The sequence below is a fragment of the Ralstonia sp. OTU4908 genome (assembly GCF_038440115.1).
Classification (GTDB): Bacteria; Pseudomonadota; Gammaproteobacteria; order Burkholderiales; family Burkholderiaceae; genus Ralstonia; species Ralstonia pickettii.
Genome location: NZ_JASATD010000035.1, coordinates 1 through 43,311 on the forward strand (window position 1 = coordinate 1; position 43,311 = coordinate 43,311).

40 protein-coding genes and 1 pseudogene are annotated in these 43,311 nt (G+C 64.2%); 19 read left to right on the forward strand and 22 right to left on the reverse strand.

The features are described 5' to 3' along the window. Positions 1-370: pseudogene (locus AAHM38_RS20910) on the reverse strand (hypothetical protein); the annotation flags it as partial. A 348-nt stretch (positions 371-718) separates the two neighbouring features. Here AAHM38_RS20910 and AAHM38_RS20915 point away from each other — a divergent pair. The 5 genes from AAHM38_RS20915 to AAHM38_RS20935 all read left to right on the forward strand — a co-directional run bounded on the left by AAHM38_RS20915 (position 719) and on the right by AAHM38_RS20935 (position 5,691). Next, positions 719-961 carry a hypothetical protein gene (locus AAHM38_RS20915; RefSeq protein WP_125472887.1) on the forward strand — a complete coding sequence of 81 codons (243 nt, stop codon included), beginning with the start codon at positions 719-721 and terminating at the stop codon, positions 959-961. A gap of 253 nt (positions 962-1,214) precedes the next feature. Further along, positions 1,215-1,505: a co-chaperone GroES gene (gene groES / locus AAHM38_RS20920; protein WP_009238929.1), complete on the forward strand. Its 291-nt coding sequence runs from the start codon at positions 1,215-1,217 to the stop codon at positions 1,503-1,505. A gap of 101 nt (positions 1,506-1,606) precedes the next feature. Beyond that, positions 1,607-3,250 (forward strand): chaperonin GroEL, encoded by a 1,644-nt coding sequence (gene groL, locus AAHM38_RS20925; protein WP_009238928.1) that lies wholly within the window; start codon positions 1,607-1,609, stop codon positions 3,248-3,250. A gap of 230 nt (positions 3,251-3,480) precedes the next feature. Beyond that, positions 3,481-4,563, forward strand: coding sequence for a YjgN family protein (locus AAHM38_RS20930; protein ID WP_116577038.1), 1,083 nt, complete (start codon positions 3,481-3,483; stop codon positions 4,561-4,563). A gap of 27 nt (positions 4,564-4,590) precedes the next feature. Beyond that, entirely contained in the window at positions 4,591-5,691 is a 1,101-nt protein-coding gene (locus tag AAHM38_RS20935; protein WP_116577039.1) for a M48 family metallopeptidase, read from the forward strand. A gap of 19 nt (positions 5,692-5,710) precedes the next feature. Here the strand turns inward: AAHM38_RS20935 and AAHM38_RS20940 are convergent, their stop codons facing one another. From AAHM38_RS20940 to AAHM38_RS21030, 19 genes are all read right to left on the reverse strand, one after another. Continuing rightward, the gene (locus AAHM38_RS20940; RefSeq protein ID WP_116577040.1) at positions 5,711-6,139 is read right to left on the reverse strand and encodes a GtrA family protein; all 429 of its coding nucleotides are present in this window, start codon (positions 6,137-6,139) and stop codon (positions 5,711-5,713) included. A gap of 19 nt (positions 6,140-6,158) precedes the next feature. Beyond that, entirely contained in the window at positions 6,159-7,232 is a 1,074-nt protein-coding gene (locus AAHM38_RS20945) for a glycosyltransferase family 2 protein (RefSeq protein ID WP_012761310.1), read from the reverse strand. Positions 7,233-7,288: 56 nt separating this feature from the next. Then, positions 7,289-8,587 carry a glycosyltransferase family 87 protein gene (locus tag AAHM38_RS20950; protein ID WP_116577052.1) on the reverse strand — a complete coding sequence of 433 codons (1,299 nt, stop codon included), beginning with the start codon at positions 8,585-8,587 and terminating at the stop codon, positions 7,289-7,291. A gap of 22 nt (positions 8,588-8,609) precedes the next feature. After that, entirely contained in the window at positions 8,610-9,644 is a 1,035-nt protein-coding gene (locus AAHM38_RS20955) for a TadG family pilus assembly protein (protein WP_116577041.1), read from the reverse strand. 38 nt (positions 9,645-9,682) lie between these two features. After that, positions 9,683-10,156 carry a TadE/TadG family type IV pilus assembly protein gene (locus AAHM38_RS20960; protein ID WP_009238921.1) on the reverse strand — a complete coding sequence of 158 codons (474 nt, stop codon included), beginning with the start codon at positions 10,154-10,156 and terminating at the stop codon, positions 9,683-9,685. 24 nt (positions 10,157-10,180) lie between these two features. Continuing rightward, complete coding sequence (locus AAHM38_RS20965; protein ID WP_012761313.1) at positions 10,181-11,122, reverse strand: type II secretion system F family protein; 942 nt, start codon at positions 11,120-11,122, stop codon at positions 10,181-10,183. A 50-nt stretch (positions 11,123-11,172) separates the two neighbouring features. Further along, positions 11,173-12,150 carry a type II secretion system F family protein gene (locus tag AAHM38_RS20970; protein WP_012761314.1) on the reverse strand — a complete coding sequence of 326 codons (978 nt, stop codon included), beginning with the start codon at positions 12,148-12,150 and terminating at the stop codon, positions 11,173-11,175. An 11-nt stretch (positions 12,151-12,161) separates the two neighbouring features. Beyond that, positions 12,162-13,526, reverse strand: a complete 1,365-nt coding sequence (locus AAHM38_RS20975) for a CpaF family protein (RefSeq protein ID WP_012761315.1) — start codon at positions 13,524-13,526, stop codon at positions 12,162-12,164. A 41-nt stretch (positions 13,527-13,567) separates the two neighbouring features. Then, positions 13,568-14,761 (reverse strand): AAA family ATPase, encoded by a 1,194-nt coding sequence (locus AAHM38_RS20980; RefSeq protein WP_009238917.1) that lies wholly within the window; start codon positions 14,759-14,761, stop codon positions 13,568-13,570. 59 nt (positions 14,762-14,820) lie between these two features. Next, positions 14,821-15,129, reverse strand: coding sequence for a hypothetical protein (locus AAHM38_RS20985; protein ID WP_116577042.1), 309 nt, complete (start codon positions 15,127-15,129; stop codon positions 14,821-14,823). A 32-nt stretch (positions 15,130-15,161) separates the two neighbouring features. Continuing rightward, positions 15,162-16,973 (reverse strand): type II and III secretion system protein family protein, encoded by a 1,812-nt coding sequence (locus AAHM38_RS20990; RefSeq protein WP_009238915.1) that lies wholly within the window; start codon positions 16,971-16,973, stop codon positions 15,162-15,164. 118 nt (positions 16,974-17,091) lie between these two features. Next, positions 17,092-17,943 carry a Flp pilus assembly protein CpaB gene (gene cpaB, locus AAHM38_RS20995; RefSeq protein ID WP_009238914.1) on the reverse strand — a complete coding sequence of 284 codons (852 nt, stop codon included), beginning with the start codon at positions 17,941-17,943 and terminating at the stop codon, positions 17,092-17,094. Between the two features lie 357 nt (positions 17,944-18,300). After that, positions 18,301-18,840 carry an A24 family peptidase gene (locus AAHM38_RS21000; protein WP_009238913.1) on the reverse strand — a complete coding sequence of 180 codons (540 nt, stop codon included), beginning with the start codon at positions 18,838-18,840 and terminating at the stop codon, positions 18,301-18,303. Positions 18,841-18,968: 128 nt separating this feature from the next. After that, a complete protein-coding gene (locus AAHM38_RS21005) occupies positions 18,969-19,145 on the reverse strand; it encodes a Flp family type IVb pilin (RefSeq protein ID WP_009238912.1) in 177 nt (58 codons plus the stop codon). A gap of 516 nt (positions 19,146-19,661) precedes the next feature. Further along, positions 19,662-19,937, reverse strand: coding sequence for a pilus assembly protein (locus tag AAHM38_RS21010; RefSeq protein ID WP_179817669.1), 276 nt, complete (start codon positions 19,935-19,937; stop codon positions 19,662-19,664). Positions 19,938-20,561: 624 nt separating this feature from the next. Continuing rightward, complete coding sequence (locus AAHM38_RS21015) at positions 20,562-21,086, reverse strand: TPM domain-containing protein (protein WP_009238910.1); 525 nt, start codon at positions 21,084-21,086, stop codon at positions 20,562-20,564. Between the two features lie 15 nt (positions 21,087-21,101). Further along, on the reverse strand, positions 21,102-21,965 hold the full coding sequence (locus AAHM38_RS21020) for a TPM domain-containing protein (protein WP_116577043.1): 864 nt from the start codon (positions 21,963-21,965) through the stop codon (positions 21,102-21,104). Between the two features lie 13 nt (positions 21,966-21,978). Further along, a complete protein-coding gene (locus tag AAHM38_RS21025) occupies positions 21,979-22,605 on the reverse strand; it encodes a LemA family protein (RefSeq protein ID WP_116577044.1) in 627 nt (208 codons plus the stop codon). Between the two features lie 106 nt (positions 22,606-22,711). Continuing rightward, positions 22,712-22,915: a hypothetical protein gene (locus AAHM38_RS21030; protein WP_116577045.1), complete on the reverse strand. Its 204-nt coding sequence runs from the start codon at positions 22,913-22,915 to the stop codon at positions 22,712-22,714. A gap of 91 nt (positions 22,916-23,006) precedes the next feature. Between AAHM38_RS21030 and dapA the strand changes: the two genes are divergently transcribed. Further along, entirely contained in the window at positions 23,007-23,915 is a 909-nt protein-coding gene (dapA, locus tag AAHM38_RS21035; RefSeq protein WP_116577046.1) for a 4-hydroxy-tetrahydrodipicolinate synthase, read from the forward strand. A 90-nt stretch (positions 23,916-24,005) separates the two neighbouring features. Here the strand turns inward: dapA and hemL are convergent, their stop codons facing one another. Continuing rightward, positions 24,006-25,307, reverse strand: a complete 1,302-nt coding sequence (gene hemL, locus AAHM38_RS21040; protein WP_009238905.1) for a glutamate-1-semialdehyde 2,1-aminomutase — start codon at positions 25,305-25,307, stop codon at positions 24,006-24,008. A 215-nt stretch (positions 25,308-25,522) separates the two neighbouring features. Here hemL and AAHM38_RS21045 point away from each other — a divergent pair, with 215 nt between their 5' ends. The 6 genes from AAHM38_RS21045 to AAHM38_RS21070 all read left to right on the forward strand — a co-directional run bounded on the left by AAHM38_RS21045 (position 25,523) and on the right by AAHM38_RS21070 (position 36,127). Further along, positions 25,523-25,705 (forward strand): rubredoxin, encoded by a 183-nt coding sequence (locus AAHM38_RS21045; protein WP_003261842.1) that lies wholly within the window; start codon positions 25,523-25,525, stop codon positions 25,703-25,705. A 292-nt stretch (positions 25,706-25,997) separates the two neighbouring features. After that, entirely contained in the window at positions 25,998-26,495 is a 498-nt protein-coding gene (locus AAHM38_RS21050; RefSeq protein WP_009238904.1) for a response regulator, read from the forward strand. Positions 26,496-26,525: 30 nt separating this feature from the next. Further along, positions 26,526-26,894 (forward strand): response regulator, encoded by a 369-nt coding sequence (locus tag AAHM38_RS21055; protein WP_004629647.1) that lies wholly within the window; start codon positions 26,526-26,528, stop codon positions 26,892-26,894. Between the two features lie 76 nt (positions 26,895-26,970). Next, positions 26,971-27,516: a chemotaxis protein CheW gene (locus AAHM38_RS21060; protein ID WP_065856963.1), complete on the forward strand. Its 546-nt coding sequence runs from the start codon at positions 26,971-26,973 to the stop codon at positions 27,514-27,516. A gap of 263 nt (positions 27,517-27,779) precedes the next feature. Then, on the forward strand, positions 27,780-30,017 hold the full coding sequence (locus AAHM38_RS21065; RefSeq protein ID WP_009238902.1) for a methyl-accepting chemotaxis protein: 2,238 nt from the start codon (positions 27,780-27,782) through the stop codon (positions 30,015-30,017). 89 nt (positions 30,018-30,106) lie between these two features. Next, on the forward strand, positions 30,107-36,127 hold the full coding sequence (locus AAHM38_RS21070) for a hybrid sensor histidine kinase/response regulator (protein ID WP_116577047.1): 6,021 nt from the start codon (positions 30,107-30,109) through the stop codon (positions 36,125-36,127). 70 nt (positions 36,128-36,197) lie between these two features. Here AAHM38_RS21070 and AAHM38_RS21075 read toward each other — a convergent pair whose 3' ends face one another. Then, positions 36,198-37,754: a cryptochrome/photolyase family protein gene (locus tag AAHM38_RS21075; RefSeq protein ID WP_116577048.1), complete on the reverse strand. Its 1,557-nt coding sequence runs from the start codon at positions 37,752-37,754 to the stop codon at positions 36,198-36,200. A 79-nt stretch (positions 37,755-37,833) separates the two neighbouring features. On the opposite strand from AAHM38_RS21075, the gene AAHM38_RS21080 reads away from it, so the two are divergent. The 7 genes from AAHM38_RS21080 to AAHM38_RS21110 all read left to right on the forward strand — a co-directional run bounded on the left by AAHM38_RS21080 (position 37,834) and on the right by AAHM38_RS21110 (position 43,295). Further along, a complete protein-coding gene (locus AAHM38_RS21080) occupies positions 37,834-38,580 on the forward strand; it encodes a pseudouridine synthase (protein ID WP_116577049.1) in 747 nt (248 codons plus the stop codon). A gap of 96 nt (positions 38,581-38,676) precedes the next feature. After that, positions 38,677-39,249, forward strand: coding sequence for a YqgE/AlgH family protein (locus tag AAHM38_RS21085; protein WP_009238898.1), 573 nt, complete (start codon positions 38,677-38,679; stop codon positions 39,247-39,249). Further along, the gene (gene ruvX / locus AAHM38_RS21090) at positions 39,242-39,673 is read left to right on the forward strand and encodes a Holliday junction resolvase RuvX (RefSeq protein ID WP_116577050.1); all 432 of its coding nucleotides are present in this window, start codon (positions 39,242-39,244) and stop codon (positions 39,671-39,673) included. The genes AAHM38_RS21085 and ruvX overlap by 8 nt, the downstream gene beginning before the upstream one ends. Then, the gene (gene pyrR / locus AAHM38_RS21095; RefSeq protein WP_116577051.1) at positions 39,670-40,188 is read left to right on the forward strand and encodes a bifunctional pyr operon transcriptional regulator/uracil phosphoribosyltransferase PyrR; all 519 of its coding nucleotides are present in this window, start codon (positions 39,670-39,672) and stop codon (positions 40,186-40,188) included. The genes ruvX and pyrR overlap by 4 nt, the downstream gene beginning before the upstream one ends. Positions 40,189-40,253: 65 nt before the next feature. Continuing rightward, entirely contained in the window at positions 40,254-41,225 is a 972-nt protein-coding gene (locus AAHM38_RS21100; protein ID WP_009238895.1) for an aspartate carbamoyltransferase catalytic subunit, read from the forward strand. An 8-nt stretch (positions 41,226-41,233) separates the two neighbouring features. Then, positions 41,234-42,511: a dihydroorotase gene (locus tag AAHM38_RS21105; protein WP_012761332.1), complete on the forward strand. Its 1,278-nt coding sequence runs from the start codon at positions 41,234-41,236 to the stop codon at positions 42,509-42,511. Then, positions 42,498-43,295 carry a lysophospholipid acyltransferase family protein gene (locus AAHM38_RS21110; RefSeq protein ID WP_012761333.1) on the forward strand — a complete coding sequence of 266 codons (798 nt, stop codon included), beginning with the start codon at positions 42,498-42,500 and terminating at the stop codon, positions 43,293-43,295. Before AAHM38_RS21105 ends, AAHM38_RS21110 begins: the two co-directional genes overlap by 14 nt. The last annotated feature ends 16 nt before the right edge of the window (positions 43,296-43,311 follow it).

The following is a 43,311-nucleotide window of genomic DNA, read 5'->3' on the forward strand; positions in this document are numbered from 1 at the left end:
AGACAAACGTCGACACAAGAATATTTCTCCAACGGCCGGAGTCCACTGTTCTTGCTGTACATGGCTGGTACGTCGAAAACGAGGGGATTGTCGTCTGCATGCGCGATATCACGCGTGCAACGGAGTTGGATACCCTCGCACACAACATGGCGATGGCACGTTTTCGCGCTACTGGAGTCAGTTCTTCGTGTGTCTGGAAATAGAAGGCTGCAAAGACGGCCGCCAGTGGCGCGAAGCGCCGATTTCGAGTGCCCGCAACTAGCGCTGCTGGCAGCGCACCAATGCGAACAAGGCTATGGACTTGTTTTGTAGTCAGGCCGGCCATGAACGCGATCTCGGCCGCAGAACCGGTCTTCTCGTCTGTTGACATGGCTCTCTCGACAGCCGTTAGTCAGTTGGAGCGTCGCTGCGCTTTCGGCTTTGACTTCTGGTCTGGACCAACTGGTTGTCGTCGAAGTCGAGCGCGCTATTGATCCGCAAGTGCCGACGCCCAACTAGATGCAGCACCGTTTCGATTGATGTCTGAGCCCCGGCAGCCAGCTTGCAGATTTGGATGCCCTCCGGATGGGCTAGGGCAATCACGATGACTCGACTCGTTAGCTTGGAGGGGAGTCGACTTCTGGCGTGCCTCAGTAAAATCGACGCACGTACGTGGCGTTTGGTCTCCACCAATACCAACTTCCCTTGGGCGAGTTCTTTTTCAAACAGAGACACGGGTATGTTCGAAGAGCGTCGCAACCACATGGTCGCGCGGCTCAACGCAATCGACGGCATCCACTGTGATATGCCCGATGGCGCCTTCTACGTGTTCGCCTCTGTCGCGGGGTTGATTGGGCTGTCGATGCCGGATGGCAAGCCGTTCCAGACAGACGTTGACGTCGCCGAATGGCCCCGCAGTCTGCCGCGGGGACGCAAGCAATGGTGCTCTTCCTGGGGCGCGTCTTGTGTGCTAACTAACTGAAATATAAGGTTTTTCCTATTTTCGGCGCGCCATGCTGCGTCAGAGAGTTCCACATTGAGTGACCAAAGTTCCAGATTGAGTGAATCTCGACATCCACTACGCCCGTTCTTGAAATCGTCATACCCCGTCCCTATAATTAGCACTCGCCGGACAGGAGTGCTAACAATGCCTCCGGTCCCGATGCTTTCCCGATGCGCCGCGTCTTGCGGCGCGTTTTGTGAATAAACACTCACTTTGCATTGAGGAGTTGTGTATGAACCTGCGTCCTTTGCACGACCGCGTGATCGTGAAGCGCCTGGACAACGAAACCAAGACCGCTTCGGGCATCGTCATCCCTGACGCCGCCGCTGAAAAGCCGGATCAAGGCGAAGTGCTGGCCGTCGGCCCGGGCAAGAAAGACGACAAGGGCAATGCGATCGCGCTGGACGTAAAGGTCGGCGACCGCGTGCTGTTCGGCAAGTACGCCGGCCAGGGCGTCAAGGTGGATGGTCAGGAAGTCCTGGTCATGCGCGAAGAAGACATCATGGCCGTGGTGCAAAAGTAAGCACGCGCTCCGCCGCATCGCTTACCCGTAACCCAATCCTCATTGCCGGCGCCGCTGACTGAGCGCGCGGGCAACATCCAAAGATCTCGGAGATTCTCAAGATGGCAGCTAAAGACGTAGTGTTCGGCGACGCCGCACGTGCCAAGATGGTCGAAGGCGTGAACATTCTCGCCAACGCAGTGAAGGTGACCCTGGGCCCGAAGGGCCGCAACGTGGTGCTGGAGCGCAGCTTCGGTGGCCCGACCGTGACCAAGGACGGTGTGTCGGTCGCCAAGGAAATCGAGCTGAAGGACAAGCTGCAGAACATGGGCGCGCAAATGGTCAAGGAAGTCGCTTCCAAGACCAGCGATAACGCCGGTGACGGCACCACCACCGCAACGGTGCTGGCCCAGTCGATCGTGCGCGAAGGCATGAAGTACGTTGCCGCCGGCATGAACCCGATGGACCTGAAGCGCGGTATCGACAAGGCTGTGACGGCCGCTGTCGAAGAGCTGAAGAAGATCAGCAAGCCGACGACCACCAGCAAGGAAATCGCTCAAGTTGGCGCCATCTCGGCCAACAGCGACGAATCCATCGGCCAGCGCATCGCTGAAGCCATGGACAAGGTCGGCAAGGAAGGCGTGATCACGGTGGAAGACGGCAAGTCGCTGGCCGACGAGCTGGACGTCGTGGAAGGCATGCAGTTTGACCGCGGCTACCTGTCGCCGTACTTCATCAACAACCCGGAAAAGCAAGTTGTTCAGCTGGACAACCCGTTCGTGCTGCTGTTCGACAAGAAGATCAGCAACATCCGCGACCTGCTGCCGGTGCTGGAGCAAGTGGCCAAGGCTGGCCGTCCGCTGCTGATCATCGCTGAAGACGTTGAAGGCGAAGCCCTGGCAACGCTGGTGGTGAATAACATCCGTGGCATCCTGAAGACCGCCGCCGTGAAGGCTCCGGGCTTCGGCGACCGCCGCAAGGCCATGCTGGAAGACATCGCCATCCTGACGGGCGGCCAGGTCATCGCTGAAGAAGTCGGCCTGACCCTGGAAAAGGCAACCCTGAACGACCTGGGCCAAGCCAAGCGCGTTGAAATCGGCAAGGAAAACACCACGATCATTGATGGCGCAGGCGATGCCCGCAACATCGAAGCCCGCGTGAAGCAAGTGCGCGCCCAGATCGAAGAAGCGACCTCGGACTACGACCGTGAAAAGCTGCAAGAGCGCGTGGCCAAGCTGGCCGGCGGTGTTGCCGTGATCAAGGTCGGCGCTGCCACCGAAGTCGAAATGAAGGAAAAGAAGGCCCGCGTGGAAGATGCTCTGCACGCAACGCGCGCTGCCGTGGAAGAAGGCATCGTGGCTGGTGGCGGTGTTGCACTGCTGCGTGCCCGTGCGCTGATCTCCGGCCTGAAGGGTGCGAACGCTGACCAAGACGCCGGTATCAAGATCGTGTTGCGCGCCATGGAAGAGCCGCTGCGCCAGATCGTCACCAACGCTGGCGACGAGGCTTCGGTTGTGGTGTCGAAGGTCATCGAAGGCAAGGGCAACTACGGCTACAACGCCGCCACCGGCGAGTACGGTGACCTGGTCGAAATGGGCGTGCTGGACCCGACCAAGGTGACCCGCACCGCGTTGCAGAACGCCGCTTCGGTCGCTTCGCTGATGCTGACGACGGATTGCGCCGTGGCAGAACTGCCGAAGGACGATGCAGCTCCGGCAATGCCGGGCGGCATGGGTGGCATGGGCGGCATGGACGGCATGATGTAATTTGCCGTACCGGCCCTGGCCCGGCCATCCTTCGGGATGGTTGTTCCAAACAAAGAACCCCGTGGGTGCGAGCCCGCGGGGTTTTTTGTTGGTCGCTTTGTTAAGACGGTGTTAACGCTGCAAAGCAGCGGCCTTCGCTACAATCGGCCCACCCGCGAGCCTCAGCGTCCTCAAGTCTCGATGAGCGTCCTGAAGCGGGGCACGACAACAACTCAGGGAAGGGAAAACAGATGAACGACATCGCACGCGAGCCCGTCCTGGGCAGCGCCCCTGGTGGTCCCACCGCGGCTGCGCCGCAACCCTTGCGGCTGCGCTTTACCGGCAGCGGCTCGGAATATTTCCGCATCTGGATCGTCAACCTGCTGCTGACCATCGTCACGCTGGGCATCTACTCGGCCTGGGCGAAGGTGCGCACGCTGCAGTATTTCTATCGCAACACGCAACTGGCGGGGTCCAGCTTCGATTATCACGGCAGCCCGATCGCCATTCTCAAGGGCCGCGCGATCATTTTCGTGCTGGCGTTTGCGTTCAACCTGCTCGGTCATTCGTCGCCGCTGCTGGGGCTGGCGCTGCTGATCGTGATGGCTGCGGCGTTTCCGTGGCTGCTCGTGCGCTCGCTGCGTTTTCGCATGGCCAATTCCAGCTACCGCGGCCTGCGCTTTGCCTTTACGGGCAAGGATGCCGAGGGCTACATGGTGTTTCTGGTGTGGCCGATCTTGAGCGTGCTGTCGCTGTATCTGCTCGCACCGCTGGCGCACCAGCGCTTCAAGCGCTTCCAGCACACGAACACGCGCTTCGGTACCGCGCAGTTCGATTTTTCGGGCACGCCGGGCAACTTCTATGGCGTGTATCTGCGCACCTTCGGGCTGGCGATCCTGGCGCTCGTGGTGGCCTCGTGCCTCGCGTTGCTGCTGGGCGTGTCGTTGCACCGTGCGCCGGACGTGGGCCAGATCTTCGGCTTCATCGTCATCGGCCTGTTCATGTATGCCGCGATGCTGTTCCTGACGCCGTATTTCCTGTCGCGCCTGCAGAACTTGATCTGGAACCAGACCACGCTGGGCGCGCACCGCTTCCAAAGCCAGGTGGGCGCGGGCAAGCTGTTCTGGATCTTCGTGTCCAATGCGGTGCTGATCCTGATCACCATCGGCTTGTTCACGCCGTTTGCCCGCGTGCGTACGGCACGCTACAAGCTCGACTCGGTGACGATGCTCGCGGCCGGTCCGCTCGATACCTTCGTTGCCGGCGAAACCACCAACGTGGGCGCCCTGGGCGACGCGACGGTGGACTGGTACGACATCGATATCGCGCTGTAAGCGCGCGGCAAGGCAAGGGCACCCGCTGTGATTCTCGCGACCTACTTCGACGGCCGTACTTCGCGCGCGCAACCCGTGCGCCTTGCCGTCGAGGCGGGCGAGGCGGTGCTGTTCGAGCCTGAAGGGACGGTGCTGCGCCGCGCGCCGCTCTCTACGCTGCGGGTGTCGGAGCGCGTCAAGCATGCACCGCGCCTGATCACCTTCGAAGACGGCGCGTTTTGCGAGATCAACGACCCGGCGGAGCAGACGTCGCTGAATGTGCTGCTGCATCGCACCGGCTATCGCGAGGGCTGGGTTGTGGTGGCGCAGAACAGCTGGAAGCTGGCACTGGGCTCGCTGCTGGCCACGGTCGTGGTGCTGGCGCTGGGCTATCGCTACGGCTTGCCGTGGGGTGCGAGGGTCGTGGCCAATATGGTGCCTCAGCATGCCGAGGCGCAGCTCGGGCGCGGCACGCTCAAAGCCATGGACGAACGTTGGCTCCGGCCCAGCAAGCTGCCCGCCGCGCAGCAGGACCGCATCCGCGCACGCTTTGCAGCACTGCACAGGCCGCCGCAGGCCACGCACACGTACCACATCGTGTTTAGGGATGCCGACATCGGCGCCAATGCGTTTGCGCTGCCAGGTGGCGACATCGTCATGACGGATGCGCTGGTCAAGCTGGTGGGCGAGGGCGATGGCCTGACGGGTGTGCTGGCCCACGAGGCGGGTCACGTTGAATATCGCCATGGGCTGCGGCAGGTGATTCAGTCATCGGCCATTGGGGCAACGGCGGCGCTGCTGTTTGGCGATGTCTCGACGATCCTGTCAGGCGTGCCGGCGGCGCTGCTGACGCTGCGCTATTCGCGTGACTACGAGCGCGACGCCGACCGCTATGCCGCGCTGCTGCTGCAGGAGAACGGCCTGTCTGTCGGCGCGTTTGCCGATGTGCTGCGGGCGCTGGAAGACACGCACGGCGGCACGCGCAAGGCAGACGCCACCGATGCCGCCAAGAAGCCTGAACCCGCCAGCGATGACGATGCCTCGGCGTTTTTCTCGTCGCACCCGCTGACTCGCGAGCGCATCGATACGCTGCGCCGCTTCGACCGCACGCACGGCGGCAGCGGGAGCGACAGCGGCGACGCGGATTGATCGGGAGGAAGCAGCCGCGTCAGCGGAACGTCCAGAACCGGTGCAGCACAAAGGTCAGCGGCGGCACCGTCGACAGGATGCCCACCAGCCCGATCCAATAGCTCAGGCCCAGCGTCTGCGCGCACCACGAAATCGCAAGCGTCAATGCCAGGCCGAGCAGCGAGACGGCGTAGAAGCGCAGGAAATTGGCGCGGGCCGGCTTGGCCGAAAAACTCCATAGCGCATTCAGCAGGTACGAACACACGTTGGCGCAGACAAAGGCTGCGCCGTTGGCTGTGACCTGCGTTGCAGAGACGCCGCTGATGAGCGCCGTGGCGATCGCCACATGCACGCCGGTGGCGACGACCCCTGACACCCCAAAGCGGAACACGCGGATCAGCAACATGCGATCCGGCAGCGGCAGCACGCCGGCCAAGGTGCTCATGACGCTCGATTCTGCGTGTCGCATGATGCGTCTCCGGTTGGCCTCAACGCCGTGCGGCATGGCTGCGCTGGCGTTCTCCTTGCGGCTGACGCGGGCGAGCGCTGGCAATCGGAATGACTTGCCGGTTGTTGATGCTCGGTACGCGGGTGCGCGGGCGCCGCTCCTGATAGCGGCGCTTGACGAGGTAGATGGGGCGGCCCTTCGCTTCGTCATAGATGCGGCCGACGTATTCGCCGATCATTCCCAGGCCGATCATCTGCAGCCCGCCGAAGAACAGCATCAGCGACAGCTCCGAGGCGTAGCCGGGCACCACCACGCCGAAGATCATCGTGCGCAGGATGATGAACGCGCCATAGCAGAACGCCAGCGCAGCAACGAGCGCACCGAGATACGTCCAGCTACGCAACGGCAGCGTGCTGAAACTCGTGATGCCTTCCAGCGCGAAGTTCCACAGCCGCCAGCCGGAGAACTTTGACGTGCCTGCGCTGCGTTTCTCACGCTCGTACTGCACGATGACCGTGCTGAAACCGACCCAGGCAAACAGGCCCTTCATGAAGCGGTGCCGCTCGGGCAGTTGCTTGAGCGCGTTGACCACGGCGCGGTCCATCAGCCGGAAGTCGCCCACGTTCTCAGGCAGCTTCAGGTCGGACAGGCGATTGTGGATGCGGTAATAAGCGGCGGCTGTCACGCGCTTGAGGAACGAATCGCATGCGCGGTTGGCGCGCTGTGCGAGCACGACTTCGGCGCCTTTGCGCCAGTGCGCGACCAGCGTGGGGATCAGCTCCGGCGGGTCTTGCAGGTCCGCATCGATGGGGATGACGGCATCGCCCTGTGCCTCGTCCAGGCCGGCGGTCAGTGCCGCTTCCTTGCCGAAATTGCGGGTCAGGTCGACCACACGAACGCGGGGGTCAGCATGCGATACGGCGACGAGCTTGGGGAGCGTGTCGTCGGCGCTGCCGTCGTTTACGCACACGATCTCGAACTGCATGCCATCGATCGATTCGAGGATCGGGACCACGCGGGCGAAGAACAGATGCAGCGCTTCGCCTTCGTTGTAGAACGGCGCGACGAGGGAAAGTAGTGGCGCGTCGTGTGGGTCTTGATGATTCGGCTGCATGGCTTCCCCCAAAAAATGTGATGCTTCCAAGGCAGACTCTCGCGGTCTGTCCATGTCTATCGGTTGGGTTTTGCTGGCTGCGTTGCGCGTGCCCGCAGGTTTGTTTGCAGTGGGGAGGCGAGCGCCGCGCCGTGCTCGGCGTACATGGTTGCCCGCCGCACGACCAGCACCGCCATGGCAACGAACACAAGCGGGCCAATCTGCGGCAGCTTGCACAGAGGATTGACGAACTCGAACAGCGGCAGCAGCCACGCCAGCACCAGTACGAACCGTTCCCTGCCGGACAACCCAAATCGTGTGCCGTGGCTGACGACGCCCGCGACCGCGACGAGCAACCAGGTGAGCTCGTACGCGCGCAGGTACGGTGAGGTCAGCATCGTGGCGGTCGCCAACATGGCGATGCGCAGGCCGTTATCGGAGATGCGGCGCCAGACGTACACCAGTGCACCAACGGCGATGATGGCTGCTGTCATCTGAATCGCGTGTGCCACCGAGACACCCAGGCCGGCCGCGCGCGCGGCGGCGAGGAAGGTGGGCATCACGTACCACGACGCGCCGCCATCATCGATCATGTTTTCTTGCGCCCAGCGCACGCTCTCAAGAAAGGCCGGCACTGTCTTCCAGCCGCACACGGCAATGCTGACGCCAGCAAATCCCAGCACCGTGGCGGCTGCGCTTGCCAGTGTTCTCCACGCACGTGATGCGAGCAGCACGATCGGGAAGAGCATCGCCAACTGGGGCTTGATCGCCAGCAGGCCGATGGCCACACCGGCCAGCACCGGTCGTTTGTCTTGCCATGTGAGCGCCATGGCTGCCAACCCTGCAGTCAGCATGGAGTTCTGGCCCATCAACACCGTCACGAACACTGCGGGCGAGCCGACTACCGTCACCCAGGCTCGGTGATGCGGCATTACGCGATTGCCCAGGAGGCCGAGCGTCGCTTTCACATAGAAGAGACCGGTGGCCAGCATGAACACCAGATAGCTTGGCCAGAAAGGCAGCAGTGCCAGCGGCAGCACTACCAGCAGGAAGGTCGGCGGATACAGCCATGGCAGAAGCCTGTCGCTGCCCGAGGCCAGCGTGCCGAACTGATGGATAACCGCCATCATGCGGTTCAGGTCGTACGCCTGCAGCGTGCCATCGTGGAGGGCAATGTATGAAGCCCCCCAGAACACGGAGAAATCCGACCCCACGCCAGTGATGCGCCGGTCCGTAAACCCATCGCTCACCCAGGCGCCGATTGAAAAAAGGGCAAGGATGAGCAGCAGCATCGCCGTGCTGCCCATGCGTACGGTATCCGCGTTGATCCAATGGCGCTGCGGCTTGATGGCTTGGCTCGGGTGCTGGTGGCGCATGATCTTCCCCTGGTGCATCGCGTCAGTTGGCGAGCCGCGGCGGCACGTATGCGCCGTAGTACGGGCCCGATCCGCCGCCGCTGTTCACGACCCGTTGATTAGCGGTGAAGTGGCCTTCGATATAAGACTTGTTGCCGTGCTTGACCACGTTGGTAATAACAAAGCCCGCAAAGGCATAGACGGGTGTGGTCGCCCCCGGTGAAACAGTGGTTACCACTGGCATGGTGACTGTGGTCGGATAGCTGATCGCGTCATATACGCTGGCCTTTACGCCGTTCGAAATATTGATGTTGCTGCCGATGCTGACGGGCGTCGGGTTGCCGCTGGTCACGAGGCTCTTCTCGGTGCTGGCATCCGTTGCTCCGCCGAAGCCTGTCCACTCACCGCTGGCGCAGGTCGCGCTGCCCGGGGGGTAGCTGGAGTTGATGTCGATCACATAGGGCTGCCCGGTGGATGGATCGTTCACGGGCTGGCCCGTGCTGGAGTTCCAGTACAGATCGAACAGGCATTTGTTCAGCGCAACCGGGAACAGCGCTCCGGCGTTTGCCGTGCCCGGTGCGGCAATCACCGCCACGGCAGTTGTCTGCACGCTTGCAGCGGCACCGTTGAAGATCGACGCCAGCCATGTGCCCACCGGTCCGCCGTTTTTCCCGCTGCTGCGGCTGATGGTGACCTGCACGGCCGGCACGTCGTTCGCGCCCGGCGTGATGGTCTGGGCTTGCAACCCGGCGGGCGAGCCGGTGAGGTTCCAGTAGCCGGCCTGGACCGAGCCGTCTTTGAGCGTGGCACCGCTGGAAGCGTTGAGCTTGATGGCACTGGTGCCTTGCGATACGCCGTTGCTCCAGTTCGGCTTCGGACTTGCCGGGTAGAGGCCGGCAGCGCCGGCCAGGGCAGCTGCATCGGCAGCGTTCTGCAGTTCATTGCGGATCACGTACAGGTAGCCGAGGTCGATCGCTATGGTGCCGATCGACAGGATGACTAGCATCAGAACGGGCGCCATTACCCCAACGACGCCACGTTGGCGCCGCGCGCAGGTTCGATATGTCCGGATGTTCATGGCGAGCCTCGTATCAGGGAGGGCAGGATGGGTGCGGTTCATTCGCACAGCATGGTCGTCTGCGAGTTCAATGAGATGGAGCCCGTGAACGGTGCCAGCGCCTTGGCCAGAGCCAGGCCGGTGAACGAGTACGACACTGTTACCGTGAGCGGATTGCCGGAGCCGGCGCACGGGGTGACGGAAGCCACCGTGCAGTTGGCGGCGCTGCCGAACGTCACCAGCCGGTTCTGGCAATAGCTGGTGGCCACCCCCTGGACCTGGCTGTTGGTTCGCGCGGGAGAAGTGAAGGCAACGCCGTAACGTGCGGCCTCGCGGGCAGCGTTGGTGATGACTGCCTTGTCGTACAGTGCGATACCGAATTCGACCACGCCGAAGATGGTCAGCAGCAGGATCGGGAAGATCAGCGAGAACTCGACGATAGCGGCGCCTTGCATCCGGTGGGCTCGGATTGGGCGGGCTGGGCGGTAGTTTGCCGGAACATGGCGAATGACCGGGTGATTGAGCGGATGCATGGCGATCTCCTGAGGAGGACGACGCTAGTTGTTGATGACCGAGCGCAGGCCCGCCATGATCTGGATGCCTGCCGGCCCGAGCAGCACCACGTAGAGCGCGGGGAACAGGCAGAAGATCAATGGGAACAGGACCTTGGTGCCGATCTTGGCGGCTCGTTCCTCGGCCAGCATCTGGCGCTTGGTGCGCAGCATGTCGGAGTGCACGCGAAGCGATTCTGCAACGCTGGTTCCAAAGCGGTCGGCCTGGATCAGCATCGCGACCAGCATGCTGACGTCTTCCACCCCGGTGCGTGCCGCAAAGTTGCGCAGTGCTTTCTCGCGGGCCAGGCCCGCCCGCAGTTCCAGCGTCAGGAGCTCATACTCGTGCGCCATGGCAGGACGGGCATCACGCATGTCTTCCACCACGCGCAGCACGGCGGAGTCCAGGCCCAGACCCGCTTCAACGCACACCATGATGAGGTCGAGGCTGTCTGGAAAGGCTTCGAAGATGTCGCGCTTGCGGCGCTTGATCTTCATGGCCAGCACGACGTTGGGCAGGTAGAAGCCGAAAAGCGCGCCTGCAAGCAGGGCGGCGAGGTAGGCCGTTTCATGATCGGAATCGAACCGGCGCACCAGCAGTAGGGACAGCACAAGGGGGATGCCACCGGCCAGCGCTGTCTTGATGCCAAAGTAGATCGGCACCGCCTCTGGCGAGCGCCAGCCGGCATGTACGAAGCGGGCCTTCAGCGCTGAGTCTTCCCAGCCCTCCTTGGGCAACGACGCGCGTGCGAGTGGCCTGGCGAGGCGCCCCAACTTGCGCAGCCAGTCGGAAGGCGCTTGCTTGGGAGCGAGGCCGGGCGACTCGCGGTCGATCTGCCCCAAGCGCTGTTGCAGGATGGTCGGGCGCACAACAAACAGCGCGATGAGCACGGCGCCAAACACGACGATGAACGTTCCGGCCAGCAATAGGGTGTGCGCGATCTGCATGTGCGTTCGGGAAGAGTCTCCCGCCTCCGGGTAGCGTTGTGCCTGATCGGTCAGATATGGATGCGGACGATCTGCCGGATCCACAGCATGCCCAGGCATGTCATGGTGATGGCGAACCACAGCAGACGAATTCCTGCATCGGTGGTCCACAGCGTCGACATCAACTCAGGGTTCAGCAGGTAGATCGCCAGGCCCATGACGGGCGGGAGCAAGGTCAGAATCCAGCCGCCCAGGCGGCCTTCGGCGGACAGCACGCGAACCTTGTCCAGCAATTGCAGGCGCTTGCGAATCAGTTTTCCCACGTTGTCCAGGATCTCTGCCAGGTTGCCGCCAGATTCACGCTGGATCAGGATGGCGATGACGAGGTAGCGCAGGTCATCCACCGGAACGCGGTCGGTGAGCCCCGCAAACGCGTCGCTCATCGAAACGCCAAAGTTGATCTGGCTGAAGACGATGGCCAGTTCCGCACCGATGGGGGCGGGCAACTCGGTCCCGGCCATCTCGAGTGCTGCGGGCAGTGAGTGACCCGCCCGCAGCGCGCGGCTGATGAGGTCCGTGGCTTCGGGCAACTGCGCTTCCAGCTTGAGCAGGCGCCGGGTACGACGATGCATGACATAGAGCGCAGGCAAGGATGCTCCGGCGAGCACGAACACCAGCAGCGTCATTGGGGGCGGGTCGAACAACGAGAAAACGATGGCGATCATTGCCGGCACCATCAGCGTCAATGCAAAGAAGCGCGAGACCGACCAATCAAGGCCGGACTGCAGCAGTCGGCGGTCCAGCGTCTGGATGCGCGGCAGTCGGCCGAGCATCGCCGCCACTTCCGGGGACTCACTCAGCATGCGCTGCTTGAGGATGCTGTCGGTGCCTCCGTGGCTGACACTGCTGGCGAGTGCCATCTTCAAGCGGTGGCTGAAACGCCGTGCCGCCGAGCTGTGCCGGGTATCCCACCACAGATAGACGGCCAACACGGCCAGCATCATGGCGATGAAGACCGACAGCGCAAAACCGATCACAAGCGGATCCATGGCGGCACTCCTCAGATTTCGTGCAGAACGGCTGGGTCGTAGAGCGTTTCCGGCAGCTGGATGCCGAACATCTTCAGGCGTTCCGAAAACTTGGGCCGCACGCCGGTGGCGCAAAAGTGACCACGGATGCGTCCGTCCTGGTCAATGCCTTTGCGGCGGAAGGCGAAGATCTCCTGCATGTTCACCACCTCGCCTTCCATGCCGGTGATCTCCTGCACGCTCATGAGCTTGCGAAAACCGTCGGTCAGGCGCGAGACCTGCAACACCACCGTGAGTGCAGAGGTGATCTGCTGCCGCATCGTGCGCGGTGGCAGTTGCATTCCTGCCATGCTGATCATGTTTTCCAGGCGGGTGAGTGCATCACGCGGTGTGTTGGCATGGATGGTGGCGAGCGACCCCTCATGTCCGGTGTTCATCGCGTGCAGCATGTCGAGCGCCTCCGCGCCGCGTACCTCGCCCAGGATGATGCGGTCGGGGCGCATGCGCAGCGCGTTCTTCACCAGGGCGCGCTGTGTGATCTCACCACGGCCTTCGATGTTGGCCGGGCGTGTTTCCAGACGCAGCACGTGGTTCTGACGCAGTTGCAGTTCAGCCGCGTCTTCAATGGTGACGATGCGCTCGTCCGGCGGGATGTAGCCCGAGAGAATGTTCAGCAGCGTGGTCTTGCCGCTGCCCGTGCCGCCCGAAATCAGGATGTTCAGCTTGGCCTTGACCATTGCATCGATCAACTGCGCCATGGCTGGCGTGAGCGTGTTGAAGCCGACGAGATCATCAATCGTCAGCGGATTCACCGCAAAGCGCCTGATCGACAGCAACGGGCCGTCGATTGCAGAAGGCGGAATGATAGCGTTGATACGGGACCCATCAGGCAGGCGCGCATCCACCATCGGGCTTGACTCGTCGATGCGGCGTCCGACTCTCGATACCATTTTCTCGATCACGCGCATCAGATGCGCATCGTCGAGAAACGTCACACTGGTCAGCTCGAGCTTGCCGCGCCGCTCCACATAGACGCGCTTGTACGTGTTGACGAGGATGTCGGAGACGGTGGGGTCTGCCAGCAACGTTTCGAGCGGGCCATAGCCGAGCATCTCGTCCTGTACGTCGTTCACCAGGCGGCGGCGCTCGGCCTCGTTGAGTTGATGCTTGCCTTCGTCGACGATGCGCTCCACCAGTTGGGCCAGCTCACGCTTGATCTGATCGGGTGCGAGTTGCTGCAGACGGCCCAGCTCCACGCGGTCGATGATGATCTGGTGGACGTCCATTGCGACTTGCTGATAGGCGGGGCTGGCCGGCATGCTGGCGCCATTCGCTTGTGCAACGCGCTGTGGCAGGGCTTCGCCGGCTTGCTGGAAGAGTTGTTCTCGCAGGGACATGATGCGCTCCACGTGGTCGTGACAAGTGTGGTGTGTGTGGGCTAAGCGCGAACGGGGGCCGGCACCTGGCTTGCGTGTCGGAAGAGCTTGCGCAACAGCCCGTCGCGCCGGTGCTGTGAGCCCGGAAACAGTTGCCGCGCCATGTCTGCCAGCGCGCGGGCGATCGGGCTGTTCTCGGCCAGCTGCAGCACCGGCATGCCTTGCGTGGTCGCGTCACGCACAGGCCCCGGGTCGTACGGCAGGATGTGCGCTACAGGCATGCCAAAGGCGCTCTCCATCATGTTTTGGCTGATGGGCATGTGCTTGTCGTACTGATTGATGACCAGCCGCAGCCGTTCTGCGCGATAGCCCAACGAATGGCAGATCTCCATCAGTTTTCGGCCAGCGCGCAGATAGGGGAGGCTGAGATGCAACACGGGGTAGATCACGTTGCTGTGATCGAGCACGACGATGGAGGCCGGATTGATGTCCTGCCCAACATCGAAGACCACCACGTCATACATTGACGCGGCTAGAGCGAGGATGCGCTCGAGGTGCGTTGCCTTGATCTCGCCGCTCTTGATCGGGTCTCCGGCGCCGGCCAGCACATCAAAGTCTTGCGACACGTGGGTGAGACAAGCGTCGAGCAGGGCTGCGTCGAGCCGATCAATCTGATTGCACACATTGGCCAGCGTGGCGGGGGGCGATTGATCGGTGAGCAGGAACGCGGCGTCGCCGTATTGCTGACAGAGATCGATCAGCAGCACACGCTTGCCGTGGCGGGCGCTGAGCACGTGGGCGAAGTTGGCTGCGATGAATGTCGTGCCACTGCCGCCTCGGCACGAAAGGAACGACACCACCTGCCCGTCATTGTGCGAGCTGGAGAGTGCGTGGCTGGTGCAACGCTGCACTTCGTCGCGAAACTCCTGCGCTTCAGGCGGCCACGGCAGCACGCATTGCACACCGGCACGCATGGCACGCATCAGCAGGTCTGCGGACGGTGCTTCGGTCAGGAGCATGCATAGTGTCTCGGGGTGCTCGCTGGACAGGCGGCGCAGTTGCTGGAGGTCGTCGCTGCTGAAGCGGCTGGCTTCCAGGATCAACAGGTCATTGCCTTGCCCGAGGTCAGGCCGAGTCAGTGCCTGAGACGGCGTGGCGCGCGTGCGTTGCACGACATGGTTCGCGGCCTGTGTAATCAACCCGGCCAGGTGCTGCAGGTGCGATTCGTCGGCGGATACGAGGGCGATCTTGGCCATTGCCTTGCTCCTGTAAGCCTTGCGTGGCGCGGCAGCAGCCTGGTGCGCCACAGGTTAGGTCACTTGCCCATGGAGTCCAGGCTATTGCCCGAACTGACGCCCACGGTGAACGCGCTGGCGTCCGACTGCGGCGCACGGTATTGAGTGTTGTAGCGGTCCATGGCGGACGTAGCAGCGCGTCCGTCGACACCGCTTACCGGGTCGCTGTTCAGCGAAGCATTCGGGTTCAGCGTCTGCATGACGCGTACCGTATGTACGGCCTCGCCGAAGTGCTTGTCGTAGACCGGCGTCGAGCTCATGCAGCCGGCCAGGGCGAGAGCCAGTCCGCTGCAGAGTCCGACACGCGCGAGCATCGAAATGGTGTTCATGGTTTTCTCCTTGACGATTGCTGGCGATGGGCTCAGTTGCCGGTGGATTGCTCGCCAGTCGCTACAAAGCGCCGTGTATCGCGGGGCGCGGTACTGGCGGCGGGGGCGACCGGAGTAACAGGAGCCGCCGGCGCCGCAGGTACGTTGGTAGGCGTCGGAGCTTGGGCGGACGGTCCTGGCGCTGCAGCGGGCTCTGCGGCGGCCTTTTCCGGGTTGGCGGCGGGGGCTGCAACTGCGGTTGGCTGGCTGGCGGGTGCCTGGACGTGGCCCTCCATGTTGCCGTTGAGGTACAGCTCGCCGCGGTTGATCGTTCCGAAGCTGTCGGTCGGAAGCGGATACTGAGCCGGCAGCGGCTTGACCAGCCGCGGTGTGACCACGAACAACAGCTCGGTCTGGTCTTGCTGGAAGCTGGTGCTGCGTGCCAATGAACCGATGATCGGCAGCTCGCCAATGCCCGGGAGTGCTTTCAGGCTGCCCGTGATGTTGTTCTTGATGAGGCCGCCAATGGCGAAGCTCTGGCCGTCATGCACCTGTAGCGTGGTCGACGCGCGGCGTGTGGTGATGAGCGGCAGGATCGACGTGTTGTTGCTGTTGGGCGCGGTGACAGCCACACCTGTGGGCGACAGTTCCGACACCTCGGGCGACACCTTCAGGTTGATGCGTCCGTTCTCCATGACCGTGGGGGTGAAGCGCAGGCCCACACCGAAGGTTTCTTCCTGCAGAACGATCGTGGCCACGCCGTTGGCGGCAGCGCCCTGCGCCACCGGGATGAACACCTTACCGCCCGCCAGGAAGCTGGCCTCTTGCCCGCTGATGGCCATCAGGCTCGGTTCGGCCAGCACCTTCACCAAGCCATCGCCCTTTTGCGCATCGAGCGCGAACTTGAGCGGCAAGTGGTTGGCCTTGCTGAAGTTGACGATGTCGCTCGAGCCCGAGAGGAAGTTGGCGATGGCCCCGAAAGACCAGCTACCGAACGCACCGTTCGCGTTGAACGCGGCGCCCATCTGGTCAATCAGCGTCTTGGACACCTCGGCCACCTTCACTTCCAGCATGACCTGCTGGGGTGCTTCGACCGTCATCATGTTGATGATGCGCGGGCTGCGCAGCGGTGCTCCGGGGCCGGCGGTGTGGAGCTGCTGGCCACCCTGGCCGGTCGCGTTCTGATCGCCCTCGTTGGGGCCGCGCGTGCGGCGCATGACAAAGGCGTTGGCAATGTCGACCACCTTTTGCGCCTGGACGGAATCGCTGACAGAGCCGCCGAGGACCAGGCTATCGGCGGCGGCCGACACCTGCACATTCCGGGCTTCGGGCATCAACTTGCGCAGCGTGGATTGCAGACCGCCTGGGTCGGCACCGACGGCCACGTCCACCACGCTGCACGACCCGCTGCGGCCCTGCACGATCATGTTGGTGGAGCCCACTTCCAGCCCCAGCACGTACAGCGTCTGCGGAGAGACGAGCATCGCCTGCACGACGTTCGGATTGCCGACGGTACGGCTTCGCACGGGCTCGGGCAGTTGCACCATCGTCGATTTGCCGACCGGCACCGTGACCTCGCTGTGCGAACGCATGGGGCCCGTGCAGTTTGGGCCCTTGCCGGCCGAGTCGCGGTTGGCTTCAGCGGAGGCGGGGCTGCCAATCGTGAGCTGGATTGGGCCGTTGGCCGCCATCTTCAGCGGCTTGCCCGGTGCTGCCGCATTGTTGGTCAGGATGGCGCTCTCGACGCCCACCTGGCCATGCGCCATACCCACGCACAGCACCCCCAGCGCGGCCGCCGCAAACGCCTTGCGTGTCAGGTACGGTCCGATGCAGCGCTTGGCGCTGCGATGAACGAGTCGGTCCATGACGATCCCCCAGATTGGTTGTTCTGCATGACAGAGCCGGTGCTCCATCTGACTCAGGACCCTCTTCACGGAGCCTCTCGTCTGTTTCTTCTTTTCTTCGCGCGATGCCTGCCGATGCTCAGAAGCACTCTTGGCTGTGCTGCACGCCGTTGATCACGCCCACGCAGTTGCCTGCGGACCGACGCTCGGCCACGCGATGCACGATCTGCACCGTCTTCACCACTGGCACCGCCACGGCCGTGCTCACGACGGGCTCTTTGAGGAGCGTGCTCTTGGTGGCGCCGGCAGTGACGTCATGCTGCGAGTCCACTTGGTTGCGCAACACCAGCGAGAGATTGCCGACGCTGCGTGCCAGATCGATCTTCTCGGCCTGCTCCGGCGTGACTTCCAGCGTGACGGCATTGACGACCTTGGGCTTGGTGTCGTCGCGGTTGACCTCCTGGGCCACAGCCAGCACGAGAATCTTTTCCAGCACGATCTTCGAGATCGACTGGTCATTGCGATCGGCGCCAGGCTTGGCTTCCCTGGAGTCCTGCTGCGTGTTGACGATGATGTCGACGTAGCTGCCCGGCAATGCGAAGCCCGCCACGCCCACCACGTCATTGACCCGTACGGTGATCGCGCGCTTGCCTTCGGCGATCACGGCTGACAGACCGCCTGCTGTCCCGACCGGCGTCAGCTTGGAGTCGAGCACCGGCTCGCCGCGCGTGAGGCTGGCGCGCACAACGCGGCCATCCAGCGCGTGCGGGTCGTTGATCGCCCCCGGGGGCAGGCTGGAGGCTGGCCAATCGACCAGCTTGATGGCCTCGGGCGACAGGCGCTGGCCCAGATCAATGTCCGTCGCCGCGACCGCGATCTTGGTGATGCCGCTGCCGCTTTGCTGCGTCAGCCAGCGCGACGCGAAGGCCACCGCCGCAAGCGCGGCAATCGTGGCAATGAGCAGCATGGAAAGGATGCGCAGGTTTTTCATTTCCCAACCCCTTCTGTCAGTGTTCAATCCCACCGCCACTTGGTTCGCAGGCAGGCGGGGGGTAAGCACGGCCGGCCAAGACGCCGGTCGTTTGCGCGGTGCTCGGGCGAAGGGGGCGGATGCCAGGACGGACGCGGACCGTCCGCATGGCGATGGGGCGCCGCACTGGTCCTGGCTTGCCCAATCGTTCGACTGCATTGACGCATTTCACTTCCCCCGCGTGGGCCGCTGTTGCGCGGCCCTTGAATGCCGTGGTATCTGATGCGTGCCTGGGACGTTGTTGACCGGTCGTGCCTGACCGGTGGTCGTCAGCTGTTCTTGCAGCGCTTGGGCACGCGCCAGAGTTCCTCCCCTCGACTACATCGCTCCCCACTTCACCAGCAACGTGCCTGCGGCAAACGCCACCGCATAAGGCAACTGGATCGTTCCACCGTGCTTCGGACCTTGCCCTTCTGCATGCACGGCCTTGCTGCCGAACGGGATTGACAGCAATAGCGCCGAGACCCCCGCCGCCGAGCGGCGTGCCTCCCGGCGCAGCAGCACCATGACGAGCGCCAGTACACCGCCCGCAAGAAAACTCACCAAGGCCACATGAAAGGCACCGAACGGCCCCATGAACGCGCCGATCGCGCCCATCAGTTTCACGTCGCCCGCGCCCATGCCACCGAGCACAAAGAACCCGAAGCACAAGCCAATGCCAACAGCGGCGCCGCCAAGCCAAGCTAGACAACCTGCGCCCACGCCGATTGCCATGCCCTGTGCTACGAGCGCGCTGACCAGACCCATGCCCACCAGCCAGTTCGGGATGCGGCGGGTGCGCACGTCGTACGCGGCGGCCGTAAGCACCAGCAGAATCAGGGCGAGATTGGCTAGGCTGAGGTGAGTCGAAGTGGTCATGGCACCGGTCCCCCGGGGGCACTGTCTTGTTTCCTGTCCGTGCGACGCCGTTGGCGCTGTCGGCCAGGATCGATTCGGCCGGATCAGGTCCGAGTTCTCCGGACCTGACCTGGGCACACAAACACTACTCAGGCGGCGGCCGTCGACAGCTGGGTCGCGATGGTGCTCCAGATGCTGCCGACGGCAGCCTTGACGGTGGGGCCAGAGGCCACCATCACCAGTGCCACAAATGCCAGCAGCAGTGCGTATTCCACGCCGGCTGCACCGTCTTCTTCGCGCACGAAACGCTTGATCATGGCTTTCATGTCCAACTCCTTTGGTCACGGTTCAAGGAAAAGCGCACCGCTGAAGATCGGGCGCGTTTTGGCCAGGCAAGCCGGCCAGGGTCGGATCGAGGGGGTTCGGGATTTCGCGAGCGAGTGCCGGCGCCATGCCAGCCAGGACCGGCACGTTCCAGTTCACTACGCGATAGACGAGGCTCCCCCGACTTCACCGCTGCCCAGGGGCGACGCGTGTGGCAAGCCACCCGCGCTGCCTCGCCGTGCGCATCGCCGCTGGTGCGACGGTTGCGCCATGGGTGTCGCGAATCGGCCGGTATGACCTTCAGGAACCGGTTCGCGCCCGGGCATACTGCAAAAACCACTACCTGCGATCGTCCGGCTACCGTGCCGGTGCGCTTCGCAATGGGCCTGTGTTCAATGGCACTGGCCCTGTTCTGAACTTCCCCAAGACACCAAATTGGGTGCCGTGTTCTTGTTGTCGCGACCGGCGCGTCGGTCCGTCACCACATGAGGTGCTTTGAGGCGCGCCGCTTGCCCGCTTCAGTCACCGTGGTGACCATGGCCGTTTCCGTTTCCGTTTCCGTTTCCGTTTCCGTTGTTGCCGTTGCCGTCATCGCTGCCGCCACCTCCGGATTGACGCGAGCTGGCCATCGACGACAACCCTGTCGACGTGTTGTTCCAGATCGCGCCGGTGGACGTTTTGACGCTCAGACGAAATCCGGCCATTGCCAAAGCGACGAACGTCAGCAGCAACGCGTGCTCAATGCCGGCAGCTCCGATGCTCTTGCGCTTGCTTCCTGCAGTCTTGGTTTTCACGTTGATCTCTCTGAAGCTTGGTCTGGAGTTTCCGGAACGGTCCGCCGCTATGTTGTGCGAAACATAAGAGCGACGACCGTGCCATTGCTGCTAAGTCCTTGATTTTCAATGGTTGAGCAGGCAGGTGAGCGTCTAGCCCAGGCAAAAGGCCGGCGCTTGTTTCCCCGGCGTCACGCGGAATTTGTGCCGCATGCAAGACAGCAAACGATGACGCACATGGGCTTTGCGCAAATGCCAAACGTGAAAGTGACGGATGCGCGTTGTGCGCTGCAAAAAGCCGCGGGTAAGCCCGCATCCGTGCCACCCGCGCCAATGCGTGCATTGCTGAAACATTGGGGCGCTTGCCAGGACAAGATGCGATGCGGTGCAGTCGTCCGGCTCGATGTGGCCGCAAGGTGTCTCGGGCGGGGTCTTGCAGGAAGAGAGGAGCGCTTTATCGGAGAGGTGGCCTACGGCGGAAGCTGGGCCTGATCTCGACGCCCGATGCGCGCGTAGCCAGCCCCTCGTATGGAAGGATTAGGCGCGTGGCTGACAGGGGTGGCGCGGCCGGGCGCGTCGAAACCGTTTCAGTTCTGAAACATGGCCCAGCACGGCAGGGGGAAAAATAAATGAAGCGTTGCGCCGTTACAGCACGACCGGCCGGTCGCTCAGCTCATTGGTGCGCGGCGTGCCATCGGAAGGCACGTGCGCGGCGAGGAGGTCGTTGATCTGCGCCAGCGCGTCGAGCACCGGCGCCATGGTCACGCGCTGCGCAAAGCCACGCGTGATGGTCTCGCAGATGGCGCGCCACGCGTGTGCGTCCACCTTGGCGGCGATACCGTGGTCGGCCAGGATCTCGACCGCGTGGTCGGCCAGGTTGATGTAGAGCAGCACGCCCACGTGCTCGCGCGTGTTCCACACCTCCAGCAGCCCGAACAACGTCCGGGCACGGTGCCGCGGCGACATCCCGGCCCAGGCGTCGCGCACGGGCAACGAGCTCTCGATGACGACGCGCACTTCGCCGCGATGGTGTTGTTCGCCTTCGCGCACGGCGGCTTCAAGCTTTTGCAGATCCGCCGGCGGAAACGCCCGCCTTGCATGCGACGAGGTTGTCAGCAGATGGGTCAGGGCACGGCGCGCGCCGTGGTGATGTCGGGTCGTGGAAGCCATGGATACGTTCACCGGTTACCAGTTGCCGGAGGCGCCACCGCCACCGAAATCACCACCACCCCCGCCGCTAAAACCGCCGCCTCCACCGCCGCCGCCACCGAAATCACCGCCGCCGCGTCCCCAGCCGCCGCCCAATCCACCGCCTAAGCCGCCAATGGTGCCCGGGCCCCAGCCGCGATTGCCCATCACCACGCGCGAGCCGGGCCGGCCGGGCAGGCTGCCCGTCACGCGCCCGCCCGAGCGCATGGCCGCGCTGAGCACGAAGAACACGATGATCGCCAGCGGAAACAGCACCGGCAGCCAATCACCGATGCCGCCGCCGGATTGCTGACGCTTCGCCCGCTCGGCAGGCGGCAGGCTCTCTTGTGCAATGACGGTCTGGATGGCCGAGATACCTGCCGACAGCCCGCCGTAGAAATCGCCCTGGCGGAAGTGCGGCGCCATCACGTCCTGTAGGACACGCTTGGATTGCGCGTCGGTCAGCGCACCTTCCAGCCCGCGCCCCACCTCAATGCGCATCTTGCGCAGCGATGCCGGATTGTCCTTGGCGATGAGGATGATCGCGCCGTCGTCCACGCCCTTGCGGCCGGCCTTCCACGCATCGGCCACGCGGATGCCGTACGCCTCGATGGGTTCCGGCGCGGTAGACGGCACCATCAGCACGAAGATCTGGCTGCCGCGCTGCTGTTCGTAATCGGCCAGCACCTGCTCGAGCGCGCTCTTCTGTTCGGCGCTGAGCGTGCCGGTCAGGTCGGTCACGCGCGCGGCCAGCGGCGGCACGGCCACCATGTCGGTTTGCGCGCGCGCAGGCAACGCGGCGGCCAGCCACAGGGCTGCAGTGAGCAGGAAGGCGAAACAGGCACGCGCGCGCATCGACATGATCGTCAGCTCGTCAGAACTTCACTGCCGGGGCGGTGGAAATCCCCTTCTCGTTCTCGACCGTGAAGTTCGGCTTGACCTGGTAGCCCATCACCTTGGCCGTCAGGTTGGTCGGGAAGCTACGGGCCAGCACGTTGTAGTCCTGTACCGATTTGATGTAGCGTTGGCGCGCCACGGTGATGCGGTTCTCGGTGCCTTCGAGCTGCGATTGCAGATCACGGAACGACTGGTCAGCCTTGAGCTGCGGGTAGTTCTCCGACACGGCCATCAGGCGCGACAGCGCGCTCGAAAGCTCCCCCTGCACCTGCTGGAATTTCTGAAATGCCGCCGGGTCGTTCAGCACCTCCGGCGTGATCTGGAAGCTGGTGGCTGCCGCGCGCGCTTTGGTTACGGCCTCCAGCGTGTCCTTTTCGTGGGACGCATAGCCCTTGACCGTATTCACCAGGTTCGGAATTAGGTCCGCACGACGCTGGTATTGGTTGACCACCTCGGCCCAGGCCGCCTTGGTGGCTTCGTCCTTCGCCTGGAAATCGTTGTAGCCGCACGCAGACAGGAATGGCACAACCAGCACGGCCAACGACAGCGCCAGCCAGCGCAGCACCGAAAAACGCGTCGAGCGGAAGGTCAGGGCAGGGGTCATGAAATCCTCTAGATCTTGAATCCGAAAAGAATGTGGCATGAGACCGACGTCGTTACATGACGTTTCAGCGCACTGTAGCTTATGCGCTTGACGCTCCAGTCACACATCAGTACGGTATGGAGACTTTTTTGACAATTTCCATGCGCGTGATTTCCCGTCCCTCGTCGATCAGCACGGCACCGGCCTTCAGCCTGTCGGTCGTGTCGACGCTCGCGCGCGCCAAAAAAGCCACCAAACAGCCGCTCGTCTGACCGGAGCGCTGTTCCGTCAGATGGGCGACGGAACAGCGGTTGACCGATACGTTAGACACGGTTGCCTCTCACCCGCATCTCGCGGGGCCGCATTCCCGAAGCGCTTCTGACGGTTCTTGACCGGTCGTTGATTCGTCCAGGAGTGAAGTCGTGCTTGAAAATTCATCCATCAATCTGTACACCCGCGAGCGTCCGTCTTATGCGGGCATCTGGGTGCCCATCGTGACGCCGTTTGCCGATGACGCGGCACGGTCGGTGGACCACGGCGCCCTGTATACATTAGTGGTGCGGTATCGCGAGCTGGGCGTCGCGGGTTTCGTGGCGTGTGGCAGTACCGGTGAAGCCGCTGCGCTGACGGACCAAGAACAGGCCGACGTGCTCGATACGGTACGTGCCGCCGCCGACGGCTTACCCGTAGTGATGGGCGTCTCGGGCAGCGCCCTCGCATCTGTACGCGAGCGGATGCTGCGCCTCGCTGAGCATCGGCCGGCAGCGTTCCTGATTCCCGCGCCTTTCTACATTCGGCCATCGCAGGACGGGATCATCGAATACTTCACCGCACTGGCCGACGCCTCGCCTGTGCCGGTGCTCTTGTACGACATTCCGTATCGCACCGGTGCAAACATCGACACCGAAACGCTGCTCGCGCTGGCGGCGCATCCGAACATCCACGGCATCAAGGATTGCGGCGGCGACGCGGACAAGACGCAGCGCCTGATCGCCGACGGGCGGTTGCAGGTGCTGGCCGGGGAAGATGCGCAGGTGTTCGGCACGCTGTGCGCCGGCGGTGTCGGGGCGATTATTGCTGCCGCGCATGTCCGCACGGAGCTGTTTGTCGAGATGGCAAGGGCGGTGCAAGAACAACGGTTGAACGATGCGCGGTGGTTGCATCATGCGCTGGCACCGGTGATTCGGTTGCTGTTTGCCGAGACGAATCCTGGACCTTTGAAGGCTTGGCTGGCTGCCGAGGGGTTGATTCGCAATGTGTTGCGGGCGCCGATGATGATGGCTTCCGAGGGTTTGGGGCGGGAGTTAGGGGAGGTGGTTGGACGGGTTTGAGTTTTCTTGGTGGTTCATCCCCGTTTCAGTCCCGGCAGGGGATGAAACAGGGGATGCACCGCCAAGTCCCATCCCCCAAATACAAGAAACTCAAATACCCTTAAACGCCTTCCGGGCCGCCTCAAACGTCGCATCCAGAATCGCATCATCGTGCGTGGCGGACACAAAACCCGCCTCAAACGCGGACGGTGCCAGATAGACGCCCTGATCCAGCATCGCATGGAAGAACGCATTGAAGCGCCCAACATCGCTCTTGGTGACTTCGGCAAAGCTCGTCGGCACGCCTTCGCGGAAGTAGATGCCGAACATGCCGCCCACGCTGTCAGCGGCAAACGGCACGCCAGCCTCGCGCGCAATTTCGGCCAGCCCATCCACCAGTTTTCGTGTCTGGACAGCGAGCCTGTCATGGAAACCCTCCGCAGCAATCAGCCGCAGCGTGGTCAGGCCAGCCGCCACGGCCAGCGGATTTCCCGACAATGTGCCCGCCTGGTACACGTTGCCTAGCGGCGCCAGGAATCCCATGATGTCGCGGCGGCCACCAAACGCCGCGGCCGGCATGCCCCCGCCAATCACCTTGCCCAGGCACGTCAGGTCCGGCTTGATCCCGTACAGCGCCTGCGCGCAACCGAGCGCCACGCGGAAACCCGTCATCACCTCGTCAAAGATCAGCACGGCGCCGTGCTCGGTACACAGCGCGCGCATGGCCTGGTGGAATTCGTTGCTGCCTCGCACGAGGTTCATGTTGCCGGCCACCGGCTCGACGATCACGGCGGCGATTTCCTTGCCGTGGCGCGCGAACGCCTCGCGCAGCGCGGTGACGTCGTTGTATGGCAGCACCATCGTGTGCTTGACCACGTCTTCCGGCACGCCGGCGGAAGAGGGCGCGTTCTGCGTCGTATCGGCAAACGTCAGCAGGCCCGAACCGGCCTTGACCAGCAGGCTGTCGGCGTGACCGTGGTAGCAGCCCTCGAACTTGACGATCAGGTCACGCCCGGTAAAGCCGCGGGCCAGTCGCAGGGCGCTCATGGTCGCTTCGGTGCCCGACGACACGAGCCGCACCTGCTCGATCGACGGCACGAGCTTGCAGATTTCCTCGGCCATGACGACTTCGGCCTCGGTAGGCGCGCCGAACGAGAAGCTGTCGGCTGCCACGTCCTGCACGGCACGCACGACGTCCGGGTGCGCGTGTCCGACGATCATCGGGCCCCATGAGCCGACGTAGTCGATATAGCGCGTGCCGTCGGCGTCCCACAGGTACGGGCCGGCTGCCTTGGCAATGAAGCGCGGGGTGCCGCCCACCGAGCGGAAGGCGCGTACCGGCGAGTTCACTCCGCCGGGGATGGTCTTCTGGGCACGTTCAAACAGGGCGGCGCTGCGGGAGGGAGTCGACATGGAGGGTGTTCAGAGAGAGCGTGGCGCCGGGCTGAGCGGCGCTGCGGCACGGTTTAAAGGCGGTTCGAGGCGATTATGTGGTGGTTTGCCGCAGATCCGGGTTGGATGCGGTCAAACACCGTGTCTGCCCGGTGCCTGTTCTGGCGCAGCCGGGCGTGATTCGGTACCATCTGGCCTGCCATTTTAATAGACGGAACCCACCGAAGCTTTGCCCTATGGAACAACAGATTGAATACAAGACGTGGATGTGCCTGATTTGCGGCTGGATCTACGACGAAGAACAAGGCGCCCCGGACGACGGCATTGCGCCCGGCACGAAGTGGGAAGACGTGCCCATCAACTGGACGTGCCCCGAGTGCGGCGCGCGCAAGGAAGACTTCGAAATGGTGCAGATCTGATCCGGATCTGACCTGTCTCCCGTCAGCAAGTGAGTGTTTGCCCTCTTGCTGACAGCCAAGTATCAGGAAGTGACGGTTCGATGAATGGGCTCGTCGCTTCCATGCCACAAGCGCTCGGCGGACGGCCGGCGCCATTGACGGCGAATAGGTGACTTGTCACACTTCGTCAAATTCTGAGCTTCACACTTCATAAGCGGGCCGGGGGGCGTAGTTTTGAAGTCGTCGCCAGCGTGGGCCTTTTCCGTTTGGAGGGCACGCTGCGTGGCGATTTGCCGCGATCCATCCGGTCAGAATGTCGTGGCGACCCGTGGTCGCGCACTGCGAGAACATGATGCAATCCGCGCGGGTGGAACAACTGGCTGACTCTCAACCGCTGGCGAACTCTCCGCTGGCGCATTCCCTGACAGGCTGCAAAGTGCTGGTAATCGACGATTCCAGCACCATTCGCCGTACCGCGCAGATTTTTCTCACCCAGGCCGGGTGCCAGGTCGTGCTGGCCGAAGACGGCTTCGACGCACTGGCCAAGGTGGGTGACCTGAAGCCCGATCTCGTGTTCTGCGACATCCTGATGCCCAATCTAGACGGCTACCAGACCTGCTCGCTGATCAAGAAAAGCCCAAAGTTTCATGCCACGCCTGTGATCATGCTGTCTTCGCGCGACGGAATTTTTGACCGTGCGCGGGGCAAGTCGGTCGGGGCGGTGGACCATCTCGCCAAGCCGTTCTCGAAGGAAGCGCTGCTGGAGGCGGTCCAGACGCATTTGCCGGTGGCGCAAGCCGCTGCGCAGTGACGGCATCTCTCTTAATGAAGGACTGTTTGTATGGCAATCAAGAAAGTGTTGGTGGTCGATGATTCTCCGACCGAAGCGCTGCACCTGTCGGAGATTCTCGGCAAGAACGGTTTCAAGGTGACGGTCGCTGCCGATAGCGAGCAGGCCATGACCAAGCTCGAAGCCGAAACCTTCGACCTGATCCTGATGGACGTGGTGATGCCGGGCCAGAACGGCTACCAGGCAACCCGAGCCATCAAGAAGGACGAACGCTTCCAGGGCATCCCCGTGATCATGTGCACGACCAAGGGCCTGGAGACCGACCGCGTGTGGGGCATGCGCCAGGGCGCATCGGACTACATCGTCAAGCCGGTGAAGGCCGAAGAGCTGCTCGAGAAGATCGCCAAGCTGGCGCAGTGATGCTGCGACAGTTCGTTTAGAAGCGCGACTTCGAGACCGCGCGCAGCAAAGACCCAGCACCCGACATGAGCCAGACGTGAACGAACAGCGCACCAACCTGACCTCCCGCCAGCGCCTGCACGAATACCAGGCGATGCTGGCCCGCCGCCTGCAGGAGGCGCGCGCCAAGTCGGCGACGGAAGGCTTTCTGGGCGTGCAGATCGGCGAGCACCACTGGCTGCTGTCGCTGACCGAAACCGGCGAGGTGCTGGACTACCAGCCGCCCGCACGCGTGCCGCTCACACAGCCGTGGTACCTCGGTCTCGTGAACGCGCGCGGCAATCTGCTCGGCGTGATCGATTTCGGCCTGTTCTGCGGTGAAGCGCCGACGGGCAGTGGCAGCGGCGCCAAGATCGTGGTGCTGTCCAAAGACCCCCAGCGTGCGTGCGCGATTGTCGTGCCGCGCGTGGCCGGCCTGCGCAGCCTGAGCGATCTGCAGCCTGCGGAAGCCACGGCGGAAGAGGGGCGCCCGTGGTTGGGACGCGCCTGGAGCGATGCGCAGGGCACGCAATGGCGCGAACTGGATGTGCGGCAGTTGCTGGCCGATCCGGCGTTCCTGCAGGTCGGTCGTAGCCGCACGTAAAGCGAGTGGGCAATCAGGCCGTAGAGCCGTAGAGCACACGAGAAAGAAAGATTGGGCACGCCGCAACGGGAGCGGCGTGTGCAGGGGCAAGAGGCGGTGCGAGGCGCGTGCAACAGGGCGCGCCAGGTGGCCAAGGTGTATTCACGGGCATCGCCGAAGGTGCGTACCACGCCAGATGGAACAAGGCGCGAACGCGGACGGGAAATCCATGCGGCTGATCTCGACAGAACGGGACGGCAGCATCGACAAGAAAAGAGGGTCCTATGGGGTTCAAGTGGTTCAACGCAGGTCGCCGTGCCGGTGAGGCAGGGGCGCCGGAGGTTGCAGCGGAGGGCGCGTCGGCGGCTTCCGTGCAGTTGGCGCAGTTGGACAATGCGTCCCATACGGATGACGACAATCCTGCTGGCACGCCCACACAACTGGGCCGCTCGCCCATGGATGCCGTGGTCGGCTGGATGGAGCGCGTGCCGTTTGCCGCGCAGCAGCGCGTGTTCACGATCGGCCTGGTGGTCGGTCTGCTGGCCCTGCTGATCTCGGTGTACCTGGATAACCGCCAAGCCAACAACGGTTCGGTGCAGATTGAAATTGCCGGTGACACGCTGATGCACTCGCAGCGTCTGGCCAAGGCGGTGCCGGTTGCGCTGCTGGGTAACACCAACGCATTCGCCCAGCTCAAGGAGAGCCGCGCGCGTCTGCAGGAAAACCTCGATGCGCTGAAGAACGGCAACTCCGAGCGCGGTGTACGCGCCTCGGGTGGCGATGCCGAAGCGCTGCTCGACAAGTCGATCGAAGAGTGGAAGCGCAGCGACAAGAGCGCCCAGGCCATTCTGGCGCAGGAAAAGACGCTGGTGGCGGTGGGTAAGACGCTGAACGTGTTCAACGCGTCGAACCCCGAACTGCTGGAAGAAGCCGAGCAGATCTCGTCGATGAAGCTGCAGACCAACGCGCCGGCGCGTGAAGTGGCCGCCTCGTCGCAGCTGGTGATGTTGACGCAGCGTCTGGGTAAGAACATGAACGAGTTCCTGGCCGGCGAAGGCGTGAACCCGGAAACGGCGTTCCTGCTCGGTAAGGACACCAACACCTTCCGCGAAACCCTGAACGGCCTGCTCAACGGCTCGGAAGCGCTGCGCCTGTCGGCCGCCACCGATGCCGAGACGAAGGGCTATCTGCAAGAGCTGTCGACCCGCTTCGACAACGTGCAGAAGACCACGCAGATCATTCTGGAAAACCTGCCGGGCCTGATCGCCGCCAAGCGCGCCCAGCAGCAGATCTTCAACGACAACGAAAAGCTGCGTGCCGACCTGTCGGACCTGCAGTCGGCCTATGCCGGCAGCGTGCGTAGCCGTCCGGTGACGCTCGGTGCCGTGGTGCTGTCGGCCATCCTGACCGTGGTCTGCCTGGCCGGCCTCGCCGCCCTGTACCTGCGCGATTCGCGCGTGCGTACGATGGAAGCAGAAGCCCGTCAGCGCGAAGCTGAAGAGCGCCGGATGGTGGAAAAGCGCAACAACGATTCCACCCAGGCTGCAATTCTGCGTCTGATGAACGAGCTGCAGGACATTGCAGACGGTGACTTGACCAAGCAGGCCACCGTGTCGGAAGACATTACCGGCGCCATCGCCGACTCGGTGAACTACACCGTGGAAGAACTGCGCGAGCTGGTCGGCCGGGTGCAGCAGACGGCCGAGCAGGTGACGCAGGCATCGTCGGCGGTGCAGACCACGTCGGAAAGCCTGGTGGCCGCATCCGAAGAACAATCGCGCCAGATCCGCCAGACCGGTCAGTCGGTGGTGGAGATGGCGGACCGCATCACGCAGGTCTCGCGCGGCGCAGCGGAATCGGCCAACGTCGCACGCGCCTCGCTGGCCGCTGCCGAGCAAGGTCAGCAGGCCGTGCAGAACGCCATCACGGGCATGAACGACATCCGTGATCAGATTCAGGAAACCTCGAAGCGGATCAAGCGTCTGGGCGAGTCGTCGCAGGAGATCGGTGAAATCGTTGAGCTGATCTCGGACATTACCGAGCAGACCAACGTGCTGGCACTGAACGCGGCCATCCAGGCCGCATCGGCTGGTGAAGCGGGCCGCGGCTTCTCGGTGGTGGCAGAAGAAGTGCAGCGCCTGGCAGAACGCTCGGCCGAGGCAGCCAAGCAGATCGGGGCGCTGATCCGCACCATCCAGACCGACACGCAAGACGCGGTTCACGCCATGGAGCGCAGCACGGCGGGTGTGGTGGAAGGGGCGAAGCTGTCCGATAACGCCGGTGCCGCACTGGTGGAGATCGGCCGCGTGTCGCGCCAGCTTGCCGAACTGATTGAGAGCATTTCGCAGACGACGTCGCACGAAGCGACGCTGGCTTCGGACGTTGCGCAGAACATCGAACAGATCCTGCATATCACGGAGCAGACCTCCACGGGTACGCGCCAGACCGCACAGTCGGTGCGCCAGCTGACGCAGCTTGCTGAAGAACTGCGTGACTCCGTGGCGCGGTTCCGCATCGCCTGATCTCGTCACCACTGGATTTCGGGCGGGAACGCCGAAGGGGCCACCCCGGGGCAATCGCGGCAACCGCCACCTGCTTTTTGGAAGCACACATGCGTCATCAATCTGCCGCCGAGCCCGCCCAGTCCCATCCTGCCTCGCTTGAGGCGACCGGGGCCCCCGCGGTTCGTCCGAAAGCCGCCGTGCCCGCACGTGATCTCTCCGCGCTGGCGTGGGTTGCGCCCAACATGCGCGCCGCGCTCGACGATGCCGTGCGCGAGTTCGGCGAATACGCAGCCGATGTCATCGCCGATCCGGAGGTCATCGGTGCGCGCGATACGACATCGCTGCGCCTCGCCGGCCAATATCTGCACCAGGCTGCCGGCGCGTTGCTGATTGTCGGTCTGCGCGGTGTCGATGTGTATTGCCAGGCCGCCAAGCGCTTGCTTGAGGCAGTGGATGCCGGCACCGTCGCCGCCGACGCCCAGACGCTGGATGTGTTCTCGCGCGCCGTGCAGGCGTTGCAGGAATACGTGGCCGACCTGATGGCCGGTATGGGCGAAGAGCCGCTGCGCCTGTTCCAGCCGTATCAAGCCGTGCTCACCCGCCTGGGCGAAGAGCGCATCCACCCGGCCGACCTGTGGGCCGATGAGTTGCGCCACCTGCCAGCGTTGCTGCTGCCCTCGCGCGACCTGCCGGGACTGGCGCGCCTGCGCCGCAAGTTCGAACTCGCGTTGCTGACCGCGCTGCGGGCGCCGGCCTCCAACGCCGACGGTGCGGTGGTGGATCCGTCTGCCGCCGCAGCAGCCTACGCGCCACTGGAAGACCTCCTGCATGGCATCCGCGCGCTTGAGCGTGAACCGCGCCGCGCCGGGGACGATCTGCACCGCGATCTGTGGCTCGTGCTGGCCCTGACCTTTGGCGCCCTGCGTGCTGGCCTGGTGCCGGCCGACATGACCGCCAAGCGCCTCGCCGCACGCGTCAACCTGCTGCTGCGCCAGTACTCGCACAACAACGTCCATCTGCCGCAAGGCCTGCTGACCGACGCGCTGTATTTGCTGGCCGGCATGGCGTACAACAACGCGCCGGCAACGCCGGTGGGCGACGACACGCTCGGCCCGGACATCGTGGCCTGTGTTGAGGCCTTTGCGATTCCGCCTACGCACGCACCGGCTGGCGCACTGCACACGCGCCAGTATTACGCGCTGCTGCCGACGGACACCAGCGACACGCTGCAACGCGTCGGCCGCTCGCTCGAAACACTGAGCCAACAACCTGCGCCCGCTGCGGACGAACTCGACGCTGCACTGCAGACGCTGGCGCTGCATGCCGATGCGCTGGGGCAGCCGGCCCTGTCCGACCTGTCGAACCGTCTGACCGAAGCTGCCGGGCAGGACGTTGCGCCCACGCTGCAATTCCTCTCGCGCATGCTGGCCCGCCCGTGGGCGGTGCATGGCGAATCCGGCGACCTGCGCAGCGCGTGGTTTGCCGCCCGCTGCAGCGAACTGGCCGAACACGCCCGCGCGACGCAAGACGGTCACGCCGTGCCGGCTCCCGCATGGCTCTCGCTGCTGGCCGCAGAAGCTGCACAACGCCGCACGCGAGCCGAGCAGGTTCGCGCGCTGCAAACGCTGCTTGCCTCTGCCGAAACGCACCTCGACGCTTTCGAGCGCGAAGGCGCAGAAGGCGGCGGTCTGCAGGAAGCCGCCCGCCTGTTCGGCGAGATGCAGACAGCCTTTGCCGCGCTCGACGCCTATGAGGCTGTGCACGCCACCGAAGCTGCTCAATCGACCATCAACGCGCTGCAAGCCGCGGGCGAGGGCGCAACTGCCGATCGTGAACGCTATCTGGCTGCGCTGGCCGCCAACGTCAGCGGCCTGCAGGCCCTGCTGGATGCACTCTCCGCCGGCACAGAGTTGACCGGTGGCCAAGTCGACGAGATCGTCATCGAAGGCCGGTTGACGCCGAATGAGCGCGAAACCGCATGGCACGAGTTCGTCTTCGATACCGAATCCGGCATGCTGGCCCGCCGCGAGCCGCAGTCCGAAACGCAGTCCGGCGCAGACGCGGCCAACGCCGATGCGGCGTCGCCGCTGCAATCGTTGCTCGATCGCCTGCTGGCCAAGCAACCGGTCGACCCGACCGACCCGCTGGCTGCGGAGCTGCGCACTGCGCTGCAGGAAGCGCGCGATGCCGCCGCCATCGACGACGATCCGGCTCGCCGACGCCGCCTGGAAGAGGCGCTGGCCCAGTTCGATGCATGGCAGGTTGGCAGCCCCGGCGCGCTTGAACGGATGCAGGCCGCATTGGCTGCACCGGTTGCCGCGCCTGCCGCCGCCGCACCTGCGCCAACTGCCGCACGGGATACCCAATCCATTGATGCCGAGCTGCTCGACATCTTCCTGTCTGAAGCCGAAGAAGTGCTGGCCGGCGTGCGCGCCGATCTGCAGGGTCTGCAGGCCGCTGCCGACATGGGCACAGGCGGTCTGGCTGCCGGTTCGGACCTAGACTTGCTTACGCAGCTGCGCCGCGCGTTCCACACGCTCAAGGGCTCGGGCCGCATGGTCGGGCTCACGCGCTATGGCGAGGCGGCCTGGGCCATCGAGCAGGTGATGAATGTCTGGCTGGCCGAGAGCCGTGTGCCGACGCCTGACCTGGCCGCGCTCCTCACGCGCGCCGAGTCCGAGTTGTCGACGTGGGCCGCTGCCATCGCGCAATCGCCCCAAGCCGATCACGCCATCGAACCGCTGGTCGCCGCCGCAGAGCGGGTGCGCCATGGCGGCCCGTTCGTGTGGCTGGAGGCCGTGCCTGAAGCGCAAACGGCTTCCGAACACGTGGAGCCGCAAGCGGCCGAAGTGCCGGCTGGGGAGATCGCATCGCACGAGATCGACGCCGTGCAGCCGATGGAGCTGGCGGCGCCGGACGCCCCAGTTGCTGAAGCCGAAGAAGCCGTCGCGCTCATTTGGGACGATGAACCTGCGTTGCCCGAAGTCGAGGCGCCGATGTCCGAGGCCACCGCACCGGTGGTCGAGCATGAGGCAGTCGAGCCGGTTGCAGAGCACGTGGAAGAGGCCCATCAGGAAGCCGCCGCTGAACCGGTGGCCGCCGATGCCGACGCCAAGGTGATCCCATTCCCGTTCGCGCAGACCGGCGAGCCGGAAGAGGTACCGCACGACGATGGTGTAAAGGAGATTGGTCCGGTCCGCATCAGCGTGGCGCTGTACAACGTCTACCTGCAGGAAGCCGATGATCTGATCCGCCGCCTGGGTGTGGATTTCTCGGAGTGGCGCCACGAAGGCCGCACGCCGCCGAGCGAGCTGGCCCTGCGCGCCGCGCACACGCTGCAAGGCAGTTCCGCCGTGGTTGAGCTGGAGCCCGTGCGCCAGTTGGCTGGGGCGCTGGAGCAGGTGCTGCTGAACCTGAATAGCCGCCCGGTGGCGATGCATCCGGGCGACTTCCGCCTGCTCGATCAAGCCGTCGAGCGCATGCGCGGCATGCTGCATCAATTTGCCGCCAGCCTCTGGCCGGACACCGACGAGCCGCTGCGCCGCAGCCTGGACGAACTGTGCGAGCGGCTGCTCGTGCGTCCGCGCCTGCCGCTGGAGCCGGCGCCTGCCGCCTTTACCGAAGCCGAACAAGCCGAGAACGAAACCGCAGGTCTGGCCGGCGAGCCCGGCTTCGAACCGGCACAGGTGACGTCGACGTTCGTGCCCGCGCACGAGTCGCCGGTGGCCGAGCCCGCTGTGGGTGAGCTGGTCCGCCAGGCGCCGACCGACGCGCTCGACCCGGCGCTGCTCGAGATCTTCCTGGAGGAAGCGCACGTTGCGCTGCCCGAGTTGGGCCAGCACCTGCGTGCATGGGAAGCCGCGCCGCAGGACCGCAATGCCGCTGGCCTGCTGCTGCGCAATCTGCACACCGTCAAGGGCAGTGCGCGCATGGCCGGTGCCATGACGCTGGGTCAGGCCGCGCACGAAATGGAAAGCGCCATTGAAGGCGGCCTGCGCCAGAACCGCGTGGACGACGCGCTGTTCCGCAAGCTCTACGTCTGGTTCGACCGCATTCAGGCGCACGTCGATGCGCTGGGCGCGGGCAACCTGCTGCCGCTCGATGCCGGCCTTGCCGATGCCGACGTTGCGCAGGCATCGTCCGAAACGCAGACGCCGTCCGATACGTCGATGCTGCCGGCCATGGCCACCACCAGCGTCGATTTGGCCGGCACGCGAAGCCCCGAAGCCGAGGCGCTGGAAGTGGCCGAACGCCAGCGCGCGATGGTGCGGGTGCAGGCGCGTGCGCTCGATTCGCTGATCAACGATGCAGGCGAAGTCGGTGCGGCGCGTGCGCGCCTTGAGTCGGAAGTCGATGCGCTCAAGACCTATCTGTCGGAACTGAACGACAACGTGGCGCGTTTGCGCTCGCAGGTGCGCGAGATCGAAATCCAGGCCGAAACGCAGATGGAGTCGCGCATTGCCGATGCGGCTGCACATTCCGAGTCGTTCGACCCGCTGGAGTTCGACCGATTCACGCGCTTGCAGGAACTCACGCGGATGATGGCCGAGTCCGTCAACGACGTGGCGACGGTGCAGCAGAACTTGTTCCGCGGTTTCGATCAGGCATCGCTCGATCTGGAAACGCAGGCGCGCCTCACGCGCGGTCTGCAGCGCAGCCTGATGCGTGCGCGCATGGTGCAGTTCGATACCGTGGCCGACCGTCTGTATCGCGTGGCGCGCCAGGCAGCAGCGGAAACCGGCAAGGAAGTCCGGCTGTTCATCAAGGGCGGTACGGTAGAACTGGATCGCAGCGTGCTGGACCGCATGGGCGGCCCGCTGGAACACATGATTCGGAATGCGGTTGCGCACGGCATTGAATCGGCCGACGAGCGCCGCGCCAAGGGCAAGGCCCCCGCCGGTGAACTGACGCTGGAAGTGCAGCAGGAGGGTAACGAAGTCGTGCTGCACTTCGTCGACGACGGCGCGGGCCTGAACCTCGATCGCATCCGCGCGCGTGCGTTGGAGCGTCAACTGCTGGCGGCTGACGAAGAAGCCAGCGACGCGCGCCTCACCGAGATGATCTTCACGCCGGGCTTCTCCACGGCCGATCAGGTGTCGGAACTGGCCGGCCGCGGTGTCGGCATGGACGTGGTGCGCGCAGAAACCGTCGCCCTGGGCGGCCGGATCTCGCTGCAGACCACGCCGGAAGTCGGTACGCGCTTCACCATCCACCTGCCGCTGACGACTGCGATTACGCAGGTGCTGCTGGTGCGTGTGAGCGAGCGTGTGTACGCGATTCCGTCGGGCATGATCGACCACGTGCAGCAACTGCGCCCGCAGGCGCTGGCCGAGGCGTACAACGCCGCCGCGCTTCAACTGCCGACGGGCCCCGTGCCGTTCCACTACTTTGGCGCGCTGCTTGAAGAAGCGACGTCCGTCACGAGCGGGCGCAAGTACTCGCCGGCCGTGGTGGTGCGCAACGGTGCTGACCGCGCCGCCGTGCATGTCGATGAAGTGATCGGCAACCGCGAAGTCGTGGTCAAGCACATTGGCCCGCACCTTGCGCGTCTGGAAGGCATCGCCGGTGCAACGACGCTGGGCGACGGCGAGATCGTGCTGATCTACAACCCTGTGGTGCTCACGCAGCGCTTTGAGCGCGAAGCGGTTGCACGCAGCCTGTCAGACCCGGAAGCCACGGGCGCCGTAGCCGAGCTGCAGCGCGACGGCAGCACCGACGCCGTGCCGGGCCTCGCCACACAGCCGATCGTCATGGTGGTCGACGATTCGCTTACGGTGCGCAAGGTCACGCAGCGTCTGCTTACGCGCTCCGGCTACCAGGCCGTGCTCGCACGCGACGGTGTGGATGCGCTGCGTCAGTTGCAGGAGATCACGCCCGACGCAATGCTCGTCGACATCGAAATGCCGCACATGGATGGTTTCGACCTCACACGCAACGTGCGTGCGGACGAACGTATCGGCGCCACGCCAATCATCATGATCACCTCGCGTACGGCGGACAAACACCGCCGATACGCAGCGGAGATCGGCGTGAACGTCTACCTGGGCAAGCCGTACAACGAAGAGGAGTTGCTCCAGCATCTGCGCAACCTCATCGGCGAGCGCGCACCGGCGGCCAAGGCAGGCTGACGAGACGCTTCGCACAAACAACAACGGGCCGGTAACACACCGGCCCGTTGTTTTTGGCGGGTGGTGATCTTCAATCGTCGGCGCTGGCTTTGCTGAGTGCCGCAGCCTCAGCGCCCGATGTGCGATGTGCCTTGGTGACGGCATAGCGGTCGAGCGTCGCTGCGCGGGCGGCCGCGTGGTCGACGATGGGCAGCGGATACGTCTCGCCCAGTACCACGCTTGCTTCCTTCAACACATTGGCCGGCGCCGTCCATGGCGCATGGATGTACTTGTCGGGCAGCTTCGCCAGTTGCGGCAGGTACTTGCGGATGAAGCGGCCTTGCGGGTCGAACTTCTCCGATTGCGTGACGGGGTTGAAGATGCGGAACCACGGTTGCGCGTCGCACCCGCTGGACGCGGCCCACTGCCAGCCGCCGTTATTGGCGGAAAAGTCGAAATCGTTGAGCACGTCGGCAAAATACTGCTCGCCGCGCCGCCAGTCGATACCAAGATCCTTGATGAGAAAACTGGCGGCGACCATGCGCAGGCGGTTGTGCATGTAGCCGCTCTGGAAAATCTGCAGCATGGCCGCATCGACGAGCGGATAACCGGTGCGCGCGGCCTTCCACGCTTCAAAGCGCGCGTCGCCAGTGTCGCCGTCCACCCAGCGGATACGGTCGAATTCCGGATGGAACGCGGCGCCATCGGCAAGATCGGGGCGGTGGTGCAGGATCATGAAATAGAAATCCCGCCAGACCAGTTCCGACAACCACGTCGCCGCGCCCCGGCTGCCGCGCAGCATGGCGGCATGGGCACGCGCGGCCAGCGTGCGGATCGACACGGTGCCAAAGCGCAAATGCGTTGACAGATAGCTGGGCCCGCGCACGGCGGGAAAGTCGCGGCGCGCATGGTAGTCGTCCATGCGCTCTTCAAATTCGTCGAGCAAGGTTTGCCCGCCCGACATGCCGCTGGGCAGCGCGATTTCCGACAGATTGGTGCGGGCGAAGCCCATCGCTTCCAGCGCAGGCGTTGGGTGCGCAAGTGCCTCAGGCGGCTTCGCCAGCGCGCCGAAGTAGGGCTCTGTCGGATACGCACGCAAGTCGAACGGCGTCAGCGCGGCCAACCAGGCGTTCTTGTAAGGCGTGAAGACGCCGTACGGTTTGCCTTGCCCATTCAGGATCTCGTCGCGCTCGAAGATCACCTGATCCTTGAAGTCGAACCAGGCGCACGGCTGCTGCGCCAATGCTTTGCGCACCGCTTCGTCTCGGGCCTGCGCGGAAGGCTCTTCGTCGTGGTTGGCGAAAACCGCTTCAACGTTGAGCTGGCGCGCGATCTCCGGAATCGCGTGGCGTGGGTGGTCATGGACGACGATCAGGTCGCCGCCGGCCTCGCGCAATGCGCCGCGGAGTTCTTCGATGGACGCACGGATGAACTCGACGCGGCGGTCGGCCTTGAGCCCGCGCGCAAGCAGCGCGTCGAGGATGTCGCGATCGAACACGAACACGCAATAGACCTCGCGGCAGTGCCGCAAGGCATAATGCAGCGCCGCGTGGTCAACGTGCCGCAGATCGCGCCGTAACCACACCAGACCACGCTGGAAGTGCGCTCCGATGTTGTAAGGCTGGCGGCTTGGGGCGGTGGAGGGCATCGGATGGAATCGGTTGCTCTTTAGACTGGCGGAGCGTATCGCAAAATTCGCCCCTTTTTGTTTTGTTCACGTTGTTGTCATGGCTGATTCTTCCCGTCTTCCGCTGTATCGCATCCTCCAATCCCAGGGCTTCGGCACCCGCCGCTATTGCAAGGACCTCGTCCTCGCGGGGCTGGTCTTCATCAACGGCGTCGAGATGGAAAGCCCCGATGCGCTGGTCGATACCGCCGGCCTGGTCCTGGATGTCGACGGCGAACGCTGGGCATACCACGCCCGCGCCTATCTGATGCTCAACAAGCCGGCCGGCGTGGAGTGCTCGCAAAAGCCGAAACATCATCCGAGCGTGTACACGCTGCTGCCGGTGCCGCTGCGCGAGCGCGCCGTGCAGTGCGTCGGGCGGCTCGACCAGGACACCACGGGGTTGCTGCTGCTGACCGACGACGGCCAGTTCGTCCACACCATCACCAGCCCGCGCCACCTGGTGCCGAAGGTGTATGAGATCACCACCGCCGAGCCCGTGACCGATGCGCAGATCGCCCAGCTGTGCGCCGGCGTGCTGCTGGCTGACGAAAATGAAAACGTTGCCGCCGCCTGGGCCGAGCGCGTGGACGCGCACCACTTGCGCATGGCGCTCACGCAGGGCAAATACCACCAAGTGAAACGCATGGTGGCCGCCGCCGGTAACCATGTGGCTGGATTGCACCGCAGCGCCATTGGCGGGTTGTCGCTGGGGGATCTGGCGCCGGGCGAATGGCGCTGGCTGGAAGCCGCCGATCTGGAAGCGCTAAACACCACGCCACCCCATGCAACCGGGCCAAGTGCCTGAAGCGGCACAATGCGTAATCCCAAAAAACCTTGCGCTGAAGGCCGATTCCTCCAAATGAGAGGGGCAGCGGCCGGGGGCTTTTGGTAAACTCCCTCCATGGCCTCGCCTGACGCACTTATCAATCTCACGAATCAGTTCCTGATCGCTATGCCCGGCATGGCGGACTCCACGTTTTCGGGCACGGTCGTGTACATGTGCGAGCACAACGAGCGCGGTGCGCTTGGGCTCGTCATCAACCGCCCCATCGACATCGACTTGGCGACGCTGTTCGACAAGATCGACCTCAAGCTCGAAATCCATCCCCTGGCAGAACAATCCGTGTACTACGGCGGCCCGGTGCAGACCGAGCGCGGGTTTGTGCTGCACGACGCCACGGGCGCGTATTCGTCGTCGCTGGCGGTGCCGGGCGGGCTGGAAATGACCACCTCCAAGGATGTGCTGGAAGCCGTCGCCCAGGGCGGCGGCCCCCACCGTTTCATCCTGACCCTCGGGTATGCCGGCTGGAGTGCCGGTCAACTGGAAGACGAAATTAGCCGCAACGGCTGGCTGACCGTCCAGGCCGATCCCGAGATCATCTTCAACGTGCCTCCCGAAGCGCGGTTTGCCGCGGCGCTGAACCTGCTCGGCATCAACCCCGCCATGCTGTCAGGTGAGGCCGGGCATGCCTGAGCCGGCGCGTCCGGCCCCCGCTTCCATGCCCGCAGAAGGCACCTTGCTGGCATTCGATTACGGCGAAAAGCGCATTGGCGTGGCGCTCGGCAATTCCATCACGCGCTCGGCGCGGGCGCTGGAAACCATCCCGAACCGCTCGGTCGATTTCCGGTTCGCGCAGATCAACCGGCTGGTCGGCGAATGGCAGCCTGTGGGTTTTGTGGTCGGCATGCCGGTCCACCCCGACGGAGAGGAACAGCCGATGATCAAGCTCGCCAAGCGCTTCGGCAATCAATTGCACGGCCGCTATGGCCTGCCGGTCACCTGGGTGGATGAGCGTTATTCGTCCATCGCCGCGCAGGATGCCGGTGCCTCCGACGATGTGCTCGACGCAGAAGCCGCGCGCATCATCCTCCAACAGTTTTTCGACGAACACGCATGACATCGCAACAGATCGATGCCGAGGCGCTGTACCAGGGCCTCGTTGCACAACTGCGCACGCGGCTGGCCGACGGCCACACCTGGTCGGTGGCCGGCATTGTCAGCGGCGGCGCCTGGATCGCCAGGCGGCTGGCGCATGACCTTGGCCTGCCGGAATACGGCGTCGTCAATGTTGCGATGCACCGCGACGACTACGCCAAGAAAGGCCTGCACGCCAAGGCGCAACCCACCACGCTGCCGTTCGACGTGAACGAGCGCCGCATCCTGCTGGTGGACGACGTGCTGGCCAGCGGCCGCACCATCCGCGCGGCCATCAATGAACTGTTCGACTACGGCCGCCCGGCGGCGGTGGAGCTGGCCGTGCTGGTCGACCGCGGTGAACGCCAACTGCCCGTTGCGCCGGATTACATCGGAGAACGCATCACGCTGCCCGCCGATGAATCGCTCGTGCTGAGCGAAGCCGGCGAGGGCGCTGCCGCGCGCTTCACCTTCACGCGCGAGCCCAAGGGCACCTGACTTCAAGCGCGCACCGCACCGGCTTTGACCTGACCTGTACTGACCTCGTCGCCTTTCGTTTCTCCATGCCCAAGACTTTTGCCAACCCGCAGCTCACGAAAAACGGCGAGCTTAAGCACCTGCTGTCGATCGAGGGATTGTCGCGCGACATCCTCACGCACGTGCTGGACACCGCGCAGCAGTTCGTCTCCGTATCGGATTCCGACCGCGAGGTGAAGAAGGTGCCGCTGCTGCGCGGCAAGAGCGTGTTCAACCTGTTCTTCGAGAATTCCACGCGCACGCGCACCACGTTCGAGATCGCAGCCAAGCGGCTGTCGGCGGACGTGATCAATCTGAACATCAATGCGTCTTCCACGAGCAAGGGCGAGTCGCTGCTCGACACAATCAACAACCTGTCGGCGATGCAGGCGGACATGTTTGTCGTGCGGCATGCGAGTTCCGGGGCGCCGTACCTGATCGCCGAGCACGTCGCTCCGCACGTGCACGTGATCAATGCAGGCGACGGCCGTCATGCGCACCCCACGCAGGGGCTGCTCGACATGTTCACCATCCGCCACTACAAGAAGGATTTCTCCAACCTGACGGTGGCGATCGTCGGCGACATCCTGCACTCGCGCGTGGCGCGTTCCGACATCCACGCGCTGACGACGCTGGGTTGCGCCGAAGTGCGTGCCATCGGCCCGCGCACGCTGTTGCCGGGCGGACTGGAGCACATGGGCGTGCGGGTCTTCCACAACATGGAAGAGGGCCTGAAGGGCGTGGATGTGGTCATCATGCTGCGCCTGCAGAACGAGCGCATGAGCGGTGCGCTGTTGCCCTCCGCGCAGGAATACTTCAAGGCCTACGGCCTCACGCAGGACCGCCTGGCGCTGGCCAAGCCGGACGCCATCGTCATGCACCCCGGCCCGATGAACCGCGGCGTGGAGATCGACTCCGCCGTGGCCGACGGTGTGCAATCGGTGATCCTGAATCAGGTGACGTTCGGCATCGCGGTGCGCATGGCGGTCATGGGCATCGTGGCTGGCAACAACGACTAAGAAGAGCAATGAAACTGCATATCAAAGGCGGCCGCCTGATCGACCCGGCCAACGGTATCGACGCACAACAGGACTTGTACATCGCGGCAAGCAAGGTGGTCGGTGTCGGCCACGCGCCGGCAGATTTCCATGCCAACAAGACCATCGACGCGACGGGCCTGGTTGTTTGCCCGGGCCTGATTGACTTGTCCGCCCGCCTGCGCGAGCCGGGTTTCGAATACAAGGCCACGCTCGAATCGGAAATGGCCGCGGCCATGGCCGGCGGCGTGACCTCGCTGGTGTGCCCGCCGGACACCGATCCTGTGCTGGACGAACCCGGCCTGGTCGAGATGCTCAAGTTTCGCGCGCGCAACCTGAACCAGGCGCATGTGTATCCGCTCGGTGCGCTCACTGTCGGCTTGAAGGGCGCGGTGCTGACGGAGATGGCCGAATTGACAGAGTCTGGCTGCGTGGGCTTCTCGCAGACCGATGCGCCGATGGCCGACACGCAAGTGCTGATGCGTGCGCTGCAATACGCGCAGACCTTTGGCTTCACCGTCTGGCTGCGCCCCGAAGACCCGTATCTGGGCAAGGGCGGCGTGGCCGCAAGCGGCCCGCTGGCTTCACGCCTGGGCCTCTCGGGTGTGCCGGTAATCGCCGAGACGGTGCGCCTGCATACCATCTTCGAACTGATTCGCAGCACAGGCGCCCGCGTTCACCTGTGCCGTTTGTCGTCGGCCGCCGGCATCGAGCTTGTACGCCGCGCAAAAGCCGAAGGCCTGCCGGTCACGTGCGATGTGAATGTCCACCACATCTCTCTGACCGACGTCGACATCGGCTACTTCAATTCGCAGATGCGCTTCGTGCCGCCGCTGCGTTCCGGGCGCGACCGCGATGGCATTGTGCGTGCGCTGGCGGATGGCACGATCGACGCGATCTGCTCCGACCACACGCCCGTGGATGACGACGAGAAGCTGCTGCCGTTTGCCGAGGCCACGCCGGGTGCGACCGGCCTCGAAACCCTGCTGCCGCTCACGTTGCGCTGGGCCACCGAACACAAGGTCGAGCTTTCGAAGGCGCTGGCCCGCATCACCAGCGAGCCTGCTCGCGTGCTGGGCCTGCATGCGGGTTCGCTGGAAGTGGGTGCGATGGCCGATGTGTGTGTATTCGATCCGGACGCGACCTGGAAACTCGAGCCGCGCGCTCTGCGCAGCCAGGGCAAGAACTCGCCGTACCTTGGCTTTGAGCTGGCCGGCCGCGTGCGCGCCACAATGGTCGCCGGCCACCTTGCCTATGACGGGCATTGATCAGCGCGTGGCAAGCGCGCCCGCCGAGGCCAGCACGCCGCAGCGCAAGCATGTGCTGCGCAAGCTGCGGTTGCTCGTACATCTGGTCGAGGGCCTTGTCACGTGCGCGCTGCTGTTCTGGTGGATCAAGCCGCACACCAAACAGGCGCTGATTCAGCGGTGGTCGCGCAAGTTGCTCGCGCTCTTCCGCGTGTCGCTCGTGGTGCATGGCGAGCCCGTCGCGGGCAAGGAGCTGGCTGGCTCCATGCTGGTGTCCAACCATGTCTCGTGGATCGACATCTATGCGATCAACAGCTGGTACCCGCCGCGCTTCGTCGCCAAATCGGAGATTCGCAGCTGGCCGGTGATTGGCTGGCTGTGCGCGCAGACCGGCGTGCTGTTCGTCGAGCGCGCCCGCAAACGCGACGCGCATCGCATCATGCACGTCATTGCCGATGCAATGCGTTCTGGCGATGCCATTTGCGTGTTTCCTGAAGGGACGACGTCTGACGGGCTGCAGCTGCTGCCGTTCCACGCCAACCTTTTTCAGGCGCCGGTCAGCGCAGGCGCACCGATCCGCCCGCTGGCGCTGCGCTATCGCATTGCCGCGACGGGCGAGTTGACGACCATTCCCGCGTATATCGGCGATCTGTCGATGATGGATACGATCAACGCCATGCTGAACGGGCCGCCGTTGGTGGTGGAGGTGTTCGTAGGCCCCGCCGTGGCCCCCGAGATGGACCGCCGGGCGCTGGCTGCACATAGCCAGGAAGCCGTTGCCAACCTGATCGCTCGCGCGGGCTAGGTCAACCGGCTATTTC

Bases quoted from the DNA above. Each gene is read 5' to 3' on its own strand.
- AAHM38_RS20915 (WP_125472887.1), top strand. From the start codon at position 719: ATGTTCGAAGAGCGTCGCAACCACATGGTCGCGCGGCTCAACGCAATC.
- groES (WP_009238929.1), top strand. From the start codon at position 1,215: ATGAACCTGCGTCCTTTGCACGACCGCGTGATCGTGAAGCGCCTGGAC.
- groL (WP_009238928.1), top strand. From the start codon at position 1,607: ATGGCAGCTAAAGACGTAGTGTTCGGCGACGCCGCACGTGCCAAGATG.
- AAHM38_RS20930 (WP_116577038.1), top strand. From the start codon at position 3,481: ATGAACGACATCGCACGCGAGCCCGTCCTGGGCAGCGCCCCTGGTGGT.
- AAHM38_RS20940 (WP_116577040.1), bottom strand. From the start codon at position 6,139: ATGCGACACGCAGAATCGAGCGTCATGAGCACCTTGGCCGGCGTGCTG.
- AAHM38_RS20945 (WP_012761310.1), bottom strand. From the start codon at position 7,232: ATGCAGCCGAATCATCAAGACCCACACGACGCGCCACTACTTTCCCTC.
- AAHM38_RS20950 (WP_116577052.1), bottom strand. From the start codon at position 8,587: ATGCGCCACCAGCACCCGAGCCAAGCCATCAAGCCGCAGCGCCATTGG.
- AAHM38_RS20955 (WP_116577041.1), bottom strand. From the start codon at position 9,644: ATGAACATCCGGACATATCGAACCTGCGCGCGGCGCCAACGTGGCGTC.
- AAHM38_RS20960 (WP_009238921.1), bottom strand. From the start codon at position 10,156: ATGCATCCGCTCAATCACCCGGTCATTCGCCATGTTCCGGCAAACTAC.
- AAHM38_RS20965 (WP_012761313.1), bottom strand. From the start codon at position 11,122: ATGCAGATCGCGCACACCCTATTGCTGGCCGGAACGTTCATCGTCGTG.
- AAHM38_RS20970 (WP_012761314.1), bottom strand. From the start codon at position 12,150: ATGGATCCGCTTGTGATCGGTTTTGCGCTGTCGGTCTTCATCGCCATG.
- AAHM38_RS20975 (WP_012761315.1), bottom strand. From the start codon at position 13,526: ATGTCCCTGCGAGAACAACTCTTCCAGCAAGCCGGCGAAGCCCTGCCA.
- AAHM38_RS20980 (WP_009238917.1), bottom strand. From the start codon at position 14,761: ATGGCCAAGATCGCCCTCGTATCCGCCGACGAATCGCACCTGCAGCAC.
- AAHM38_RS20985 (WP_116577042.1), bottom strand. From the start codon at position 15,129: ATGAACACCATTTCGATGCTCGCGCGTGTCGGACTCTGCAGCGGACTG.
- AAHM38_RS20990 (WP_009238915.1), bottom strand. From the start codon at position 16,973: ATGGACCGACTCGTTCATCGCAGCGCCAAGCGCTGCATCGGACCGTAC.
- cpaB (WP_009238914.1), bottom strand. From the start codon at position 17,943: ATGAAAAACCTGCGCATCCTTTCCATGCTGCTCATTGCCACGATTGCC.
- AAHM38_RS21000 (WP_009238913.1), bottom strand. From the start codon at position 18,840: ATGACCACTTCGACTCACCTCAGCCTAGCCAATCTCGCCCTGATTCTG.
- AAHM38_RS21005 (WP_009238912.1), bottom strand. From the start codon at position 19,145: ATGAAAGCCATGATCAAGCGTTTCGTGCGCGAAGAAGACGGTGCAGCC.
- AAHM38_RS21015 (WP_009238910.1), bottom strand. From the start codon at position 21,086: ATGGCTTCCACGACCCGACATCACCACGGCGCGCGCCGTGCCCTGACC.
- AAHM38_RS21020 (WP_116577043.1), bottom strand. From the start codon at position 21,965: ATGTCGATGCGCGCGCGTGCCTGTTTCGCCTTCCTGCTCACTGCAGCC.
- AAHM38_RS21025 (WP_116577044.1), bottom strand. From the start codon at position 22,605: ATGACCCCTGCCCTGACCTTCCGCTCGACGCGTTTTTCGGTGCTGCGC.
- hemL (WP_009238905.1), bottom strand. From the start codon at position 25,307: ATGTCGACTCCCTCCCGCAGCGCCGCCCTGTTTGAACGTGCCCAGAAG.
- AAHM38_RS21045 (WP_003261842.1), top strand. From the start codon at position 25,523: ATGGAACAACAGATTGAATACAAGACGTGGATGTGCCTGATTTGCGGC.
- AAHM38_RS21050 (WP_009238904.1), top strand. From the start codon at position 25,998: ATGTCGTGGCGACCCGTGGTCGCGCACTGCGAGAACATGATGCAATCC.
- AAHM38_RS21055 (WP_004629647.1), top strand. From the start codon at position 26,526: ATGGCAATCAAGAAAGTGTTGGTGGTCGATGATTCTCCGACCGAAGCG.
- AAHM38_RS21065 (WP_009238902.1), top strand. From the start codon at position 27,780: ATGGGGTTCAAGTGGTTCAACGCAGGTCGCCGTGCCGGTGAGGCAGGG.
- AAHM38_RS21070 (WP_116577047.1), top strand. From the start codon at position 30,107: ATGCGTCATCAATCTGCCGCCGAGCCCGCCCAGTCCCATCCTGCCTCG.
- AAHM38_RS21075 (WP_116577048.1), bottom strand. From the start codon at position 37,754: ATGCCCTCCACCGCCCCAAGCCGCCAGCCTTACAACATCGGAGCGCAC.
- AAHM38_RS21080 (WP_116577049.1), top strand. From the start codon at position 37,834: ATGGCTGATTCTTCCCGTCTTCCGCTGTATCGCATCCTCCAATCCCAG.
- AAHM38_RS21085 (WP_009238898.1), top strand. From the start codon at position 38,677: ATGGCCTCGCCTGACGCACTTATCAATCTCACGAATCAGTTCCTGATC.
- ruvX (WP_116577050.1), top strand. From the start codon at position 39,242: ATGCCTGAGCCGGCGCGTCCGGCCCCCGCTTCCATGCCCGCAGAAGGC.
- pyrR (WP_116577051.1), top strand. From the start codon at position 39,670: ATGACATCGCAACAGATCGATGCCGAGGCGCTGTACCAGGGCCTCGTT.
- AAHM38_RS21100 (WP_009238895.1), top strand. From the start codon at position 40,254: ATGCCCAAGACTTTTGCCAACCCGCAGCTCACGAAAAACGGCGAGCTT.
- AAHM38_RS21105 (WP_012761332.1), top strand. From the start codon at position 41,234: ATGAAACTGCATATCAAAGGCGGCCGCCTGATCGACCCGGCCAACGGT.
- AAHM38_RS21110 (WP_012761333.1), top strand. From the start codon at position 42,498: ATGACGGGCATTGATCAGCGCGTGGCAAGCGCGCCCGCCGAGGCCAGC.